This is a genomic window from Nostoc sp. (assembly GCF_036917375.1).
In the GTDB taxonomy this organism is placed as follows: domain Bacteria; phylum Cyanobacteriota; class Cyanobacteriia; order Cyanobacteriales; family Nostocaceae; genus Nostoc.
Map to the genome: position 1 here is coordinate 115,343 of NZ_JBALDN010000042.1, position 57,671 is coordinate 173,013.

A 57,671-nucleotide genomic window follows, 5' to 3' on the forward strand; every position below is an offset into this window, starting at 1 on the left:
AAAAAAAGCTGCTGTTGAGATAGATTGCTACATCTTAATAAATCTTCCTAACGATGGAAGTTTTGAACTACTATCCAGTTTAGGACAGGCTATATATCGGGCATTTAATAAATCTTAATTAAAGGTAATGACTAGATCGTATATAATTAAAGCGCCTTTATTTGGGCAAAATCCAGATAAAACAAATGAATCAGTATTCTGTAACGAGCAGCAGTCTGGTGAAAGAAAAAGCCAGCGAGTTGGGCTTTCACAAAGTTGGAATTACTGCTGTAGATCGGGTAAATGCCACAGAAGCGCAGAGGTTGCAAGCATGGATTGAACTGGGTTATCACGCTGATATGAAATGGATGGCTAATCCAAAGCGTCAGGATATCCGCTTAGTGATGCCAGAGGTGCGATCGCTAATATGTGTAGCGCTGAATTACTACACACCACATCAACGTCCTGAAAGTGAGGAATACGCCAAAATTTCCCGTTATGGTTGGGGAAGGGATTATCACAAGGTGATGCATGGAAAACTCAAGCAGCTATCTATATGGCTAAAATCACTCGATCCAGGCGTATTAGCTCTTTATTATGCAGATACTGGCCCGGTGCAAGATAAAGTGTTGGCTCAACAAGCTGGAATTGGTTGGATTGCCAAGAATGGTAATGTGATTACACGGGAATATGGCTCTTGGGTATTTTTGGGAGAAGTGTTGACCAATTTAGAATTAGAGAGCGATCGCCCACACACAGAACATTGCGGTAGCTGTACTCGTTGTCTTCAGGCTTGTCCCACAGGTGCAATTACCCAGCCTTTTGTTGTCGATGCTAATCGCTGCATTGCTTATCATACCATTGAAAATCGTGACAAGGAATTGCCAGAGGCGATCGCATCTAATTTGCAAGGCTGGGTTGCTGGTTGCGATATTTGCCAAGATGTTTGTCCTTGGAATCAACGTTTTGCCCAAACAACTGATATTGAAGAGTTTCAGCCAAATCCAGTGAATATTGCTCCCCACCTGCTAGAATTAGCCCAAATCTCAGATCGGGAGTGGGATAAACGATTTCCAGCATCTGCCTTGCGGCGGATTAAGCCAGAAATGTTACGACGCAACGCCCTAGCTAATCTTGACGCATCCAGGCAGAAGAATGACCCAGAAAGTAATTATTTTTGATTTTGATGGCACAATTGCTGATACAGTAGATGCTCTTGTAAGTATTGCTAATCGTTTAGCTGGAGACTTTGGTTATAAACAAATAAGCCCAGAACAATTAGCCTTTCTCAAGAACTTAACATCTAGGGAAATCATTAAGTACTCAGGAGTTTCTCTATTTAAGATTCCTTTTCTAGTTAAACAAGTTAAAGGGGAATTAAAAAACAAAATACCAGAATTAAAGCCCATTCTGGGTATTAAGGAAGCATTGACAGAACTCCAAAATCAAGGATATAAACTGGGTATTATCACTTCTAATTCTAAAGAGAATGTTACGCAATTCCTCACAATCAATGATTTAAATCATTTATTTGATTTTATCTACTCAGGAATTACAATTTTTGGCAAAACAACTATTATAAATAATGTCTTGAGGCAAAAGCAACTCAAACCTCAAGAAGTTATTTATGTTGGAGATGAAACCAGAGATATAGAAGCATCCAAAAAAGCAAATATCCAAGTGATTGCAGTCACTTGGGGCTTTAACTCACCGGAAGTACTAGCCAAGCAAAATCCAGATTATTTAATTCAGCAACCTAGCGAACTATTAGAAGTGATGAACAGTCGTTAATTAATAAATAGTCAAAAGCGGATGAACAATCGATCGAAACAGGAGAGTGGGCAATGTCTACTAATACCGAGAACCTTAATTTTCACATTGGTGACATTGCCCATCTGACAAAATAGCAAGATATCAGGGAAAATTAATTTTTCCGTTCGCCCTTTTCTAAAGCTTTTTCTACTAAATCATCACTGACATTAGTACCACCCTGAGTCTGAGAATTCCCAACTTCTTTTGCTGACTCGATAAAATCGTCAGGATTGCCAGTTGACTGTGTTTGAGGTTTTGTTTCTTGTGGCTTAGAGGTTTTTTGATTAGGTGCAGTAGCTGCTTCGGCTGCTGCTCCACCTTTACCTGTGCGATCGACTTCACTCACACTGAATTTTTGTGCAGCTGCATAATCAGCATCAAAATTCACCGTTGGCGCTTTTTCTTCACCACTAGCTATGCTTTCGGCAGCTAATTGTGCATCCTGGGTGGAAGCTTCATTATTTAAATCGGGCTTTACTTCTTGCTCGGGCATAATTAAGACCTTTAGCTAAATTTTTTATTGCTTACTTGAGCAATCATAGCAAAGCAATTGGTTGTATTCTTGCTTCCTATAGAGAGACTTTTACCTCTATTAAAAGGTAGATTAAAGCTACAATTTCCAATAAATTTAACTCTTTCTATCGATAGTAGAATCTGATTGTCGAACTCTGGTAACAATTAGTTTGGCCTATTAAATTATTTTGGAGACAAACAATAATGACTGCAAGTTACGACAAAACTATTTCTCAGGCTCAGAGCAATGAAACTCAAAAATTAGTGGATGCGTTTAACGCCTTAGATACCGATTCCAAATTAGCCTGGTTCTATCTTGTTTATAAAAAAATGGGTGACTCTGTGACTCCAGCCGCTCCAGCTGCTGCTGAACCAGAACTATCACCAATTCTATCAGAAGACTATTTTAAATTGTCAGATGAGGAGCAACTGGCAATTATGCGGGATATAGTCAACCGCAAAGATACAGAATATTCCCGTGCTTATGGGGCGATAAAAGAAAACAACCAGCTGTTAGTTTGGTATGCTTGGGCGGTAGCTATGGGAGATAAGGTGGTTGATTTGCCAAGCACCTACCAGCCAACTAAAGAAATTAATGATTTGCTTTCGCAAATTGAAGGATTAGAATTTGAGGAGCAAATTTCAGTGTTTCGGACAATATCTGGTGAATTGGGTTACACCGATGTTAAGCCGATTGAAACACAAGCAGAAACTGGAAAAACGTCAAGTTTGTAATCAGCCTTGGCGACTAGAAGTTGCGGCTACACAAACTAAAGTCCGCCTCCGCGGACTTTGAGAACCTACGAGACAGCCAACTGACTCAAATCGGCTGGGGTTAGGTTGGAGTGTACCACTTGACCATCACGGAACCAAACGATGCGCTGGGTTTGACGGGCGACTTCCGGTTCATGTGTCACCATGACAACTGTGATTCCACTGGCATTGAGTTCGCCAAAAATATCTAAGACTTCTTGGGTTGTGCGCGAATCAAGTGCGCCTGTGGGCTCATCGGCTAGGAGTACCACGGGACGATTGACGATCGCACGCGCGATCGCTACTCTTTGTTGTTGTCCACCAGATAGTTGAGTGGGTTTGTTGTTAAGGCGATTTGCCAAACCTACTCGCGTCAAGGCAACTGTAGCGCGATCGCTTCTTTCTTTCGGACTCACACTAGCATAAACCATTGGTAGCATCACATTTTCTAATGCTGTGAGTTGGGGTAATAAATGGAATTGTTGGAAGACAAAACCCAGCTTTTTATTACGGATGTGTGCCAAGGATTTATCATCCATTTGCGCCACATCAATATTATCTAAGTAATAATGTCCGCCTGTGGGTCGGTCTAGACAGCCGATAATATTCATGGCTGTGGATTTACCTGAACCAGACGGCCCCATAATTGAACAATATTCGCCCTCGTGGATAGTCAAATTCACATCGTTAAGTGCTTTAACTTCAGTTTCGCCACTGCCGTATATTTTAAATATATTTTCCAAACGAATGATTGTTGATTTAGGGACGGGATTAGGAACTAGAGAATCAATAATTGAAATAGTGTTTGCCATAAGGATTTAGTTATTAGGTGGTAGAGACGCAATTATAGCGATCGCTCAATTAGACTATAAAAAGCAGAGAAATTCTTCCTAGCTCTTAGAGGATGTTTGAAAAGTATTTTTGGTAACATCAAAGCCTCAGAAACCTAACCCCCCTAGCCCCATTCCCTTGTAGGGAATGGGGGTTTCAAAGCCTCTCTCCGTTTCGGGGAGAGGAATGGAAGTGGGGTTTCTGGTATACTTTACGACTTTTCAAACAACCTCTTACTGTGATAACTCTTTAAGGTGATGTCTTAGAGCAAATAAAAGCTAACTATTATCTAGCATACTGAAGGGGATGGTTGTAGTGTTGTCATATTTTACTGGAATTTGACTAGAGGAAATCTACCACCTGATTAAGCTTCCAACGAAGTTATTCAGAAACAGTGGATGAAGGAGTACTACGGATCTCGTGCCGACGAAGAAAACATCACAGATAATCAATTTGAAAAAACTAATTCAGCAGCATGGTGAAACTGCTAAATACTACGTGAATGAGGCTATCGAAATTGGCAATACATACATAATTCCAAACTTTGGTTTTGATGTAACAATGCAAAATTCTCTAGATGTAATTCTAGGTCGCAGAAAAACCTGGAACCACGGAGTGGTTGATATTAGAGTTTTTACAAAACCTTAAGACTTTACCCTGTTTGATTGTGACGAAGAGACTACAGAAATTGAAATTATTGATTTATTGACACTTTGCCGAAATCTTTATCCAAATGACTATAATTATTCCCAATTACCTGAATGGTGGACTGAGGAAGATATGCAAAATGCCGCTGAGGTGCTTGAGGCGCTTGATTTTGCAATTTGGATGCAAGATACATTCCGTCCAGATGAGTCAGAAGAGGAAGCACTTAATATATGGCTCAAGTCTGTGCAACCTTGGTTAGGAGACGAGATTCTTTTTTACAAGATGGAAGATGATAATGACTCGAATTGTGGTTTTGCGCCATACCTTTTTATAGGAGATCGTTGTCTTATTCTTGTTGCACGATGTTGGCAGCTATAGACATCGCTAGTTCAGGCATCAAAGACGAGGATCGTCTACAGGTGGGTGCCACCCTCCTTGTATCCATAACTGCCTAGATTCTTGGATAAATCCTTGGTTGTGAAATTCATCATTGATATCTAGTCGATGACAAGTTGCTCGACCTGTAGCACTTCTGCCAACGATCTTTAGTCCATCGCCTGTCCAGATGAAGTGATCTACCCACCGTTGCTGACGAGGATTGAATAAGGGGACTTCTTGCTGAGTTTGAGCATCAATGCCAGTTGTGAAGTTGTAACGACGCTCATTACAGCGACGACAAGCTAGAGCTAAGTTTTCATCTGCATCTGAGCCACCTAATGATTGTGGAATGAGATGATCGATTGTGAAGCGATCTGAACTGGAGCGTTCTGGAGAGTGGCAATATTCACACAGATATTTAGCTCTTTCGCGCACAAATTGCCGAGTACCATCTTTAACACCCACGACTGGCAATCAGTTTAGCGTTAACAAAAGTTAGGATGCGCTCTAGTTCAGCAATTCCAGCATATTCTGCTTCTTCTTCAGGAGTCAGCAATCCAGATTTTCGTTTCTCAAGCAATTCTTCTAGACGAGTATGTAACTCATCTGTAAACTTAGCAAGATTAACATTATCAACTTTCTCAATGGTAATGCCAGAGCGGAGCCATGATGAGGGTTCAATCATCAATACTGGGGTAATGACTTGAGGAGTCATAGTGCTTTAGCCCTAAGTCTGTGGTGCTATAGTCATTGTAGTGTGCCCTATGAATTGGCTGCCAAAATACTAAGGAATCATTGCTACCTTAATTACTTTACGCGCCTTCATATCAGAAAACACCTGTTCTAAATCTTTTAATGGTCGTTGTTCGCTAATCAGTAACTCAAAGGGAATTTTACGACTAGCTATGAGTCCAAAGGCCGATCGCACATACTCTGGTGTATTATGAAACACGCCTTTGAGAGTAAGTTCGCTATAGTGTAGCTGTTCTGTATTCACAGTAATGCTGGTATCCCGTGGACATCCACCGAATAAGTTAACTGTTGCACCAGGACGGGCACAGGCGATCGCAGTTTCCCAAACACTTGGGCCACCAGTGGCTTCAATTACTACATCTGCACCCCATCCTTGGGTCAGTTCTTTTACTACACTGGGAATCTCTGGAATTTGATGATAATTAAAGGTCTGGGTTGCACCCAATTTCTGACCAATTTCTAGTCTGTGGTTATTACCTCCCCACAACAAAACCTCAGCTTTCTCACTCAGCGCCGCCACAAACATCAACCCGATCGCCCCATCTCCTAAGACGACTACTTTATCTTTGGGCTTAATATTAGAACGCGCTACACCATGCAACACACAAGCTAAAGGTTCCGTCATTGCTGCCAATTCCCACGGCAACTCATCGGGAATCTGCAACAAATTATGTTCTACTATCGGTGCAGGAATTTTCAAGTATTGGGCAAAGGTACCATTATTCCAAGTCAAATTTGGACATAAGGAATATTCTTGACGTTGACAAAAAAAGCACTTCATGCACGGGGAGGAATTATTAGCGACAACGCGATCGCCTACTTGCCAATTTGTCACTCCTGCACCCAAGGCAACAATTCGCCCAGCCGCTTCGTGACCAAACAGCGTTGGCGGGATCAGCATCCTGGCATGACCACCACGCCGCCAGACTTTCAAATCTGTACCGCAAGTTGTTGCAGCCCCCACTTGGATTACAACCTCTCCAGCCGCCGGAGTAGGGTCAGAAACTTGCTCTAGGCGTAAATCTTCTTGACCATAAAGTAAGGCTGCTAGCAAAACTTTAAAACCTATCAATTAGCTCCATCCGATTTTACCAGTTGGAATTGGAACTTATTAAGCCTAGTGAGCGCCTGACCGCAATATTTTGGCAAAATATTTCAACCCCTTCGGATATAGTGTATTTAATGCCGAAACTACAACTGTAAAATCACTGTTTTATTACCTTATGGAAGCAGTAACACTGACAGCAGCAGCGATCGCTACCTTAGTCATTACCAAAGCCTTTGAAAAAACTGGCGAAATCATAGGTGAAAAGGCTTGGGAGAAAGGGAAAAACCTGTTATTTCTGCTAAAGCGCAAAGAACCCAGCACAGCAAAAGCTATAGAACAGGCTCAAACACAACCTCTCGATTACGGTCAAGTCCAACTGATTGAACAGCAATTAGAAGCAGCGGCAAAGAAAGATCCTGAAATTGGTCAAGCTGTCGAAGCTTTAGCTAATGAAGCAAGAGATCAATTGACAACAACTATTGAGAGTTGGCAAGGTATCAACATTAAAGGAGGAACTAATACTATTTCTGGCAATACGTTTAACTTCTGACTAAAGTCGTCCGTCCGGGAACGGATAAAGTCAAATCCCTCAGAATTTATTCCCTACACTATTGCTGTTCTCGTTCTATGCATTGGATACATAGTGTACCAAGACCATAGATACGAAAATATTATTAGGCAAGTAGTGATTTTACCTAATAAATCTACTTCTGGAACTTCCCTTATTCCAGTAGCAGAACCTTCGCCTACAGCATTGTCACTACCTCAACCCTCACCGAGTCCACTTCCAAAGTTTACTTCTCCACCGTCTCCTAATCCGGTGCAATCTCCTCTTCGTCTGCCGTCAGCAACTCGACCATTGCCAAGCTTACCTGAGAATAAGACTTCTTCAATTTCCTTTAGTCGAGTGAAACGTTCCTTTACTGCACAATCAGCAACTTTGCCATCAACGGATGCCCCAAAGAAGCTTAATTCCATATCTTCCTCTACTGAAAAGTCAGTGCCTCAGTTCTCAGCGAGTTCAACTCCAAAGTCTACTTCTGTAACTCTCCCTGTTCGAGTAATTCCTTCTCCTAATTCAGTACATCCGATAGCACCCAATCAGTCTGACCCATTTTCGGTAGCTGAACAACCCGTGCAACCACCGCAATCAATAACGTTGCAACCAGCACTTACATCGAAAGAGTCATCAAAAGACCTATCAGAGCCATCAGTGACGTTGCAATCACCGCTTACATCAAAGCAGTCAGCGAAAGAACTATCAGAGCGATCAGTGACGTTGGAACGACCGCTTACATCGGAGTATTGACCAGAAAGGCTACTAATTGAAATAATTTGCCACAATCATTTATATTTATAAAGCGAAATCAAACACTACTTTGTAGAACGAATTATGTTAATACCAATTAGCATTATTTTGAGTAAAAAATAAAATTCTATTAGTATCTAAGGAGATTAGATAATGTTAAAGAGTTTACTGCTAATACTTTCTCTAGTTTCTACATTACAGCCTTTTTTAGATTTTTCACTTAGCCGATATTTGATTTCTTATATTACAAATAATAATAATTATTATTTTAATCGTTTAGAGACAATCATTGCCCAACGAAAATTACCTACTCTTGAAAAGGAAGGATTCGTATTTCAATATACGGGATGCAAAAGACTCTCTTCAGATTCGATAAAGTGTGATTTTGTAGTAAACAATAAGCAGCGAACTAGACCGCTTAGAATTGTTCGTGAGGAAACAAGGATAATAGATAGCGCTGGGAATGAATTTATAGCCTTAGAAGTTAATCTGGGTACTAAAAAAGATAATTCTGTTGGGATACTAAACGACAAAGTTGTAAGATTTGCAATTAATCAAATTCCAACGAAGGCTCCTATGAACGGTAGTGCTATATTTCGTGGAGACATAGCAAATAAAATAGTATTATTTGATATATACACTGGTGATTATCATATTGAATTTAATGCAGAAGTAAATGCTATGCCAGTGTTGTCTAGTCCATAGTGAGTTTTTTTACTATCTACTGAAGAAGCATTTAATTTTCAATAATTTTTTTAATGTGCTTCGACCAAAGGACGAGAAATATTTCGTCTGAACTATATTCTGAAAGTAGTGAGAAAGCTAAGGTTGCAATTAACCACAGAATAGAAAATCCAGATCATTCTGAGTAGGAACGTCACAAACAAAACCAAAAATTGATATTATAGGCTGCATTAGATTTTTAATAACATAATAATACCTTAAAAACATTGGGTTACTCTATCGCTAACACACCATAAACGAAAAGTTGTAGATATATAGCGTTTCCCGACAAGCGTGAGCTACATTCGTAGGGGCAATTCATGAATTGCCCCTACACATCGCAATATTATGTTGTACTCCATCAGAATGGGAACTACTATAATTCACATTTTTAGTAGTTAGTCTGGATAGTTCACGCAAAACTAGGTATTCACCGCTGGCTGGGGAACCACACCGGTGTTCCGGGTTTCCACATTAGGCAGGCGAGTAGCAGTTAACAGCGGTACTTCTTGTCGGCACGATAGGCAAAACCAATATAGTTCACCATGACGGGCATGACGCAGGAGGGAACCACCGCAGCATGGGCAAGTGTTGGCTCTCGTACTCATACCAATGTCCTCCTTAAAAAATTGTTGTTTTAAACTAAGTCAAAAAAGCAGTTGATTAAAACTGAATGTTAGCTGCATGAATGCGGCCATTCGATTCTATGCGGTCTTTAATAATTTGTCTGTAAACAGCTTCATATCCGTTAACCATCTGGCTAACGCTAAAGTTGTTGTCTACGTATTTTCGACAGGTTTGACGATTGAGTTCCAAAGCTAGTGGAATCATTGCCGCCATTTCTGCATAGCTATTGCAGATAAAACCTGTTTTACCGTGGGCAATAACTTCAGGTACGGCGCCGAAATTCATGGCAATTACTGGCGTACCAGTTGCCATTGATTCAATCATTACTAAGCCAAAAGGTTCTTGCCAGCTAATGGGGAAAAGAGTTATCGCAGCATTACCCAGAAGTTCAGTTTTTTGGACGTGGTTAATTTCACCGAGATATTCGATTTGCTCACCATCTATATGGGGAACAATCTCTTTTTCAAAAAACTCCGAGTTTTCTGCATCAACCTTTCCTGCCATCTTCAAGCGCCAACCACTTTGTTTAGCAATGGCGATCGCATGGTGCGGGCCTTTATCTGGCGAAAAACGGCCTAAAAATGCTAAATATGGAGGTTTTAAGGGTTGAGCTACAAATGGATAATCTGCTAGCTCAATTCCGTTATAGACCGTGCCAACATAATTAAGATCGATTTGACGCTGCGAGTTACTAATGCTGATGTATGGTTGCTTTTGGTAGTAGCTAAATGCGTGACGGTTGTCAGTTGTAAAATTATTGTGCAGAGTGTGGACTGTAGCAGTTGCTGTTATCAAACTCGCTAAAGGTAATGCCGCAATCCCTACATGAGAATGGATGATATCGAATTGGTCAGCACGCTGGTAAACTTGGCTTAGTTCTAGCATTTCGTACACTGCATACTCTTTCACATTTGGGTCTAAGCGTAATGCACGTGGATAAACTGCTTCTAAATGAGCCAAAGTTTGAGAATCACCAGAGGCAAATAAAGTTACCTCATGACCGCGACGAACAAGTTCATCAGTCAAGCGACTCACTACCAATTCTATTCCTCCATAATTAGGAGGTGGAACCCTTTCCCATAAGGGGGCAACTTGAGCGATTTTCATAAGTTTTTCTGGTTCAGTCTATGAAATTGTCCTCAATAATGATCTAGGTCATTATTTTATGAGTAAAGAGCATTTCTACTTACTCTTTTGACATTTAAATTTACCTAACAGTCTATCAAAAGCCCAATAACGATTAACCGTACCGCAAATTTTCTGCCAACAAATCTAACTGACTATCGGCAAAAGTCAACTCTGAGCTACACTTCTAACCGTATAGCTAACCTATTATTTGTTGCATCTGTCTTGGGGATCATAAAGAGGTAGAATGTTTTGTAGCAGAACTTACAAAATTGAATATTTGGTAGCTGACAATACTAAAATATTCAATGGGATCAAGCCATTAAAGCTTCATTTAAAGGTAATTGCTAAAGATAACAGTAAATATAAATATTAAGTAATTGTACAATAATTACATAATTTGTAATTAGTAATTTACAAAAATTCTGATAATTAACTAATGAAAATCGCTACTTGGAACGTCAACTCAATTCGCACTCGCCTTGAACAGGTTATCGATTGGTTAACCCTAAATCCTGTTGATGTTCTCTGCTTGCAAGAAACCAAAGTTGTGGATGCGGAATTTCCGCGATCGCCTTTTGAGCAGTTAGGGTATAACCTTTATATGTCAGGACAAAAATCTTATAACGGTGTAGCCCTGATTAGCCGCCAGCCACTCCTAAATGTCAGTAGTGGGTTTAGGGCGATTTTGCCAGATTTACATCACGAATGGGACGAGCAAAAGCGCGTTATTACTGGTGTAATTGATGGTGTGCGGATTGTAAACTTATATGTTCCTAATGGCGCAGCGGTAGGAACGGAGAAATACGAATACAAACTGCGCTGGTTGACAGCGCTACACGAGTATTTGCGATTGCTGGTGTTGTCAGAATCTGCAATTTGTGTATGTGGCGACTTCAATATCGCCTTGGAAGATAAAGATATTCACGAGCAAGTGAGTACAGAAAATCACATTATGGCCACAGAAACAGAGCGCCAAGCCTTACGGGATATTCTGAAACTGGGATTTGCCGATGCTTTTCGCAAATTCACCACAGAAGGTGGAAATTATAGCTGGTGGGATTATCGCTCCGCCGCTTTTCGTCGTAACTTAGGTTGGCGAATTGACCACCACTATCTCACGCCCATTCTATATGAACGCGCTACAAGTTGTATTATTGATGTCGCGCCGAGAAAGTTAACTCAACCTAGCGACCATGTGCCAGTTATTGTGGAGTTTTGAATGGGTATTGGGCATTAGGAGTGCTGAGTGCTGAGTGCTGAGTTAGGAGTTAAGAGTTAGGAGTTTTGTTTACCCCCTTGTCCCCTTGTCTCCCCTGCCCCCATGCCCCACGCCCAATTAATCAATAGACCTCTTGGCAAAAGTGCCTTTTGCACTCTTGTCGGAAAAGGGGGAAAGGTTAAAGGGGAATGTTAATTCTATCCCTTTTCCCTTTAACCCTTACCCTTTACCCGACTTATGCAAGAAGTCTAATCAATTTAACGGCTGATATATATCCTCAGAACTGGGATTGAGATAAGGACGCTGTAAATCTATTAGATGCCGCGCAAAATGTTGGTCAATAACCCTCATCCTTTCCTCCATTGCATTTTTACCTTTTTGCCAAGCTTCCAACAAAGCATTAGCGACGATTTGGCAACGGTTCATCCCAAAACTTTCTTGTGCCGCAAATTTTTGGGTTGGTTCTTCGGCTAAACCTAACCCTGGAGCTAAAAATTTGGTAAACAAAGGAATTTCGGGCTGAAAATGGGATTGATTTTCGATATAAACAGTCTGAAGGATTGTGCGGATTGCTGGATAATCGGGGAGTTCAAAGTAAAGTAGTCCCGAATCATAGCGTCCGTATGCAGAGGGGTTGTGGAGAACTTGAAAGCTAAAGGGAATCGAGGCTGCATTTAGTTGCAGTGTCAGGCTTTCCATGAGAGCGATCGCACCAGATGCCGTAAAGTTAAAGTAGATTCGCCCTGCTCCTAAATCGGCGTCTGGGTTGCTTTGCCGTTCCTGTCCAACATTGCTAACTGCTAAGTAAGAGCCATTTTGCAGTCGATTTTTGGGCATCCAGATTGCTACCATATCACCCACTTTGGTAGATTTCTTACTGGATTCTAGATGGCAATCTGGCTCAACATAAAGTGTTAAACCGCCTTTAGCCACAGCCATAGTCCCATCAGGTTCTTTCCGCAATACCTGCCATTGAGGGTCAAAGTAACCTATGCCGTGATTACTGGCGTGCAGTTGCTCGTAAAAGTCCCAGTCAATCTCCAAAATAGAATTATCTGCGAAATTATGCTTTTGCGGTTGATTAGTATTATCAGTATTGACTGCCAAAGTATTTTGCAGGGAGCCATTGTAATAGATTCCATAGAGAAAATTTCGCAGCAGGAGAGTGAGATACTTCTGTTGTAAATCTACGGAATTTTGCTGAAATCTATCGGCTATTTTAGTCGGCAGAGCGAAGGGTTGATAATTGGGATGATAAATACAAAAATTAGACTCAATCTGGATATTTTGAGCAATATCAAATAGGGAATTTAGCGATTGATTGATAGAGGAATTTAGCATTAATCCATTCAGAAATCAAACTTTAATAAAATAGAATTCAGGAGTCAGAATACAGAATTCAGAATTATGTGTTCTTTTTGAATTGTTCTCCTACCTATTACTAACAACCACGCAGCCGAGTTTTTTCGTAATAAATCCGAAGTAACTGCTGCTCCTTTACAGGCTGAGGAAATTTATGAATCTTTGCTACAGGATTCAGGATTTCTGACTCTGACATCCCAAAGATGGTCAATACAGCTTGCTCTGGCATTACAAGTAAACTTTTAGCTACTTGCAGCATACAGAGTTCCGCATTATTAAAGTGTTTCCGGCACGTAATCATCTCCTGAATTTGATGAATTAATGCCAGCCCCGCAAACTGGATAACGCGCGAAATAAAGTCACTGCGGTATTCCAAAATCATCGGGAAAGCATTTATATAAGACCTAATTAAGGCAATAATTGAAGGTTGTAAAACCTCTAACGGTGTTAATGCCAAATTTAGAGACTCTTCTAACTCAATGGTGGGGTCTACTACCAGACTCTTAAGCCAAATTCCTAAATAGCTTGCTAGTAAAGTTCCTAAATCAAAGGCTGGGTCTCCCCAAGAACAAGCTTCCCAGTCAATTAGTCGTATAAGACAATTGTCTAGTTGCTCCCATCTGGAATGAACCAAAATGTTGTTCAATTTCAGGTCATTGTGAGTTAAGGAGCAAGGATTCCAGCTATATGCCAAATCTGCGATCGCAGATGACAAACTCTCGTATTGTTGATAAAGAACATAGAATTTTAGTGCATCCGTGGGAACAGTCCCAAAAATCTCCGGCCCAATCGACCCTACCCCTTGCGCCGGATTATAAAACCCGTAGCGAAACTCTCCTTGGGGAGCAGTTGCCATAAAATCCCGATATTCTCGGCGATTGTAAGTGGCGCGATGCAGTCCCGCCAAAGTTGTGCCGATGGCAGAGGCAATTTCTTGTGGAAAAATCTCATTGTTGTGGTACAATGTCGCAAGCTCTAGATATTCATTCAAGTAGCTACGGACAAGAATCGAATTTTCTTCGTCAAAATGCACTACCAATGGCGCGATTGCTGAAGTATTACCTAGAACTGGAAACTGTTGTAGCAACTGATGAAACAGCCACTCCTGAAACAATTCATGAGGCGCGCCGTCATTGTTGTTAACGTTACGTTCTTGTTTAATGAGCAGTTGGCGATTATCTGCTAAAGTCACTAGTAAATTGAAATTGTTCTGACTACTTCCTGGCAACTCAGATTTGTCTGATGGGCCATCTTCTGAGCTACACAGACCCGCGTCTTGCAGATACTGGATAACGTTATGAGAAGACAGTGATAATACCATGTATTATTTCCTACTTCATTAAATTACTTAAACTTATCGTGTCAAATTTGCTTGGTCTTAAGAGTTTTTAGTAGATAGGAACTAATCCAAGAAGAGAGATGTAAATAACAATAAAGATTTCTACAATCTACTAATATCTCATATTTGGGGGTAAAACCTGCCAAAATGGCACCAATTCCTTTGCAATTCCTTTAAAATTGGCTCCCAGATACCGTGACATCTTTACAAAGAAAGGCAGAGGGTCGAAGGCAGGAGGCAGAAGGTATAGCCAGTATAAATTACAACTTTAATTCTGGGTTTAAAGCCCAGTTGTAACAGATAATTATACCGAGCAGCAAAGCAGCGAGGTATAAAACGTCATTGTTTCAATCCCACTATGAGTAAGGGTGGGTTGCCTCCTGCCTTCTGCCTCCTGAAACTTTATCAGCATAGTTACTTAGATACATCTAGAGTAAGTTTTGTGGTTAAGCCTTTTTTTGTGGCAAAGAAGCATCCCCAGCAAAAAACTGATTGGTAGCAGATGTTGTTTGATGTTCAGTAGTCATCTTCAAAGCAGCGAAGAATTTGAGTAATCCTTCGCGATACAAAGCATGACATTCAACACTATTACTTTTATTTATCATCACAAAGCCAAAAAAACCGGAGTTTTTTAGCAATTAATAATTATTTTTTGATTTAATTTTCAGAATTGATGTCTGGAAACCTTATTTTCACGTGATTTTCGTCACCTACAAATTGTAGATGACTATGGGCGATCGCAAACAAAGCCTACATGAGCGCATCTTATGTAAGTGTACTTTTGTCAAGCTTGAAACAGGGCATTTTTTAAAGGCAAGGGTAACAATTCACAGTAATATAAATGTACTAATATAATTCAAAGCAGGGAAAGTCATGCCATACCAAAAAAAGAGGAGGGTGGTTATTGCTGAGAGACTAATGCTACCTTAAAGCCACCATTTGATTCACCATCACCGCCAATGCCAGCATACCCAAAATTGTCATTAATCCCGCAGGCATAAACTTGCGTGTTTTTGCCAGTCTAAATGCAAAGAAAACTACTAAAACAGCAGTAACTAACACTGCTAAAATCGCACCCCAAGTTTGTCCTTGGAGTTGAAAGTAAGCGGCAAGTATTAGTAATAAACCGCTAATGCTACCACTTAGGAGTGAAACTCTACTTGTAGCTTGCATGTAGCCAATAACCCCACCAACAATCGCTAATATGCCGTAGGCAAAAGCAGCAACTATACCTAAATTCATTGTTAAAACCTATGTAGACTTTGACTTTACTGCCAGGGTCAGCAGACAATTTACCATAGCTATTTAGCTATACCATACAGTTGATTGATGGATAATCTAGCGATACCAATGGCAATTACTTCCTCATATACAAGGGTTCAATATCTCCAGCGCCAAGCAGCCTCACTTTTACTGTACCAATCTGTTTTACAAGGTGAAGTGGGGATGGCATTTCTAGAACTGTTGCAAGCTATACGTTACACAGACACCGATGCACGGGGTTGTCTCCAAGCTTACGGCAATTACTTTCACGCTTTGGCTGCTATAAATCAAAACTGGGAAGACTATTTAATTAGTCAAATTCTTTTCTCTGACAATCCTTTTACAAGATTGGCGGGAGTGCGAGAATTTGAAGATTTGCCTCCAGCTTTAGTAACAGCAGTTCAGCATGATTTACAAGTATTGCAAAGTCTCTATGAGTGTAGTAGCGCGTCTTTGAGCGAGTGGGTACAAAGCGTAGCTCACATGCCGATTTCACCAGTAGTGTGGTATAAAGAGCAAGAATTGGTAGGAGTAGAGACAAAATTCATTACATATCTACAAGAGTTAGATAATTGGGGTGATGCTGTAGAAGAGTTAGCAGCTTATTATCGGCAATGTGGCTCTGGTTTATTTGCAGAATATCGCGCTTTACGCTGGCAATCTGGGCAGTTTATCGGTATTAGGTATTCTGACCCGGTTAAATTGAGTTCGCTTATCGGTTACGAATCTCAAAAAGATGCTTTGCTGAAAAATACTGAGTTTTTATTATCAGGAGAGATGGCACTGCATGTATTACTTTACGGTAGTCGCGGTTCTGGCAAATCTTCTTTAGTGAAATCTTTGTTGAATGAATATAGTAATCGCAGCCTCCGCTTATTGGAAGTGGCAAAATCTGATTTAAAAGACTTACCAGAAATCGTGGAACATTTACGAGGTGTGTCACAAAAATTTATTATCTTTGTCGATGACCTTTCATTTGAAGAAGATGATGATGCCTTTAAAGCTCTCAAGGTAGTTTTAGAAGGTAATTTAACGGCGCGGCCTCAAAATGTAGTTGTGTATGCTACTTCCAATCGCCGCCACTTGATTCGGGAGTTTTTTGTGGATAGACCTGCACCAAAGGATAACGAGGAAATCCATGCCTGGGATACGATGCAGGAGAAGCTTTCGTTTAGCGATCGCTTTGGTTTAACCTTAACTTTTGAACCAGCCAATCAGAAAACTTATTTAGAAATTGTACAACATCTAGTGGCACAAGCTGAAATTAATATTACCCAAGAAGATTTGGAATTTCAGGCATTACAATGGGCAACTCGTCATAATGGTCGTTCTGGACGTACAGCACGGCAGTTTGTTGATTTTTTAAAAGCAGATTTAACACTTTTTCATGCACATAAAAACATATCCAACACCTAACACTAATATTGTTTCATTGATGATTGCGCTTTTTTGTAAATACAAAACAATCTTATGCAACATTAACTAAAATTAGAGATTTCACAACAATTCTGATGCCAAATTTGGGAAAAATATCTTGAGTTCCCAGATAAACCACTTGGATTAAGTATTTTATGTGTGTGTTTTTTTAATTACGAATTACAAATTACGAATTATAAATTACTATGAGAGCTACTTATTCAGATAATTTAACTACGCTAAAAACCAGCAATATGCAATCAGTAACGATCGGCAATAGATTTATACTAGTGATAGTTGCCTTTAGTGTGAGTTTTGGTCTTAGCCTTGTCCCAAGCTGGGATTTTAATAAAGCCTTTCTCACAGGTGTAATTACTGCCGTTACTATCCATACAACAGCATTATTCATAGAAAAGCGGCGCAGAAATTATGAAATGTTTGTTTTAGGTTCTCTCCGCAAGCGAATTAAAGAGATGGAGGGATTAAAAGCTCGTGTTGTTAGAGAAATAAATCAAATTGAAGAACATCATAATTTACTATATGCTGAATCACAACAACTGCAAAATCAAGTTATAGAAAGCCGTAGCCAAAGAGATAGTTTACATCGAGAATTAAGAACATTTGCCGGACAAAAAAAGCAATTAGAAACAGAAGTTAGTAGCCTGCAAACTGAAATTAATAATTTGCAGAACAATCAAAATGAATTGAACAATGCTTTTTCTATCCTCACAGCAGAGAAGCGCCGTTTAGAGTCAAATTGTAATGTATCTCGCGCTGAAATCACCCAATTGCAAAGCCAAATTTCTGAGCTACAACACGAGAAACAAGAAATTGAAAGTAATTTAACTCTTTTAGGCAGACTAAAACCCCAATTAGAAGAAAAATTATACGAGCTGCGAATTACAATTCAAGAGCTAGAAGTTGAGACAAGCCAAAACAATCAATTGCTTGTTGCAACGAAAACGGAAACAGAAAATATCCAAGCTATCCTGAGTTCTTCCAAAACCCAACTAGCAGAACAAAAAGCCGAATTACAGCAGTTACAAGCACAAGTTTCATTATTGCAAGAAGAACGAGACTCATTACAAAATCAAGTATGGGAACTACTACAACAAGTAGAAACATTTAATCCAGAGCCTTTGTTGGATAATTCCCAAGAAGATGATATTGAATTGTTTCCATTTTCCGAAATAATTGAATCTTCAGATATCATTGACAATTCGGAAGTTGAGACATCGAAAAATATCTCCGAAGAATGGACTAATTTTCTAGCCAATCTCCCAGGACATGAGTTAGAAGTATTAAAAGCTATAGTTGAACAAGATAATCCTAATAGTGCTATTAAAACAATTGCCGAAGCAAATATCACTATGCCAAATTTATTAATCGATTCTATAAATGAACGCGCAAATGATACTATTGGAGAATTAATAATCAATTCTGATTCCGAAAGTCCAAAAGTTTATCAGGAGCATATAACAGATGTCAAAAAAATGATTGCGATGTATGAAGGTCTGATAGCTAGACATACTTCGTCAAATTAAATTGTTATTGCCGTCGTAAGATTTAGTAGTAAGATGATATCCCTTACCTACTTACCGCGTGCTTCTGCGTTTAGAATAAAGTGAAGTGTAATACATGGCAAAGCTCAAAATCTCGAAGAAAATATCCACTGCTTTAATCAATTCCCTTGGTGCGGGGGTAGTACCACGAGTGGGAGTTGAATATATAGCAGTAGGTCGAGAAAAAGAACTCAAAAGCCTATTACAAAATCTCGATGATATTGCAGAAGGTGTAGCAGCATTCCGCTTCATAATTGGTAACTACGGCTCTGGGAAAAGTTTTTTATTACAACTAATTCGTAACCGCGCTATGGAGCAAGGTTTTGTAGTAGCTGATGCTGATTTATCACCGGAACGCCGATTAGCTGGAAGCAACAATGAAGGTGTAGCTACTTATCGAGAATTAATGAGTCACCTAGCTACAAAAACTCGTCCTGATGGTGGTGCTTTAGTCTCGATTTTAGAAGGATGGATTAATAAAATTCAACAAGAAGTGGTTAAAGAAACTGAAATGCGTCCGAATGACGATGGTTTTGATGAGCAAGTTGAATCGAAAATTAGAGAAGTAGTTCAATATATTGAAGATTTAGTTCACGGTTTTGATTTTGGTAGCGTGATTATCGCTTATTGGCGTGGCTATCGATTGGATGATGATAATTTAAAAAATGCGGCGATGCGCTGGTTGCGTGGAGAATTTACGACTAAGGTTGAGGCGAAAGCTGCTTTAGGAGTGCGCGTTATTATTGATGATGATAGTTGGTATGATTATATAAAACTGTTTGCGAAATTTGTAGCTGAAATTGGCTATAAAGGATTGTTAATTTTAGTTGATGAAGCTGTTCATTTATATCAAATATCTACTACCGTTACACGAGAAAAGAATTATAATCGACTCCTGGCAATGTTTAACGATACTATGCAGTGCAAAGCAGAACATCTTGGTATTGTCATTGGTGGAACAACTAAATTTTTAGAAGACCCCAAACGGGGACTTTTTGCAGACCAGGCTTGGCAAAGACGCACAAAAGAAAGCCGTTTTGTTGCACAAGCTAATGTTCAGGAACATTTAGGGCCAGTGATTCGGCTAAATCCGTTGAGTGAAGGAGAAATATTAACGCTTTTGCAACGTTTAGCTGAGATTCATGCACTCAATTTTGGGTATGAACAGACTGTGACAAATCGTGAATTGAAAGAGTTTGTGCAAGAAATTATTAATCGCTTGGGTGCAGAGGCATTACTGACACCAGGGGAAATTGTGCGAGATTTTATGAGTGTGCTGAATATTCTTCATCAAAATCCAGGAATTGCGTTTGCTGAATTAATTCATGGCTCTAAATTTAAACCTACTACTATGGGTAAGGATGCAGATGTGGATGAGGATGGCGCAGCCGAATTTAGTTTGTGATTAATAATGAAGACATTGAACTACAAGAACAAGCAGATTGAAAAATTCATCTGTTTTCAGGATTGATTAAAATAGCTTTTGGTTGATTAGCATTAAATAGAGAAGCAGACAACAGAATAATCGGCTTGTTTGTTTGGTTTTCTGCATAATGAACCATTCCAGCAGATTCAACTAAAGAATCTCCCACTCTAAGCTGTATAGTTTTCCCTTTTTGAAGAATCAATTCTGTGCCGTTAGGTTTAGTTACTTTAGCTTTTCCTTGCACAACAGTATAAGTTAAAATTCCCGCCTCTACTCGTTCAATCTGCATTCCGGGATGAGTATGAGTAAGGAGTTTTGTTTTTGGTGCGATGGTATAACGTACAAGCTCAAGAATCTGCTTTTGATCTTGAGTAGGATAACCACTCGCTAAAACTTCACGGGTAACAGATTGAGTGTAAGTATTGGGTGAGGACGTTTCTTGACTCTTAACAAGAATACTGCTAAAAGCTAGAATAGCTAAGGGGAGAATCAGAGACAGTTTTCTCATATTAAAAGTTTTTTAGGCAATACTTCTAATTAAATCAATAATTTAAAGTATAAGGTATCAGCATTTAAACGTATTTCAGATAATAGAACGCTTTTTGACGCGAGCGATCGCACCAACAAAATTATTCACTTACACTCTCTGGAAACAAACGACTCAAGTCTAATAATGCATCTTCAAATCCAGGAATTGCCACTGACTGCTTAGATAAAGAAATCTGCTTGCTGAGATAGCTAAACTTACTTTGAGCGTTTTGATATGGCTGGCTATGACGTTCAAGTTGACGAGCCGGTAAATTTACAATCCAGTAATGAGAAATTCCGGCTTCTGCATACAATGACAGCTTGGTTGTTTGGTCATAATCTATTGTTTTATCCGAAATTTCAATTACTAACAAAATATCTTCGGGATAGGGATGATGAGCGAGATAATCTTCATCTCTTCCTCGTGCAATGACAACATCCGGCTCAGGCTCACTCTGATTAGGAAGAGTGATAGGATCTTGTCCGCGGATGACTACTTCATCGCCTAGAAGCCGATCCAATTGACGGCATAGGATAGAACTACAAACTGTATGAGGTGTTCCCTTTGCTGTCATTTGAATCAGTTCCCCTCGAATTAACTCAATACGATCGCCCTCTGTCAGAAATCCGAGTTCAATCAATTGATGGTATTCTGCGATCGTAAATCGCTTAGGTGTCACAACATTCATGAGACATCTTTCCAATAGTACTTGTACACTAGCAGAGATTAAACTGACTGCGTTGTTTACTGCCGCAGGCTTTCCAATGCCTCAAATTGCTGCCAACAAAGATACAATGCACGCGGTACGTGAAAACATCCTTTCCATTTACCACCTTTGAGGTTCAACAATACTTCTCCACGCCGATTGAGATAGCCAAACCATTCACCGTATTCTGAATCAGCAAAGTGTGACCAAGCGTAATCGTGCATCTTTTGATACCATTCCCAACACGCCTCGCGCCCTGTTAGGCGATAGCCCATTGCTAATGCAACCAAAGATTCTAGGTGAACCCACCACAACTTTTGATCCCATTCCAATTGTTGTGGCGGATGACCATCTGCATCCATAAAGTAATACAATCCGCTGTACTCGCTATCCCAAGCAAAATTTAAGATATTTAGCACTACATCAACGGCTTGGTTAATAGTTTTGATGTCGTTTTGGCGACGCGCGATGTCCATGATAAACCACATCGCTTCGATACCGTGACCTGGATTAATCAGCCTTCCCTCAAAAGAATCGATGTGGGAACCGTCAGGGGCAACGTTTTCGTACATTAGCCCCCGTTCTTGGTCGAGAAAATCGGTCATCACTTCGCGGACGGTTTCAGCTAGGACATTCTCTAGTGTTTCCTTTGGCAACAACCATTCCATTTCTAGAGTCAGGTTGGCTAAAATCATTGGTACAGCCAATGATTTCATTGGGCGTGTGCCGGGATAGGTTTTATTATATTTGCCCTTGGGGTTATCTTTGCGGCGTAATACGTTGTTATAAGCTTGTATAGCCACATCCTTTGCCCATTCTTCGCCGCCAGCGAGTGCATATTTACTAAATGCCATCGCCGCAAAGCAATCAGAAAAGATGTTGTAAGGGTGAACCAATGGTTTCCCTTCACGGGTGAGGGCAAAGTACCAGTTACCATCGCTATCTCTGCCATGTTGGGCGAGAAAATTAGCGCCATTGCTGGCAATTTTTAGCCAATTTTCGCGCTTTTCTAGCTGGTTGTAAAGCATCGAAAAAGTCCACACCTGGCGGTTTTGCAGCCAAATGAATTTGTCTGTATCATAAACTTTGCCTTCGCGATCGAGGCAGGTGAAATAGCCGCCTTGCTGCCAATCGAGAGAATATTTTTCCCAAAATGGAAGGACATCGTTGAGGAGAGCGTTTTTGTAAAGTTCAGCGTAGGCGTAGCCCGCCGCAGGCATCGCTTGAAAATTATACTCCATAAATTTCCTCCCCTTGTGCTAAAGCTAACAGCTTAATAGTTATCACATTTTGGCTCGAACATGGTGCAACGCCGAATAGCCCGTTGTAGACATCGAGTCAGTCTTTCACAAGATTTAGTCAGCAACAGTTATACTTCTATCTTGTATCTTGCACTATTCTCAATAACCGTAAGGGAGCCAGTGAGGTTGTTATGAGTCAGATTGAACGAGTTGCGATCGTTGGAGGAAACCACGGTAATGAGTTAACAGGAGTACATTTAGTCAAAAAGTTTCAGAAATATCCTAATTTAATTAACAGGGCAAGTTTTGAAACTCTGGCATTACTTGGTAATCTCAAAGCTATTGAAGAAGGCAAACGATACATTGAAAAAGATTTAAATCGTTGCTTCACTAATCAAGGCTTACAAAATCCCCAACTCTCAAGTTATGAAGATATGCGGGCAAAAGCAATTCAACAGATATTGCAACCGCAAAATCAGCCCTTTGTAGATGTAATTGTTGATTTGCACAGCACAACTGCGAATATGGGGTTAAGTCTGATTTTTTGTGATATGCATCCTTTATTGCTTCGGTTAGGTGCTTATTTAAGTTCTATCAATCCTTTGGTGAAAGTCTTTATTAATCAAGAATCCAAAGAAAATGGTTTTCTCCGTTCTTTGTGCGAATTGGGTTTTGTTATAGAAGTTGGGGCTGTAGCTCAAAATGTTTTAAACGCCGAACTATTTCAGGAAACAGAACAGCTTATTTATGCAGTTTTAGATTATTTTGAAGGGTGCAATCAGGGGAACATTCCGCAGACGAGCAACCACCTTACACTTTATAAATACATTAAGACTATCGATTATCCTAGAAGCGATGCCTATGGCGGGCTGCACCTACGCGGTGAAATTCAAGCCATGATTCACCCCCAGCTTCAGTTTAGAGATTATCAACCTTTGCATCCAGGCGATCCAATGTTTCTGACTTTTGAAGGAAAAGATATTTTCTATGAGGGAGCGTCTACTGTTTATCCTATTTTTATTAATGAAGCAGCTTACTACGAAAAAGGAATTGCAATGTATTTAAGTCAAAAGCAGGAAGAAATAGTTTAATTTGTTCATCACCTTCGCCTCACTGAATATCAATCTTCTGCTCGCAATAACCAAAACCCGCTATAAGTCATACCAGAATCATCGGGTTGAACTAACAAAAAATGCAATCCTCGGCAATGCTTTTTGCGTTCTTCAAATGCTTGGGCTGCTGTTGTAACTTCTGGATCTTCAAATGTGGCAACAATCCATCTATCCACCAAGCTAGCTTCTAATATTAAGCCATCCGGTGCGCCAGAAATGTAGTTCAAGCTGACGGGACGGGCTTGCTGTAACCATCGTGCTAGACGCATTGATTGCCGTCCCCCATAAATGACTACACCAGGAACGGGGACTGTTGATGCTAAACCTAAATTGATGGGTTTGAAATGTTCTGGGATATGCAAAATGGGAATAGGGCGATCGCTAAATCTCGTTTCTACATCACTAGCAGCTAGAGTCGCAAAACGCCATTGTTCTCCCCAAAGGTTTTCTGGTAATGGTGCTGGGGGTGGTTTATCCAGCGTTGAAGGATATTGCTTTTCTTGTAACCACTGCTTTAACGCCAAGGTGTGGCGGGTAGGTTCGACATTTATACTTAAGTTGCGTCCCGCCGCCTCAATTAAACTTAGTGACTGAGGGCGAAACACCTGAATTACATCTGGCAATTTTTCACCAGCAGCTAGCTCAAGTTGAGTTGCAACCCAATTAGAATTTGCTGCTGACTGGAGACAGGTGGCTTCGTATTGAAAGCTGCGAGTTGCATCACAAATCAACAACTCCCATAAAATTTGTCCAGACGCATCTTGTGAGGGACGACGATAAAAATCAACCTGCCAAATTTTCATAATTATGTGGGCATGGGGCACTTGTACTGAGCGAAGTCGAAGTATTGGGCATAGGGCATGGAGGGATGGGAGAGATTGGTGAGAGTTAAAACTGAAAGTTTTAAGTTCAGAGGCTCAACTTCCGAGTTCAAAGGTTTAACTTCCGAGTTCAGAGGTTCAACTTCCGAGTTCAGAGGTTCAACTTCCGAGTTCAGAAGCTCAACTTCCGAGTTCAGAGGTTCAACTTCCGAGTTCAGAAGCTCAACTTCCGAGTTCAGAGGCTCAACTTCCGAGTTCGGAGGCTGAACTTCCGAGTTCAGAAGCTCAACTTTCGAGTTCAGAGGCTCAACTTCCGAGTTCAAAGGTTTAACTTCCAAGTTCAGAGGTTCAACATTCAAACTCATCTTCCCATGCTCAATGCCCAATACTTCGACTTCGCTCAGTACAAGTGCCCAATGCCCTACACCAATTTATAAAGCCTGAATCCATTCTTTGACAGAATATTCAGTCCAGATGCCATTTTTCCAGTAGGGGTCATTTTCAATCAGCTGGCGCACAGTAGCTTCGTCTTCGGCTTCGTAAATCCCAAAAACTTTTGTGACATCCTTGGTGGGGCCGATAGTAATCAGCACACCGGATTCTTTCTGTTTTGCTAATCCGTCTAAATGAGCTTCACGGTGTGGGGCGCGTTTTTCGAGAACGTCTTCGCAGTAAGTTCCCCAGAGTACATATTTAGGCATAGTTAAGACTATTTTGGATTTTGGATTTTAGATTTTAGATTTTGCAGTCAGTGCATCGGGGAGTAAGAAATGATTAATTTCTCACTCCTAGCAAATGACAAACGACAAATGACTAACTTCTCAAGTTGACGCCGAATTTTTCTACCAAGGCTTCGCGGACTTTATTATGTACTGGTTCGACTTCAGCCTCAGTAAGAGTACGATCGCTTGCCCGATAAATTAAGCGGAATGCTAAACTCCGCTGTCCATCGGGGACGTTTTCACCCCGATATTCATCAAATAATTCCACAGATTCGAGCAAATCTTTACCAGCTTTGGTAATTACTTTTTCAATTTCGACAACTGAGATTTTCACGGGTGCGAAAAAGGCGATGTCGCGATCGCTAGCTGGATATGTAGAATAAGGCTGGAATGTAGGAATGAGAATTTCATCTTCTCCCAGAGAATCTAAAAGCACATCTAGATCCAACTGGAAAACATAAACGGAATCTGGTAAACCTTTTTCTCGCCTTAGTTGGGGATGGAGTTGCCCAAAAATTCCCAGTCTGTTACCCCGAATCCACAAGGAAGCGGTGCGTCCTGGATGTAAGCGATCGTCGCGGCGATCGGGTTGAAATTCGATTTGCAAGCTAAGTTGCCGAAATACACTTTCTAAAATGCCTTTGGCTTCAAACCAGGTGATGGGTTCTTCGCGTCCACTTTTTGACCATTTACCAAGGGTGCGATCGCCTCCGATAATTCCCGCCAGCGCTTCTGTTTCTTGCAAACCGTCTTCTTCTTGCCAGAAAATTTGCCCGATTTCAAAACCGTTCAGCGCACCATTACCCTGCTCTAAATTGTATTGAAAAGCATCAATTAACCCAGAGATCAAATCGGTTCGCAGCGCTGAATATTCGACAAATAAGGGATTTGACAGTACTATATTTCTGTCTTCTCCTGGTTTGACTAAAGAATAGTGGATTAATTCTGTCAACCCTTCAGCCCGGAGGAAAGCTCGTAATTTGCGAATCAATTCCTCATCTAAAGGCAGATAACCAGCTTCCGCTTTTTCTGGTAAAGTATCGCAGAATTTGTTGTAACCATAAAGACGGGCAATTTCTTCAATTAAATCAATTTCTCGCTCTAAGTCGCGGTAACGATAGGGTGGGACGGAAACTGACCATGTAGGGTGATGGCTACTATCTTCTCCTGAAGAAGTTAACTGACACCCCAATGCAGTCAGGATGCGCTCAACATCTTGTCCTTGGAGTTCACCTGTGTCCTCTTCCAAATCGATGGGCCCCAATATTTGATTAACTCGTTCTAAACGCAGGGCGATAGAACGACTCCAGGTAGACGGATCGGGGCGGGTGTCGGCAATTTCTTGCTGGACAATAATTCCACTCGCTAATTCGCTAATTAAGGATAAGGCGCGGCGATTAGCTATTTCCAATTCAGCCCGGTTAACTCCCCGTTCGTATCTGCCAGAAGCCTCACTTCTTAACCCCACGCTGCGAGAAGAACGGCGAATTACCACGGAATCAAATAAAGCTGCTTCTAAAACTAGGCTTTGAGTACCTTGATGGACTTCTGTTTCTTCTCCACCCATGACTCCCGCCAATGCAACGGGTTTTTCGTTAGCGGTGATTAACAAATTTTGGATTGTTAGGGTGCGAGTTTGTCCATCCAGAGTTTTGAGCGATTCTCCATTATTGACGAAGCGAACGCCGATGGTTAAATTTTCACCACCTGCAACAGATTTTAGGCGATCGCCATCAAAAGCGTGCAGTGGTTGTCCCCATTCCAACAAAACGTAGTTAGTAATGTCTACCACATTACTGATGGGACGTACCCCAGCCGCCCGCAAACGCTGTTGCAGCCATTCGGGAGATGGAGCAATTTTGACCTGTTCAATTACCGTACCGATGTATGCAGGACAAGCTTGGGTATCGGCAATTTTTAAAGCTAAATTTCCGGCATTTTTGGGAATAGAGACTTCAGCCGGTTCAGGAATGCTCAACTTTCCACCAGTTAAAGCTGCTACTTCTCTGGCTACACCTACCATACTCAGAGCATCAGCGCGGTTGGCAGTTGCAGTCAGGTCTAAAATTACATCATCTAAACCCAACAAAGGCCGGACATCACTACCCAATGGTAAATTTTCCTGGGTAAAAATATGGATTCCGTCTACATCGGTGGGCAAACCGAGTTCCTTTAAAGAACAAATCATGCCCTGAGATGGGACACCACGTAGTTTTGCAGGTTTAATTTTTAAATCAATTTTGGGTAAGTAAGTACCCGTAGTTGCCACTGGGACATAGATATCTGCCTTCACATTGGCAGCGCCACAGACAATATTTAAAATCTCACCTGTACCGATATCCACTTGGCAAACACTCAATTTATCGGCGTTGGGATGGGGTTGACGCTCAAGCACTTTGCCGATAACCACGCCATTTGCCCAAGTGCGGCGGTCTTCAATCTCTTCTACCTCAAACCCCGCCATTGTCAAGGTTTCGGCTAATTCTTCTGGACTAAGTTTTATCTCTACTAGTTCGCGCAGCCAATTTAGAGAAATACGCATGGAGTGTGCTTGTTTTAGGAATCGTCTTTTGCTCTTATTTTAGGGTGCAAGAAGCGCTCGATGGCTACTCGCTCTGCAAGGTGTACCCTTTCACTTGAACAATCCTACTACGTTAGACTGGCAATGTAAAAATTAAGTAAATACTGAGAATGTATCTACGCAGGGAAGTAAGACATTATTTTTATTTGGTTGATTTTGACGTTAAACTACATACGCCCGGATTTCTCGCTTGTGAGAAATCCGGGTGTTTTGTTTCAGACAAAAGCGTGTCAAAGGTTGGTCATCTACGGTTTACTAACAACAATTTTAACAATGTAGTCTTTGAGCGCGATCGCCTTTTTGCTATTTGGGTACGGGGAAACTTCTATCAATCTCACCGAATATTTATCTAAAAATTGAATTGGTAAAGCATCACGACCTGGGACAAGGGTTAGCGTTAATGTTGAAACTTGCTGACCATTTTTTATGATGTCTAATCCAATAATAACTTGACCTTGCCAAATACAAGTTACATCAGAAGGACACCGAGAATCCTGGATAACTTTTGAAAATTTGATTTCAATATTTTCAGTGGGGAGGTAAGCTGTCCTTCCATATCTAAGATAAAATGGAGTATTTAAAGTAGTTCCAACTCTCGCCATCAATTGTTGATGATTACCTTGAGGAATTGATTTAACTTCTATGCTGGAAGGCTTGATATTTGATAATATTCCATAGCTAGGAAGACAATTTGCTCCACTAATCAATGTTAATATAACTGCTGCACTTACTACACTTTTCATTTCTTATACTCCATAGTTAGGAATTTTATTATTAGTTCAGCCAGAAAGCAGACTTATAAATTATTCTGTTTTCTGCGAGAGTGAAGCTTTAAAAGACAAAAGGCAATTAGCTAACTTTTGGGCGTAGGCGCAGCCCGCACTTCTCTACGAGACGCTGCGCGTAGCTTGCTTCCACGTTCGGGCAGCGTGCCGTAGGCAAGTGGTACGACAAGCTACTTCTCTGCGAGAGGCTGCGCCAACGGCTGCGCTCAGTACAAGTCAGTGACCATCATAGACATCGCTTCTTGGATAACCATTACGATTGAGAGCCGTTTGGTTTCTCACGCTTGAGCTAAAATCCCATAAAACTAGCAATCTCAATACACAAGCTTTTTGCTGATTTTAAAAACTCCAACAGCGCTTTTCCAAGAATGCGTTGCTTAATTTATCTTGAATATTCACTCTAGTTTTACTTTTTAGCATTATTAGTCCATAGTTTAGCAATTATTACATTATGTAAAAGGGACATTATTTTTTCTCTGTTCTCAACAAGCCCAGTTTTTTGCGATGAGCAATGATTACGATTTCACAAGGCGTAGCCCATCGTAGACATGGCTTTGAGACTTGGAAAATAAATCAAATGAGAAATGCTGATTTTTTCGTTGGTTCTTAATATTGGTTGCGATCGCGAGTAATTTAGATACATTTACTCTGGCGATCAAACTCGATAAAACCTCACAAGTAATATTTTCTCACTCAATAGACTACAAAAATTACACTTAACTCTTTTTTGTAGTGTAATTATATTGCATTGTGTTGTAGAACTCCAAAAAGATAAATTTGCTCTATTCGCTCTGAAAAAATAACTGTAAAAACTGCCTCTAAAGCTTTCACTATAAAGATTCTCTGGCAATCTGCTGAAATCTAACTCAACAATATCGAAAGAATAGGCAATCCAATCTAAAAAATAGGCAATCCAATCGAAATTTTGTTCATTTTAAATGTATATCTGATTTTATACACTTTTAATAAAGATGGTGCTTACTGTTTTTATTAATATTTTTTCTTGAAAATGAAAGTAAAAAAATGCTTTCATTTATGTCGTTTATATTCCTCTTGATAGAGGTATTTCAGTTTGAGTAATGGAGTTTAATTCTAATGGCAACTTCTGACAATAGCAATCAAACTGTTGGCTCACAAAGTACTAGCAACAGTTCAACTGGTAATGGCAATTTTTCTTTCAGTGATGGCAAATGGCAGTCTACCGATGGCAGCAGTTTAGATGGTGGCAGTAGTTTTGGTGGCGCTGCTAGTGGTAGTAATACTTTCGCTTCCTTCATCGGTGGTGGCGCATCTAGTGGTAACGCATCTGGTAGTAGCGGCAATCTCCCTGGTAACTTACCATTTGGCAACACTCCCCCCTCCAAGGAAAGTGGTAGCAACCTACCTGAAACTGGCAACGGTCAACCTGTACCTTATAAGAGCGACAACTGGATATCTGATATTCAAAACTTAGATGTTGCAAATGCTATCGGTAACAGTGGCCAAGGTAACGGTAACTGGCTATATGGTAGTAACAACACAACCGACGGTAATGGTAACTGGAATTTTGGTAGCGGTAACACAACCAATGGTAACGGTAACTGGAACTACGGTGATGGCGGCAAAACCGAAGGTAATGGCAACTGGGGCTTTGGTAGCGATAGCACAACCAACGGTAACGGTAACTGGAACTTAAGCAATAACAACGACATCTTTGGTAATGCTAATACACTACCTGGTAGTAAAAACGATATCCTTGGTAGTGGCAACACTGCCAATGTAACTAACAGCAATCTCCTTGGAAACCGGATTGAAGCCAGTGGTGATGACAAAACACTCGTTGGTAATGAAGGCTGGAATTTCTCTGTTAGTGGCGAACTGATATCGCTAGGTAGCACTACACTCAGCCAAGATATAGGAACTGATATCAGGAGTTTACTCAGCAGTTCTGACCTTGTAACATCCGCCATATCAAATCCAGGCTACAACAACCCAAATTATGATTTCTCTACCATAGCCTAAAAGTTTGTAGCAAACAGGAGCCAGTTTTTGCATCGGTAAGCCTGTCTATTGTGGCAATAGGCCTTTTTGCCAACTTGAGTTAATTACATTTTGAATACAATACTTCTGGGTTAAGCTTTGCAGTTGACATTGCTCTCATTGAGCGGTGCAAGAATTAACCTTCTAGCACTTCAAAAATTTCAATCTGTAATTAACCCAGAAGTATTACCCTTTGAAAAGTAGTGGGTAAGCTACAGATTCTTCTAATTACAAATTACGAATTACGTAGTTAATTTAAGTCAAATGCATAAAAACTATCTTCAGTAATTCGGCACGAGTAAACGGTTTAGTTAGATATCCGGATGCCCCGACTAATTTCGCTTTTACTTTGTCTACGATTCCTTTATTCCCAGTGACAAAGATAATAGGAGTATTTTGAAATAGTGAATTATTTCGTATAATTCGGCACAACTCATAGCCATCAATTCCTAGCATGTTTAAATCCAACAAAATTAAATCCGGTTTGTGCCTTATAATTGACAAAACGGCTTTCACCGGATCGTTAATAGTCACTACAGAAAAATTTTCATTTTCTAAGAAATAACTGATTTCTTTAAGAATTGTAGGGCTATCATCTACAGAAACGATTTTGTGGACTTTTTTTACTGTTACAGTAGCAGCCGTTACTATTTGGGAAGCAGAATTTATGTTATTTGATATTGTTGGTTCTTGAAAGTTTTCTTTGGAAGGAGTAGAAATCTGTGGTAATCGCTGAACAGGAACTATTTTCTCTTCAGGAATATTTGAATAAGAATTGACAGTGTTACTTAGTTCTTGTTTGGTGCTAACTAACCCGGAAATCAATTTTGAGAAAAGCGATTGCTCCTCAAAAATCTTAGGTAACTTATCGTAAGGTGGATCGGGTTCATGGAAGATAATCGCACCCTTAAGGATGTAAGGGTATAAATTGCGAGCTAGTTGAATTTCATCTTGATTCAAAATTACAGCCAGATGACACAGGCTAAAACCCTTCATCCAGTTAATTAAATCTGGCTGTAAATTGGGTAAATCTCGATCGTCAAATTTGCTGTTAATCAACAGATATGGACGTTGATAGGGAGAAGAAATTTTAGGTACAAAAGCCTGCCAATTCTGTAATCTTACTTGGCAATATTCTAGAATTCTTTCTACACCTAGCCTGCAAATTTTTGGCATTCTATCAATTGGTTCTGTTAATTCATAAGTACCTTCTTTGATAAGTAAAAATGATTCAATTACCTCTTTAACTAATTCTTGAACCAGTACTGCTGCTTGTGTAGAATGTAGATGTTGTTGACTAACAAGCCAAGATATCGCCTGATACTCAGGAGGGTGGCTTCTGGAATTAATGTCATCTTTGATGAACTGACTGTGTGAGTCAGGTTCAAACATCAGCCGTACTTGATGGCGAACCTCATTAGTCAGGAGTGGAATTTGCTGGCTGAGGCGTCGCAAATGGCGTTCTAATCGATCAAAGGGTTCCACGGAATGGGTAGCGTAAGTTATTTTGCCCTGTTCTAAGTAAATCGACCAAGCAACTGAGTTACTCAATACTTGTAAACAAGTACTGTCGAAACAATTGGATAATTGTCTTAACAAACTTAGAGGACGTAGTTTGGTGAATGTACCTGAGTTATTCATATTTTTCAAGTTTTTTGCGGAATCAACAACCGAACATTTGTAGATTGAAAATATCAGTTATAAAGTATTCTCTTCTTTGTAATATTTTTCTACCCACAAATTATTTATTTGAAAATATGTACATATATTAAAAATTGTAAGGCGCCTAAGTCCTTTGTTACATTTAGCACATTTTACTTAATCTATCTCAACAAGCAAGTAGGTATGAATAAAGGTAAGCATCTATCATAGCTGGATTATCAGTAGATATTGGTTAATTCTGGATTTTACTAATTACTGACAACTCTTGAGTGAAAACCTTAATAATGACGTTTATTTATGCCCACTCACTTCAAGAAGCAAATTTGATTCCAAGTTCGCGTAGTTACACTGGTATACTTCTAGAGTTAACGAGCTTAATTATGGTTAATTACTTTTCCTTAAAAAAACCATTCTTCTACATAAAATCTTTAAAAACTTATCTAGGAAAGTTTACGTATTTATTGTACTGTAGGTTTATATGGATATAACTTTTTGGTAGATACATTACAACAGGTAATGCTGGGTTTTGATAAACTCTTTTTTGCTAAACTAAGCTGTACTCAAGTTCATCTTAAATATATAGAGAACTTCATGAAAATAATTTGTTTAATAAAGATTAGAGCATCTACCAATAGATACTATATTCTGTAGTCGCCTCGGCGATTGAAACTATATACTCTGAGCAAAGGGAAATAAAGCTTTGGACTTTAACATAACACAAAAAGTTATGCATGATACATTAAGACTTGATGAAGTAGTAGAATTTGCTGAGAACCCAGAACCCCGTTGTCCTTGTGTACTTTTATTAGACACATCTGGGTCGATGCAAGGAGAGCCGATTGAGGCTTTAAATCAAGGTTTATTAAGCTTAAAGGATGAATTAGTTAAAAATTCTTTAGCCGCCAGACGGGTGGAAGTGGCGATCGTCACTTTTGACAGTAATATCAATGTAGTACAAGACTTTGTGACTGCCGATCAATTCAATCCGCCGATTTTGACAGCTCAAGGCTTGACTACAATGGGTGCGGGAATTCATAAAGCTTTGGACATAATTCAAGAGCGGAAATCTCAGTATCGTGCCAACGGGATTGCTTACTATCGTCCTTGGGTATTTATGATTACCGATGGAGAACCCCAAGGTGAATTAGAGCAAGTGGTAGAGCAAGCATCCCAGCGTCTACAGGGAGACGAGGCGAACAAGCGGGTAGCATTCTTTACAGTTGGAGTAGAAAATGCGAATATGACGCGTTTAAATCAAATAACTGTACGTACTCCCTTAAAGCTTAAAGGATTAAATTTTATCGAGATGTTTGTCTGGCTGTCAACTAGTATGTCGGCTGTTTCTCATTCACAAGTAGACGAACAGGTAGCACTACCGCCGATTGGTTGGGGAACTGTTTAATGAAAAATCGCAGCTTGATGTTTACACAGCTAGCTGCTTGAAAAAAAAATTTATGAATATATCAAAACAGATTGCTCAATGGCGGATTGTGGCTGCATCTGTATGTGGTACAAGTCACTTAAAAAACAATCAATTATGTCAGGATGCTCATCACTGGCAAATATTGTCAGATAATGTTTTAGTGGCAGCCGCAGCAGATGGCGCGGGTTCTGCTAGTCTTGGGAAAGTGGGGGCGATGGTTGCTGTGGAGACAGCAATAGAAAACATTTCTACCAAAGGGCTGACCCGAAAAAATTTGACTGATGATACATTGGTGCGATCGCTCTTAAATGATGCCATATTCGCCGCCAAAAAAGCTGTGGAAGATGAGGCGGCTACTTGTGACAAACAGCCTCAAGATTTAGCAACTACCTTAATTATGCTGGTTGCCACACCAGAAGTTGTAGCTGTAGTTCAGATAGGTGATGGTTTGGCAGTGGCAAAAGATCGTTTGGGCAACCTGCTGGCATTAACTATGCCTGACAGTGGTGAATACATTAACGAAACTACTTTTTTAACTTCGCCTAATGCCTTAGATACAGCACAAATGAGATTATGGCGCACAGACATAGTAAACGTTGGTATCATCACCGACGGATTACAAATGCTGGCTTTGAATATGGTTGTTGGCGAACCTCACAAACCATTCTTTTTTCCGCTGTTTGAATTTGTCGCCAATACCGAGGATAAGACAGAAGCGAAGGAGCAATTGGTAAAATTTCTACGCTCAGAGCGGATTACGCAACGCACTGATGATGATTTAACACTCATTATAGCCGCATTCAACGACTCATGAGCAATTGATTTACAGGTTTCACATCTTACAATAACTTCCGTTAGCGGTAATTTCATTATGCAGGTACTACGTTGTTCCCCCAGAAAAGAAATCCTCAGTCTCAATGTCAGTTTGGGACGTGGCGGTGAAGCTTGTGTTTATGCAGTGCCATCCGATAACGATTTGGTGGCGAAGATTTACCACAAGCCAACCACTGCTCATGCTGATAAACTCCAGGCGATGCTTGCCAACCCGCCAGAAAACCCCACGGCGAGTTTAGGGCATATCTCTATCGCTTGGCCAGAGGATTTATTACGGGCGGCAGATGGCAAAAATAGCATCCTGGGCTTTTTGATGCCACGTATTCAGGGAATGCGTCCAATCATCGACTTTTACAACCCCAGAACCCGTCGGCAACACTGCCCTCTATTCAACTATCAGTACCTGCTCCGCACGGCTCGTAACTTGGCGGCAGCTTTTGCCGCTTTGCACGCTAGTGGATATTGCATTGGTGATGTAAACGAGTCTAATATCCTCGTCAGCGATACAGCACTGGTGACTTTGATAGACACAGACTCTTTCCAAGTAACCGACCCAAACAGCAATGTTGTTTATCGCTGCCCAGTAGGTAAACCAGAGTTTACTCCACCAGAACTACAGAATAAAACTTTTGCCCAGCACGATCGCGAAATCTCTCACGATTTATTTGGGTTAGGGGTGCTAGTATTTCAACTCTTAATGGAAGGCACCCACCCATTTTCGGGGATTTTTCAAGGTGCGATTGAGCCACCACCTTACGAAGCCCGCATTGCATCGGGTCATTTCACCTACAGCCAAAAGCGTTACGTACCCTACCTGCCGACACCCATTGCCCCCCCCTGGGAAATTCTTCATCCCAGCTTACAGGAATTATTTGTCCGTTGTTTTGAAGAAGGTCATAACAACCCACAACTACGCCCCAGTGCCCAGACTTGGCTCTCAGCCATCGCTGAAGCCGAAGATTCCCTGATTACCTGTACGACAAATCCCCAGCATCGCTACAACAACCACATGCGTAGCTGTCCGTGGTGCGAACGTACCGTGCGATTAGGTGGACGCGACCCCTTCCCATCACATCGGGCTATAGAAGCTAGAGAACATCTCCAACCGCGAGTCAAAGCGAGAAAACGCTACAATCAGACACCGCATTTTCCCCAGCGAGCCATGTCACCGCAGCTAGCTAATTATTGGCAGCCAATAATGACTCCCAGCGGTTCATATAAACCTTCCAAAAAGTCAAAGTTGTACCCGATTATTTGTTGTTTGCTGGGTTTTGGTTTATTGGGATATGCAGATGTAATGATTAAATTTACTCAGCCGTTGGTTTCCCAAAATGCTTACACCCAACAAGCAATTAAGTCTTCGCAACCAAATAATAAACTCAGCTTCGCTGATTCTTATCAGCAAGGTTATATTGCTTACAAAGAGCGAGACTACGACAAAGCAATTGTCAATTTTAGCCAAGCAATTGAACAAGAACCGACACATGCTAGAGCAATTGTAAATCGTGGCAATGCCCGCTACAACCTGAAAGACTACGAAGGAGCAGTTACAGATTATAGCCAAGCTCTGAAAATCAATCCCAATCAAACCAAAGCTTTGGTAAATCGGGGCAATGCCCGCTATATGCTCGCTGAATATAGCAACGATCCCGATAAAGAATATAATCTAGCGATCGCTGATTATAATCGAGCCATTGGTCTGGATAATAATGAAATTGAAGCTTATGTCAGACGCGGGATTGTCCGCGCCCAAATGGCTAAATACAGCGGTGAATCTCAACAAGCTTACAAAAAAGCGATCGCAGATTTTACTCAAGCAATAAAACTTAATGTCTCCAAAGCCGAAGCTTACTTCCAGCGGGGTGTTGTCTATTATCAAATTGCTCAATATAGCAGCAATTATCAGCAAGAATATAATCAAGCGATCGCTGACTTTAACCAAGCATTAACTTTAAGCCCCAAACTAGCAAAAGCATATCTCAAACGAGGTATGGTTCGCTATGAACTGGCACAGTATGGCGGTAGTGAATCTAACAAAAACCAGGCGAAAGCTGTCGAAGATATACAGGCATCTGCCAAAATATTTCTTGAGCAAGATGACATGGATAATTATCAACAAGCACTCAGTAATATGTGTGTAGTTATCGAAAACAAATGCGATCCTTTATTCCAAGGCTCAAGTAATGTAGAAAAAACTAACTAGAAACAAGTAAGTTTTATTACTATCATATTATTGGTTTTGATTGAAAAATCAAGCCTGACTAGGGTTAGCGTCGGCTAATCCTAGTTATTTTATAGGTAACATTTTGATTTAATTAAGTAATTTATTTCTGTATTTATAGATATTCATAGAGCTTTTATATAGAAAAGATTTTAATTTATCTTACCTTTATAATTTCATCGGAAATTACAGTTAGATTATTGACGGAGAAACAGAAATCAGAAATACATTTTTCTCCCTTGAAGTGCATCCTCTTCATCTCGAAAAAGTCAAATAATCATATCCCTACAAATCTCCGAGGTAATTGCATGAAAGCGGTGATTTTGGCTGGAGGTCTTGGTACACGCCTCAGTGAAGAAACCAGTATTAGACCCAAGCCGATGGTTGAGATTGGTGGTAAGCCAATTCTTTGGCACATAATGAAAACATATTCTGCCCACGGCATTAATGATTTCATCATTTGTTGCGGTTATAAAGGTTACATCATTAAAGAATATTTTGCTAACTACTTCTTACACATGTCAGATGTTACCTTTGACATGCGCTTTAACCAGATGAACGTGCATTCTGGTTATGCAGAACCCTGGCGCGTCACCTTAGTAAATACGGGTGATAATACAATGACAGGCGGACGCTTAAAGCGAATCAGCGAACATCTTGGTAACGAGACTTTTTGCTTTACTTATGGCGATGGTGTTAGTAATATTAATATCACTGAGCTAGTTAAGTTTCACAAAGAACAAAGTAGCTTAGGAACACTCACAGCCGTTCAACCAGCCGGACGTTTTGGTGCTATTTCTTTAGGATATGAGCAAACCAAAATCACCAGCTTTCGGGAAAAACCCGAAGGTGATGGAGCTTGGATTAATGGCGGTTATTTTGTGTTAGAACCAGAAGTAATCAACTTAATTGCTGATGACTCTACGGTATGGGAGCAAGAGCCATTAGAAAAGCTAGCTGATATGGAACAGCTATCTGCTTTCAGACATGATGGGTTTTGGCAACCAATGGATACTTTACGCGATAAAAACTATCTTGAAGGGCTGTGGAAGAACAACCAAGCTCCTTGGAAGGTATGGTAAGGAGAGTTGGGGGAGCAGGGGAGCAGGGGAGCAGGGGAGCAGAGGAGAATAATTAATAACCAATGCCCAATGCCCAATGCCCCATGCCCAATAACTTTATAGATTTACTGTAATTTGAAGTGCGATAATACTAATGTATGATTTTGCGATTATAGGTGGGGGAATAGTTGGACTCTCGACAGCGTTGGCTTTAGGAAAACGCTATCCCAATGCCCGGATTTTAGTACTAGAAAAAGAGAGTCAATGGGCATTTCATCAAACTGGCAATAATAGCGGGGTGATTCATTCTGGTATTTATTACAAGCCAGGGAGTTTCAAAGCTAAATTTTGTCGTGATGGTTCTCGTTCAATGGTAGAATTCTGCCAAGAGCATGGAATTGACCATGAAGTTTGTGGTAAGGTAATTGTTGCAACTGAAGAACAAGAACTACCACGCTTAGAAAATCTCTACCAACGCGGCTTAGACAATGGCATAGAAGTCCAGAGAATTAGCCCCGAAGAAGTCAAGGAAATTGAACCTCACGTAAAATGCGTAGGTGGGATTCGCGTATCTTCAACTGGTATTGTTAATTACAAGCAAGTTTGTTTGAAATATGCCCAGCTAATTCAACAGCAGGGTGGAGATTTGCACCTGAATACAAAAGTCCTGAAAATCTCTCCAAGTGGTAAAAATCAGGTACTGCAAACAAACAAGGGTAACTTTGAAACCCGCTTTGTAATTAATTGTACTGGATTGCATAGCGATCGCACCGCCAAGCTAGGGCAAGTTGAACCCCAAGCCAAAATTGTCCCATTCCGGGGAGAATACTACGAACTCACCCCAGAAAAACGCTATCTGGTAAAGACATTAATTTACCCAGTTCCCAATCCAGATTTCCCCTTCTTGGGTGTCCACTTTACCCGGATGATTGATGGTAGCGTTCATGCAGGGCCAAACGCGGTTCTATCCCTCAAACGCGAAGGTTACAAAAAAACCGATTTTGACTTACGAGATTTTTTGGAAGTCATCACCTATCCCGGTTTCTGGAAGTTAGCAGCCAAACACGCTGATGAAGGCATCCAAGAAATCATTCGTTCTTTTAGCAAAGCAGCCTTCACCAGAAGTTTGCAAAAACTAATTCCCGAAGTGCAAGCAGAAGATTTAGTTCCCACCCATGCAGGAGTTCGCGCTCAAGCCTTAATGAATGATGGCAAGCTTGTAGACGACTTTTTGATTGTTTCCGGTCAAAACTCCATTCATGTTTGCAATGCTCCTTCTCCTGCTGCCACATCCTCTCTAGAAATCGGCAAAGCGCTTGTAGCAGAAATTCCCCAACTTTCGCATCTAGAGAGTGTAGTCACTGCATAGATATCATAGTTGTTATTTCCGGGACTGCTGACGTAAGGGATGAATCTTGTATAGTGGGCATCTTTCTTTGCCTCGAAATACAAGGGACGGGTAATACCATTTTGGATTTTAGATTTTAGACTTCGGCTACGCTCAGTCGAACGATTTTGGATTGTGAAACATCCATTGGATAAGTGTTTCAGTTTTCCATCTGTCGCAATCATTTTTCAAATTGGTATAAGATACCCATCCCACAACAAAAAAAAGTGTCGTGCATCAATTCAGAACCGCTATAGAGTGCTGCTACCCAATGGGTTCGACAAACTATGTAATGACTTTATAATATATAGCGCTTCTGGGTTGAGTCCAATGACCTCCAACCTAAAGAAAAGGGGTAATACCATTTTGGATTTTAGATTTTAGATTTTGGATTGTGAAACATCCATTGGATAAGTGTTTCAGTTTTCCATCTGTCGTAATCATTTTTCAAATTGGTATAAGATTCAAAGCCTCTCTCCTTTTAGGAGAGAGGTTTGGAGAGAGGTCAAGTTATTGCATACAAACGAAAAATATAGCGGTTCCCTTCTAGATGCAACACACTCTAGTAGTTCGCCAAGAAAACTTGGCTCTTTTAAGGGCAAGGGGGAAAGGGAAAAGATGTTTACTCCTTTAACCTTTAACCTTTAACCTTTCCCCTTTTCCCAGCCCTCACCTAACAATTTTGGGTTGGCAGACTACTAGGGAGTACATCTGTGCGTCCAGCTAAACGAAGAATTTAACTCATCAACACAATACAAAGGAATTAACCACAATGAAAATATTAGTAACTGGAACAGAAGGCTATCTAGGTTCGTTATTACCGCCTCTGTTAATCGAACGAGGACATGAAGTTATTGGTCTAGATACCGGCTTCTATAAAGTTGGTTGGCTGTACAACCCAAGTGGAGTGACACCCAAAACCCTGAATAAAGATATCCGCAACATCACCCCTGATGATTTGGAAGGTATTGAAGCCATAGTTCACATGGCGGAACTCTCCAACGACCCAGCCGGACAATTAGCACCCAATATTACCTACGAAATTAATCATGTGGGTTCAGTTCGTCTTGCTAGTCTGGCTAAGGCTATGGGTGTGCGTCGCTTCGTATATATGTCTTCGTGCAGTGTCTACGGTGTTGCTACCGCAGGTGATGTCACAGAAGAATCCGCAGTTAATCCCCAAACAGCCTACGCAGAATGCAAAACTCTTGTAGAAAGAGATGTCAGACCACTCGCTGACGATGACTTCTCTCCCACTTTTATGCGGAATGCGACAGCCTTTGGCGCTTCTCCCAGAATGCGCTTCGATATTGTTTTAAACAACTTAGCAGGGTTGGCATGGACTAGCAAAGAAATCAAAATGATTAGTGATGGCACACCTTGGCGGCCATTAGTCCACGCATTGGATATTTGCAAAGCAATAGTTTGCACCTTAGAAGCACCACGCGACATTGTACATAACCAAATCTTCAACGTGGGAGATACAGCAAATAACTATCGCGTTAAAGAAATCGCAGAAATTATTGCTGATGTTTTCCCAGATTGCAAATTGTCCTTTGGTGACAACGGCGCAGATAACCGCAGCTATCGCGTATCCTTCGAGAAAATCAACACAATCCTACCCGGATTTAAATGTGATTGGAATGCCCGACTTGGTGCCCAGCAGCTATTTGATTTATTCAGTCAAATACACATGGCTGAAGATACTTTCTTGTTTAGAGGATTTACTCGCTTAAAACAGCTAGAGTATCTAATTCGTACAGAACAAATTGACAAAGATTTTTTCTGGAACAAAAAGTAGCCTAGCAGCAGAAAAATGATTTAAGCTTCCGAATCAAATAGTGTTGATTCGGGCTTATTCCATCTATCAAATTATTTGAAATTTCTCTTGAAGGTTAAACCAGAAGGTAAATCAATCGCTATATGAATAAATTGCTGACTATTGCAATCCCTACATTTAATCGTGCCCAGCTTTTAGATAAACAACTTACTTGGTTAGCCAAATCTATTAAAGGGTTTGAGTCTGACTGTGAAATCTTTATTTCTGATAATTGTTCTACAGATAATACCCAAGAAATCATTAGAAAGTGGCAAACAATTCTTAGTAATGTCACATTTACATCAAATAGTAATAGTGAAAATATTGGGGTAATGGGTAATATTGCTTGTTGCTTAAAAGCTCCAACTAGTAAATATATTTGGACAATTGGTGATGACGATCCAATTCAAGAGAGAACTTTAGATTATGTGTTAACAACACTTAAAAAACATTCAGATTTAGCACTAATGTTTTTAAACTTCTCTGGTCGTCAAAAACAAACAGGTCAACTTGTTGTTGGACGCTGGTTGAATAGTGATAACGACGAACTAAAAGTTGATGGTAAAACTACATTTCAAAGTTATCTGAATGAAAACTTTGGTGGTGTACTTTTTATATCAGCAGCAATTTATCGCACAAATTTAGTGCAACGCGCTTTACAAAAATGGCCATCTGCTACTAATAATTGGGCCTCTCAAGCATATTGGACTGCATTTTGCGCTGCTCATGGGAGTGTCATCGTCACTAAAGACACTTATTTAGAATGTACTATGGGCGCTAGTCTTTTGGATCTCGATCCAACATGGAATTTTAAAATGCGATATGCGTACATACCTGAAGTTTATATAAAACTACTCAAGGTAGGATATCCTCATAAATTTTGTCAGGAAATGATTTGGCAAAATTTCCATCAAAAAACCGACTTAAAAATCCTATTAGGTGCTTTAAAACGTTGGCCTTTATTGACAATCAAGATATTTATTCCTTACCTACGTTTGTTAAGCATATCAGCTTGGACAATTCTTTTTCCACCCAAACAGCTAGAGACTAGCCTGTAACCATTAATATATCAATTGGTTAACTATTATTTTTACCATGCAGAAATTACTGACCATTGCTATACCGACTTATAATCGTGCTGAATTACTGGATAAACAGTTAGCATGGCTAGCTCAAGCTATCAAAGGTTTTGAAGATGATTGTGAAATTTTAGTTTCTGATAATTGTTCAACAGATAATACTCAGGATGTAATTAAAAAATGGCAAATAATCCTTAGCAATATTCCATTTAAATCAAATAAAAATCCTCAGAATTTAGGCGTTGTCAAAAATATTATGTATTGCCTAAATTCGACTACAACAAAATATGTTTGGACGATTGGTGATGATGACCCAATTCAAGATAGAGCTATTGCTTATGTGATTAGCAAACTTAAGCAATATGAAGATTTATCATTGTTATTTCTCAACTTTTCCGGTCGGAACCAAATTACTGGTGAACCAGTTCATCCACCAACAATTGTTGGTAATCGCTGGTTTGATATAGATAGTGAAGATGGTGATGGTGATGGTAAAGCTATATTTGAGCATTGTTTCTCAAAAAGTGTCGGTGCGGTCATTTTTCTGACTGCTACAATCTACCGCACTGATTTAGTGAAACGCGCTCTACAAAATTGGCAAGATGCTGAGAATAACTGGATATCTTTAGCATATTTAGCCGGGTATTGTGCTTCTAATGGTCGTGTAATTGTCACAAAAGAGACTTATTTGGAATGTGTTGTGGGTGTGAGTTATTGGCAGAAAGAACCAAAATCTGCACTTTTAATGCAATACAAACACATACCCGAAGTAATTTTGAAATTGGAGCAGAGTGGATATTCTAAGCAGTTTTGTCGGCGGATGCTTTTGCAAAACGGTAAAGAAGTCAACTTGAAAGTTTTCTTAGGTGCTTTAAGAAGATGGCCTATGTCTGCCATTCAGACAGTAGTCCCATTTTTGGCTTTAGTCGGTTTATGTGCTTTTGACGTGATGATTTCTAAAGAATTTAGTTTAGCAGAATCAAGTGAAATACCTGCTCAAGAAATACGGAACTATAAGCCATAATTTACTAAATTACTGATAAATAGACATTGAAACTATAAAGAGTTTACCAGATGTTTAATCTAATTAAACGCAAATTATCTACACTATCTGCTGACTTTCAATATTATGTAGCTCGTTGGAAGCATAGCAGAAATCTGCCAGCATTGGAAGAGCGCGATCGCAATATCCTGAAGGCTCTCAAAAAAGACGGTGTTTATGTCACAACACTGGCAGATTTAGGCTTAAACTCTAGCTCCGAACTACTCAAAGCTGCTTACCAGCAATTATCTCAGATGGAAAATCCCAACAACGACCATCTAGATGAAAAGTTGCCACAAATTTACACAGTTACAGGTTTACCAGAATTTTATAACTGGGCAATGGAGAAAAGACTTCTCAATCTCATCGAAAACTATATTGGTCTACCTATTGCTTTTCACGGTGTACACTTACGTAAAGATTTCCCTAGCAAACATCAGTTTGGTACACTACTATGGCATAGCGATGCCGAAGACCGCCGCATTATCAAAATCTTTATTTACTTGAATGATGTAGAAGAAAAAACTGGGCCTTTTGAATACATTCCTCGCTCTTTAACTTCTTTGTTTAGTTGGAGTTATATTCGGCTTTTCTACAAACTGTGGAAGTCAGGTTATATGGGTATTGACGATGAACAAGTAAAACCGGTCATCCCCAAATCAGCTTGGAAATCCTGCCCAGGCCCAGCAGGTACAGTCATTCTTGTAGATACGAAAAATGCTTTACATCACGGCACAGTCCGTACAGAAGAACGCTCAACACTATTCTTTTGTTATACTGCCAACCCTCCTGAAAGACCAGAACTCTGCACCCAATACTGGGATGATACTTATCCCAGAGCAGAGTTAAAGCAACAAATAGAAAATGGCCGATAGTCTATTAAAGGTAGTCATGCGATGCTGCTCAAGATTAAACGCAAAATATCTTCACTGGGATCTGAATTAGTTTACAGATTAGCACTTTGGAAACATGCTGCTAATTTGCCTGTACTGGAAGCAGGCGATCGCAAAATTTTTGATGACCTTAAATGTGATGGTATTCATATTACCACACTTGCTGAATTGGGATTCGATTCAACAGCAGAATTGCTCAAGGCAGCTTATGCTTATTCGTCCCAAATGGAATCTGGCAATCATGACGATTCAAAGGAGAAATTTCCCCAAGTTTACACAGTTACATATTTACCTGAATTTGCTACTTGGGGAAGCGAAAAAAGGCTTCTAAACATCATTGAAAACTACATTGGTCTGCCAATAATTTTTCATGGTGTACATCTCCGCAAAGATTTCCCTAATAAAAATCAGTTTGGTACACAACTATGGCATAAAGATGCAGAAGACCGCCGCATGATCAAAATCATTATTTACTTAAATGATGTTGAAGAAAAACACGGGCCATTTGAATATATCCCTGGCTCTTTAACCTCTTTATTTAAATTAAACTATTACCGTACTTACTACAAGCTTTGGCAATCTGGTCATTTAGGCATCACCGATGAAGAACTAAATGAAATTATCCCGAAAGAGGCTTGGAAATCTTGTACAGGATCGGCAGGAACAGTAATTATTGTCGATCCCAAAAAAGCCATACATCACGGTACATCACGCACAGAAGATAGGCTAACTCTATTCTCGTGCTACACTTCTACTTCTCCCGATCGCCCAGAAGTTTGTACTCAATATCGAGACAATACTTTTCCCCAACCAAAGTTAACTGAATCAGTCAGTAATAGCGCCATCTAGTTCAGTTAAAGCAAACTACTTGTTAATCTCAAAATCTTCTCAAGACTATCATTGATGAGATTTATAACAAGTTAAGTTTTTAAATTTACCAAGTTTCGTTGTCGTCAATATTCCTATCAAGGTTATTCATTCATGATCTTCACTCCAACTGCACTCAAAGACGCATTCATCATTGATTTAGAAGAAAAGCCAGACCACCGTGGTTTTTTCGCTCGCTCTTTCTGCGCTCAAGAATTTGAAGCACACGGATTAAAGCCAACAGTTGCCCAATGTAACCTGTCTTTTAATTACAAAAAAGGCACTATCCGGGGAATGCACTATCAAATTCTGCCAGCAGCAGAAACAAAATTAATTCGCTGTACTAAAGGCGCTATCTACGACGTAATTATTGATATGCGTCCTGAATCTCCTAGCTTTTTATCACACATCGGTGTAGAGCTAACCCCAGAAAATCGCCGCGCTTTGTATGTTCCAGAAATGTTTGCTCATGGCTATCAAGCGCTCACCGATGAGACTGAAGTTGTATATCAAGTGGGTGAATTTTACACCCCAGGATATGAAAGAGGTTTACGCTATGATGACCCATTCTTTAACATTGATTGGCCTCTAGATGTGACTGAAATCTCCGAAAAAGATTTAAATTGGCCTTTGTTGAGAATGATGACTGTTGGCGTATAGACTATTTCTCTGTGCCAGGTGTTTTCCACACAACACACAGGCTCCTCTGCATGAGGTAAGGCACTTCCAAAAAAATACCATCGCTATAGAGGCAGGAGGAGGGAATATGCAAGAGCAAATCATACCAAAGAAAAGTTTGCCCAAGCTTACAGAAATGCTGTGGAGCAAATTATCAAAAATCATAGCCGGAAAAACAAATTGCTGTTATAGCATCTAGCAAGCAACCAGTTAGTAGCTATCATTAATGATAATTTCCATGAAAATGTACTTAATGTTTAGCTGTAAAAAATTATTAAGTGCAAAATTATCGAGAATTTGTAACACAACAAACAGTTCTAAAAAGGAGTTTAGTTCATGATTATTATCGATCGCGCCTTACAAGCCCGTGCAGCAGCAGGAAATCCTATCAAGGTGGGAATGATCGGTGCTGGTTTTATGGGTCGAGGAATTGCCAACCAAATTGTCAATTCAGTGCCAGGAATGGAGTTAGTTGCTATCTCTAATCGTCAGATTGGTGCAGCTAAACAAGCTTATTCGGAAGCAGGAATTGAAGATATCCAAGTTGTTGCAACTATCAGCGAATTAGAAGATGCGATCGCTAACGGTAAGTATGCAGTCACAGAAGACGCTAAGTTACTGTGTCGGGCTGAAGGCATCGATGCATTAATTGAAGTCACGGGTGCAGTGGAATTTGGCGCTGGGATCGTTATGGAAGCGATCGCCCATTGCAAACATGTGATTATGATGAATGCCGAACTCGATGGCACCATTGGCCCCATCCTGAAAGTGTATGCCGACAAAGCAGGCGTGATTCTCAGCGCTTGTGATGGCGATCAGCCAGGGGTACAAATGAACCTTTATCGCTTTGTAAAAAGCATTGGTTTAACTCCCTTATTGTGCGGTAACATTAAAGGACTCCAAGACCCCTATCGCAATCCCACCACCCAGGAAGGATTTGCTAAACGTTGGGGTCAAAAGCCCCACATGGTGGCTAGCTTCGCCGACGGAAGCAAAATTTCCTTCGAGCAAGCGATCGTTGCCAATGCCACAGGCATGAAAGTCGCCAAACGGGGAATGTTGGGATATGACTTCAGCGATCATGTCGATGAAATGACCCAGTTATATGATGTTGAACAACTCAAAGAACTAGGCGGTATTGTCGATTATGTAGTTGGAGCCAAACCAGGCCCAGGCGTATATGTATTTGCCACACACGACGACCCCAAGCAACGCCACTATCTCAACTTATATAAATTAGGCGAAGGCCCACTTTACAGCTTCTATACTCCTTATCACCTCTGTCATTTTGAAGTTCCCTTGTCCGTAGCGCGTGCTGTTTTATTTGGTGATGCCGTTATGTCTCCACTAGCAGGCCCGCTAGTAGATGTTGTCACCACCGCCAAAATCGACCTGAAAGCAGGAGAAACCTTAGATGGCATCGGCTACTACATGACCTACGGACAATGTGAAAATTCCGATATCGTCCAACAGCAAAATCTTCTACCAATGGGTTTAGCTGAAGGGTGCCGCCTCAAACGAGATATTTCTAAAGATCGAGTCCTCACTTATGAGGATGTAGAATTACCGGAAGGCAGACTTTGCGACCAATTACGATCTGAGCAAAACGCCTATTTCGCTCCAGAAAAAATCTTAGTAGCAGTTGGATAATATCGGTTCTCAAAACATTTGCCACAAATGAATTAGCTGTAGGGGCGTACAGCTGTACGCCCCTATATGTTTGTCGCCAGAATTTCATCAAGAGGATAGAAAGCTATACTGTGGGACACTAAAGTTGTTGATAGTAATACCATTTTGAAAAATGATTGCGACACATGGATTAATACAAAGCCAGACGCATCAAAGCAATTTCCAATCCAAAATCGTTCGACTGAGCGTAGCCGAAGTCTAAAATCCAAAATCTAAAATGGTATAACTTGCTGGGGAGCGTTTCAACAAACCCGATCGAAACTTTAGGTCAAATTTCATGAAAATTGCTCTCGTCCATGATTATTTAACCCAGCGAGGTGGGGCAGAGCGTGTGTTTGAACTGCTTTGTAAGCGCTATCCCGAAGCAGATATTTTCACATCTTTGTACGACCCCCAAAAAACTATCGATCTAGGCGATCGCATAGTTAATACAACTTTCTTACAAAAGATTCCTGGTGCAGCAAAATATTTCAGGTCGATGGCTCCTCTATATTTTCCTGCCTTTCGTGCCTTGGATCTGCAAGACTACGATTTAATTATTAGTAGTAGCACCAGCTTCGCCAAAGCAGTGCGAAAAAATCCCAATGCTCACCACATTTGTTTTTGCCATAACGTTACCCGTTTCTTATGGGATACAGCAACTTATTTAAGAGAGTACGGGGACTATAGATATTTTGCTCCTTTAATCGAACAAGTATTTCAAGTCATGAGAAAGGTAGACCTGAAATATGCACAGGAGCCTGACCTTTACATTGCTAATTCTAGTGTTGTTGCCCGCCGGATTGAAAAGATTTATGGCAAAAAGGCAATGATGGTGAACTATCCAATTGATACTAGTAAATTTGTTTTTTCAGATATAAAAGATGAATATTATCTGGCCTCCGCCCGGATGATCAGTTATAAGCGACTTGATATAATAGTCGAAGCTTTTAATTGGTTGGGGTGGCGGCTATTAATATCTGGTGACGGGCCAGAACTAACACGGTTAAAATCTAAAGCATTACAAAATATTGTGTTCTTGGGACACGTAAGTGATAGAACCCGCAAAGACTTGTTTTCCAAAGCCAAGTCTATTATTGTCGCAGCTCTAGAAGATTACGGGTTAGTTCCAGTAGAAGCTAATGCTAGCGGTACACCAGTCATCGCTTATGGAGCAGGTGGAGTATTAGATACTCAAATACCAGGGGAAACAGGAGTCTTTTTCAAAAGACAAACACCCGACTCTCTCCAAGTTGCCTTACTAGAAGCCAACGGCATTTCTTGGGATTACGATCGCATCCGTAATCATGCGGTAGCAAATTTTTCAGAGAATGCATTCTTTGGCAAGGTTGAGCAAATTATTAACCAAGCTTGTGGCGTGCAGCAATTATTCATTTGATTTCTGAATTTTCCACTATCAGATTACCTATTTATTTGTAAAAAAATAGGTATTTTTCGGAGAATCTCTTAGCGTAAGTCTTGAAGACAAGGATATAAAAGTGGTTCAAACTAGTCTAAATCCTCATCTAGCCCCAGCTTCTGAAAGTGAACCAAGTTACGGGCAAATGTTTGCCGTATTTGTGCGGAGATTTCCTTGGTTCTTAGCAGTATTAATTAGTTCTATTGCGATTGCCAGCATAGTAACTGTAAAAACAAAGCCTACTTATAAAAGTTCTATGCAACTGCTAGTAGAACCTAACTATCAAGGTAAAACGGAAGGTGGCGCGGGGGTAGACAATCAGTTTACTGACTCTAACGTGGTCATAGATACTGCCACTCAGCTTAACTTGATGCAAAGTTCGGGACTCATCCAAAAAGCAGTTGATAAACTTCAGTCTAATTATCCAGATATAACTTCAGCTGAAATTAAAGCTTCTTTGGTCTTAACTCAAATCAGGAGCAAAGAAGATAATGTCGCTACTAAAATATTTCAAGTTGAATATACTGCTGGAGATCCTGAAAAAACCCAAAAAGTTCTAGATGCAATTCGACAAGTTTATCTGGAATATAACAAACAACAACAGACTTCGCGTTTACAAAAAGGTCTGCAAATCATTAGGGAACAGTTAAGTAAAGCCAGTGAAGAAGTAAACGCAGCTGAGACAAATTTACAAAGATTTCGCAGAAATCAGAACTTAATCGATCCAGAGTCACAAGCCAAAGCGATTGAAACAGCTTTAAATAATCTTTCCCAAGAAAGACAGACGACTCGCGCTCAGTATGGGGAAGCTTTAGCACGCCAAAAATCTTTAGAAGAACAACTTAACCGTTCTCCCCAAAATGCTTTAGTTGCTTCTCGTTTGAGTCAGTCTACTCGTTATCAAGGCTTACTAAACGAAATCCAAAAAAGCGAATTGGCACTAGCACAAGAACGCTTACGGTTTACAGATCAAACTCCGAGTGTGCAAAAGCTGAAAGAACAGCTCCAGGGCCAGAAGGAATTATTGCAACAAGAGGTAGGAAGAACTTTAGGCGGAAAATCTGCTGGTGCATTCACTTCTGGAGACTCTCTTCTCGAAAAAGGACAGCTAGGCCAAATCGATCTCAGCCTTGCCGGTCAGTTAGTAGAAACGCAGACAACTATAGTTGCTTTAACTGCTCGCGATCAAACTTTGGCTCAGAAAGAAAACGAGCTGCGTTTTGAAATCAAACGCTTCCCGCCTCTGTTGGCTTATTACAATCGGATGCTACCGCAGTTACAATTTAGCCGTGAAAGATTAGAGCAGCTTTTAAGAGCAGAACAACAATTACGACAAGAACTTTCCAAGGGTGGATTTAATTGGGAAGTGGTAGAAGATCCTCAAAAAGGCGCACAATTAGGCCCCAATCTTCAACAGAATTTGCTGTTAGGTGCTGTAGTTGGCTTAATGTTAGGAGGTATTGCTGCCTTTATTCGCGAATCGGCTGATGATGCAGTTCACACCACTGCTGAGTTAGAGAAGCAAATGGCCATGCCGTTGTTGGGGACAACTCCCAAGTTACCGCCAGCCAAACCCAGAGAATCAATGATCAAGTTGCCTTTTGGCAAGCCAGAAGTTCTCGCCCCCTGGACGATTCAGGTATTACAATCTCCACCGCGTTGGGAATCGCTGGATCTGATTTACAAAAACATCGAACTTTTAAATACTGTTACTAATTTAAAATCTTTGATGATTACCTCAGCTTTAGCCGATGAGGGTAAATCAGCTTTGGCGTTGGGTTTGGCAATGAGTGCTGCTCGTTTACACAAAAGAGTACTGCTGATTGATGCCAACTTACGCGATCCCAATTTGCACCACCAACTGAATCTTCCTAATGAGCAGGGGCTTTCAACTTTATTGGCGAGTGATACAACTCTACCCAACCAAATTAGTCTTCAATACTCAGGTTCCGCCTACATCGATATTTTGACCGCTGGCCCCAAACCTACCGATCCAGCTAATCTGTTGAGTTCCCCGCGGATGATGCAATTAATGGCAGCATTTGAGGAAAACTATGATTTGGTACTCATAGATGCGCCCCCAGTTCTCGGTTTGGTGGATGCCATGCTTACCGCATCATCTTGTCGTAGTGTGATTATGGTGGCAAGCATTGGTATTGTGACGCGAAGTCAGCTTAATCAAGCGACAGCCATGCTGAGTAAGTTAAATCTGATTGGGGTTGTAGCGAATGGGGTATCAAACTCTAGTAGTAATTACGTCCCTAATGTCAAACAACAGCAATTGGCTCTACGTCAAGCTGTAGAAAAGTAGCTAGTACAGCTAGATGATAAATCCCCGACTTCTTAAAGAAGTCGGGGATTTTGCATTTTGCATTTTTTCGATTCATGAATTGTCCCTGCGTTTTGATGAACCAAATTGAATTTTGTTGCGATCGGGAAGAATTCAGTATATTTATGCTATCTTTATGAATTTTCAGAGAAATCACTGACTCTTTAAAGAATAAATAAAGAAGTTATTTGAGCGATCGCTATTTCTACAGAGTCTTATATTCTAGAGATTAAAGCACCTTCATAAAGGCTAGAAGATAAGAGCAGACTGGTTTTGTTAAATCTATCGAGACAATGAACACCTCAGCGTAATTAAACGTAGATATAGATTCATGGGTAATTTCCCTCTACACTTCTCTACTGTCAGTAGTTTCCGGAAAATCAAGATTTGCCCATGAATGTTAATAGTAGCGGTGATTGCTACCTATGTAATTAATATCTGTCTAATTTGTAAATCTCTACACCAGCAGAATTCTACGCAATACGTGCTTGGCTGAGTGGCAAATACTATAGCATATTTTTGCCCTCAATTATCTCCAACTTTTTGGACTTACAACAAGATTCGGATTTGGGTCTTTGGCATTAATAGCCTTTGATAACGCCTCAGTAATTCACTCCTGTATAAACCCAAAGACATTATGACAACTTCAATAATTCCAACTCTAGAGAATTTATATGATGTAACCCAGTCACACCAGGATAATCGTGGGTACTGTACACTCCTGTGGCGGCGGGGTAAGCTGTTGGTGAAGCCGCTTGGAGGAGTTAAACAACCATATCTGGCTTCATTAGATAATAAGCGATCGCTAGTAGAATGCTTACAACATTCTCCAGTAAGTTTGGTCAGCATAGATCCAAAATTGGGTGAGACTTTGCTCAAATTTTGGGCAGATGCATGTGAAGCAGCTCAAAAACCAATATACCTAAGCATACCCGCTGGCAAAAAACTTCCTAACCAACCCTTTAGACAATTGCAGCGAGTAATTGATTGGATTGCTGCTTTCGTATTGCTGCTATTAGTAAGTCCAGTCATGTTGGGATTGATTGTATTAATGCAGGTTTACTCGCCGGGGCCTCTTTTTTGTCATCAATGGCGTGTTGGGGAACGGGGTAAACTCTTTCAAGCGATGAGCTTTTGCACCAACAATAACACACCGCTAGGGCGTTGGATGGGTAAATACAATCTCGACAATCTGCCACAGTTATTTAACGTGCTACGGGGTGACATGAGTTTAACCGGATCTCGTTGTTGGACTTTGGAAGATGCAGTACAGCTAAATAAATTACCAGAAATTACAGCTTCCTGGGAAGTAGAGGCACAGTCTCATCTGTTACATCTGGATAGCCAAACTCTATAATTTGTCGGTGCGGTAATTGATGATTTCATTTATCGCACTGAGGCTCAAAAAATTATTTATGTAGCATCCGATTCTAGATAATTAGTTTTCCAAACGCGATAACTCGCATCTCTATATCAGGGTTTTAGGCTTATCTGGACTGCATTCATCTATAGAGGTCTATCTACCTTGCCAAACTATTATGATAAAATCCATGAATTTCCAGCTTCCTCAACCAGTCAGTAATCTGCTCAAAGCTAGCAGCTTTTGGCAAGACAACTATTTGATATTGCGAGAATTTAAACATTTTCGTAAAATTGCAATTTTAGCTCTAATATTTTCAATTTTGGCGGCAACCTTTGAAGGTGTAAGTATTGGTTTCTTACTTTCATTCTTGCAAAGCTTAACTAGTCCCAATGCTCAACCTGTACAAACAGGAATAGAATGGTTCGATCTTTGGATTTTGGGAGCCAAGACATCAGCGATTAATCGTTTGTATCGCGTATCTTTGCTGATTTTATTGAGTACTTGGTTACGTGCCACCTTCAATTATTTTTCTCAAGTCTATACTGAATTATCTCAATTACATCTTGCCGATCGCTTACGCAAGCAAATCTTTGAACAGTTACAATCATTATCGCTAAGTTACTTTAGTAAAACTCGTTCTGGCGAACTAATTAACACAATTACTACAGAAATTGAAAGGATCAGACAAGGTTTTAGTGGCGGAGCTTTTTTAGTAACTAGAGGACTAACAACCTTTGTCTACTTAATATCAATGTTTTTGATCTCATGGCAATTGACGATAATTTCAGCATTGCTATTTACACTGTTAGGTGTAGGGTTGTCAAATCTAAATGCCAGAGTCAGAGAATCGAGTTTTGGCATGACAACTGCTAATGCTAATTTTACATCAACAGCCATAGAATTTATTAATGGCATTCGCACTGTTCATTCTTGTGGTACTCAAGAATTTGAGCGTCAGCGTTACTATAAAGCTAGCGATAAGGTAATAAGTAGTACAACAAAGGTTGTATTTACCTGGACACTTGTGAAGCCAATTGCCGAAGGGGTAGCAACTACGGTATTGATCGGAATGATTATTTTGGCATTCACTAGTCTTGTCACTAATGGAACGCTACAAGTTGCTTCTTTGCTAACTTTTTTCTTTGTACTCTTTCGCTTTATTCCATTTGTCCAAGATATTAATGGCACAAGAGCATATCTTAGCACTTTACATGGTTCAGCAGACAATATTAAAAATCTGTTGACAAGTGATGAAAAATATTACTTTCAAAATGGCAGAGTTCAGTTTAAGGGATTAAAGAGGTCAATAGATTTAGTATCTGTGGATTTTGGCTATGATGATGAAAATCTAGTGTTGCATAATATTACTCTGACGATTGAAAAGGGAAAGATGACAGCATTAGTCGGATCGTCTGGCGCTGGTAAAACAACTCTTGCTGATTTGATTCCCCGATTTTATAATGCTACGGATGGATATATTTACATTGATGAAATGGATATCCGACAGTTTGAAATTAACTCTCTCCGTCGCAAAATAGCTGTCGTCAGTCAAGATACCTTCATCTTCAATACTAATGTTTGGCAGAATATTTCTTACGGCACTCCAGAGGCGACAAATGAGGAAATTAAAGAAGCAGCTAAACTAGCGAATGCACTAGAATTTATTTTGGAAATGCCCGAAGGTTTCGATACCCAATTAGGAGATCGGGGTGTTAGATTATCTGGAGGACAAAGACAGCGAATTGCTATTGCACGAGCTTTACTGCGGAACCCGGAAATTTTGATTTTGGATGAAGCGACTAGTGCCTTAGATTCGCTATCTGAGCGCTTAATTCAAGATTCATTAGAAAAGCTATCTGTGGGTAAAACAGTAATTGCGATCGCTCACCGTCTTTCTACTATTTCTAAAGCAGATAAAGTTGTAGTTTTAGAACAGGGAAGGATAGTAGAGCAAGGTAAGTATCAAGAACTATTGGAACTAAAAGGCAAGCTTTGGAAATATCATCAAATGCAGTATGAATTAAGGCAGCCAGATTAGAAACAACATTCAATTACCAAAGTAATTAGAACATATTTATCGGCTGTATATCTCTACAGCCGTAAACCCCTAAATATGGAGCGGTAATTTTGCGAAATTGTCAGACAATAAAATTTTAAACACTTATTGCCTCTACAAATAAGTTATTAAAATTAATCCTATATACTTAATATTCATAGAAAATATGCCCCAGGAAACCTTTGACAAAGACCTAATTTATCAATGCTCAAGTTTTGGTGTCGGTGGGAGCGGAGGTGTTGAAACTTATTTAGCTTCTCTGTTTGAACATCGACCATCTGATGTTAGCGATCGCGTGATAAAATCACTGAAAAATATCGATCAAAGACAGTTCAAACTGCTGCACATCCACAGTCCAGATTTGCTATTGCAGCTTACAGGCGAATGTCCTGCTATCTTCAGCGTTCATAATCACTCATTCTACTGCCCTAGCGGCACAAAGTATTTAGCAGAGCAACGGACAATCTGCGATCGCAACTTCTCTTACTTAGGATGTAGCTGGGGTAAATTAGTAGATAAATGTGGTAGCCGTAGACCTTTAAGAACTCTTAAAGAACTTCAAACCACTCATCAGTTTTTAGATGTCTTGAAAAGGCTAAAAATTACCTTCATTGCTAATAGCGAATATGTGCGGCAAGAGTTAATTCAAAACGGTGTATTCCCCGAACAAGTTATAACGCTACATTGTGGAATCTCTATACCAGAAACAGCAAGTTCACCCCTTAGCTTAGAAGTACATCAAAATCATCGAATTTTGTTTGCTGGACGCATTGTTTCTGACAAAGGTCTGGAATGGTTACTGAAAACCTTAATACATACAGACCCGAAAATTCAACTTGATATTGCAGGTGAAGGTTGGGAACGACCACGGTTAGAAAAGTTAGCAACCACACTCGGATTGAATCAGCGAATCACTTGGCATGGTTGGTGCGATTCGGATAAATTAGATAAACTTTATCAACAGTGTTTTGCAGTCATCTTTCCCAGTGTTTGGCCTGAACCTGCCGGTCTTGTAACTTTGGAAGCATACTCTCGTTGTCGACCTGTAATTGGTAGTGCAGTCGGTGGAATTCCAGAACATTTACGAGATGGTGAAACGGGTATGCTTGTTCCAGGCAATAATATCCAAAAGCTGGCTGATGCTATTAATGAATTGTCTAGAAATTATCAAAAAAGCCGATACATGGGTGAGCAAGGTCATACTTTATTGATGAAGGAATTTACAATGGCTGCTCATGTAAATAATCTCCGAACAATTTATGCAAAAACAATAGCTGAATTTCCTTCACAAGCCAACAAAGTATATAGTATCTCTCCAGCTAAATAAGCTGAATTTACTGAAAACATCAATTATTGCATCTTTTACTTAGAAAATATAAAGGGAGAAAAATATGTCATTACATCAAGAATGTCAACAACCTTTAGTCAGTATTGTTATTCCCACTTATAATCGACCAGACTATCTCAAGCAAGCGATCGCAAGTGCAATAAAACAAACTTATCAAAATATTGAAATTATTATTTCTGATAATTGTAGTTCAGAAAATCCCCAAGCACTTGTCGCATCTTTTGGTGATTCACGTATCAGATTTTGGCGACATCAGCAAAATGTGGGGATGTTAGCTAATCAGCAACATGGTTTCAATATGGCGCAAGGTAAATATGTTGCTAGTCTCCACGACGATGATATTTGGAATGAAGACTTTTTAGCAAAGCTTGTACCACCACTAGAAGCAAATTCTGATTTAATTCTCGCTTTTTGCGATCAATATATTATAGATGCTAATGGCATAATTAATCATACTGGTACCGAAGAAAATACACGCGCTTACAAGCGAGACAAACTAGCAAAAGGAATTTATAAACCTTTTTCCAAAATTGGATTGGTAGATAAAAGTATACCTACTGCTGCATCTTGCGTGATTCGGAATAATTTGGTGGATTGGTATAGTATTCCCTCAGAAGTTGCTGGAATGTGGGATTTATATTTAACCTATCTATTTTGCATATCTGGTTATGGCGCTTACTATTATCCAGAAAGATTGACGCGATATCGCGCCCATGAGCAAACTGATACTATGCTCAGTGGTAGTCGAGATGTACAAGCAAAAATTCGCAAAGCGAAAAGCGAAATGTTTTGCTATCAAGTATTTATAGAAGACCCTCGGTTACAGGAATTTAGAACTCATTTTCAACAGAAATGGTTAGAAGCTAATACTACTTTGGGAATTGGTTTACTACGAAGCGAACAGATAGCCGCAGCACGCCCTTATTTTTGGCAAGCGCTGAATCAACAAAAATTTAATGTGCGAACTATGGCAGCACTTAGTCTTAGTTTTACGCCGCGATTTTTAACAAGTAAGTTAATAGGAATATCGAAATAATATCTCAATATTTCTGAGTTGAGGAATTTATTTTTTAAAGAGACCTCTTGTATAAGTCGAATAGACCCCCCTTAATCCCCCTTTATAAAGCAGGGGGGGAAACTTGAAATCTTGCCCCTCCCCAATACATACGGGGAGGGTTTGGGAGGGGTGATTCAAGGATTTTATCCTTAAGGAAATAGTGTATGAAACTTTGTATTGTTACTCATAAAATCAAAAAAGGTGATGGTCAAGGGCGGGTAAACTATGAGGTTGCTAAAGAAGCAATACGTCGCGGTCATCACTTGACATTATTAGCTAGTGAAGTCGCACCAGAACTAGAAGAAAATAACCGAGTTAATTGGATTAAAATTCCAGTCAAAGGCTATCCAACAGAATTTGTACGTAATTTCATCTTTGCCCAAAAAAGCGCAGATTGGTTGCGCAAACATCGCTCTTACATTGATTTAGTTAAAGTCAATGGAGCTATTAATCTGGCCGCGGCTGATGTGAATGCTGTACATTTTGTCCACAGTTCATGGTTGCGATCGCCTGTCCATATTTCTCGCAACCGCCGCGATTTATATGGTTTTTACCAGTGGTTATTTACGGCTTTTAATGCCCGTTGGGAAAAACAAGCTTTCCAAAAAGCGCAGGTTGTGGTGGCTGTATCCGAAAAGGTAGCCCAAGAATTAGTCAACATTGGTGTACCGCGTTCTCGGATTCGGGTAATTGTTAATGGCGTTGACTTAGAAGAGTTTACCCCTGGTGAAAGCAATCGCCAAAAATTAGGTTTACCGGAGAATGTTACCCTAGCCTTGTTTGCTGGAGACATCCGCACACCCAGAAAGAATTTAGATACAGTCCTACACGCCTTGGTGAAAGTACCCGATTTACATTT

General features: G+C 40.2%; 54 protein-coding genes (1 of these 54 cut by a window edge). 33 read left to right on the forward strand and 21 right to left on the reverse strand.

The window, feature by feature from the left end:
• Positions 1–185: 185 nt before the first annotated feature.
• Together queG and V7K45_RS10990 are read left to right on the forward strand one after the other, a co-directional pair.
• Complete coding sequence (queG, locus tag V7K45_RS10985) at positions 186–1,160, forward strand: tRNA epoxyqueuosine(34) reductase QueG (protein ID WP_335003213.1); 975 nt, start codon at positions 186–188, stop codon at positions 1,158–1,160.
• Positions 1,135–1,770 carry an HAD-IA family hydrolase gene (locus V7K45_RS10990; RefSeq protein ID WP_335003215.1) on the forward strand — a complete coding sequence of 212 codons (636 nt, stop codon included), beginning with the start codon at positions 1,135–1,137 and terminating at the stop codon, positions 1,768–1,770. The genes queG and V7K45_RS10990 overlap by 26 nt, the downstream gene beginning before the upstream one ends.
• A 133-nt stretch (positions 1,771–1,903) precedes the next feature.
• Here the strand turns inward: V7K45_RS10990 and V7K45_RS10995 are convergent, their stop codons facing one another.
• The gene (locus V7K45_RS10995) at positions 1,904–2,284 is read right to left on the reverse strand and encodes a hypothetical protein (protein ID WP_335003217.1); all 381 of its coding nucleotides are present in this window, start codon (positions 2,282–2,284) and stop codon (positions 1,904–1,906) included.
• Between the two features lie 224 nt (positions 2,285–2,508).
• Here V7K45_RS10995 and V7K45_RS11000 point away from each other — a divergent pair, with 224 nt between their 5' ends.
• Entirely contained in the window at positions 2,509–3,039 is a 531-nt protein-coding gene (locus V7K45_RS11000; RefSeq protein WP_335003220.1) for an orange carotenoid protein N-terminal domain-containing protein, read from the forward strand.
• A 65-nt stretch (positions 3,040–3,104) separates the two neighbouring features.
• Here the strand turns inward: V7K45_RS11000 and V7K45_RS11005 are convergent, their stop codons facing one another.
• Entirely contained in the window at positions 3,105–3,869 is a 765-nt protein-coding gene (locus tag V7K45_RS11005) for an ABC transporter ATP-binding protein (protein WP_335003222.1), read from the reverse strand.
• Positions 3,870–4,308: 439 nt separating this feature from the next.
• On the opposite strand from V7K45_RS11005, the gene V7K45_RS11010 reads away from it, so the two are divergent.
• Positions 4,309–4,536 carry a hypothetical protein gene (locus V7K45_RS11010; protein WP_335003224.1) on the forward strand — a complete coding sequence of 76 codons (228 nt, stop codon included), beginning with the start codon at positions 4,309–4,311 and terminating at the stop codon, positions 4,534–4,536.
• 132 nt (positions 4,537–4,668) lie between these two features.
• Complete coding sequence (locus V7K45_RS11015) at positions 4,669–4,914, forward strand: hypothetical protein (protein WP_335003226.1); 246 nt, start codon at positions 4,669–4,671, stop codon at positions 4,912–4,914.
• Positions 4,915–4,932: 18 nt separating this feature from the next.
• On the opposite strand, the gene V7K45_RS11020 is transcribed toward V7K45_RS11015, so the two are convergent.
• From V7K45_RS11020 to V7K45_RS11030, 3 genes are all read right to left on the reverse strand, one after another.
• Positions 4,933–5,379, reverse strand: a complete 447-nt coding sequence (locus V7K45_RS11020; protein WP_335003228.1) for an HNH endonuclease — start codon at positions 5,377–5,379, stop codon at positions 4,933–4,935.
• Positions 5,369–5,629: a hypothetical protein gene (locus V7K45_RS11025; RefSeq protein ID WP_194043991.1), complete on the reverse strand. Its 261-nt coding sequence runs from the start codon at positions 5,627–5,629 to the stop codon at positions 5,369–5,371. The genes V7K45_RS11020 and V7K45_RS11025 overlap by 11 nt, the downstream gene beginning before the upstream one ends.
• A gap of 69 nt (positions 5,630–5,698) precedes the next feature.
• Positions 5,699–6,721: a zinc-dependent alcohol dehydrogenase gene (locus V7K45_RS11030; protein ID WP_335003366.1), complete on the reverse strand. Its 1,023-nt coding sequence runs from the start codon at positions 6,719–6,721 to the stop codon at positions 5,699–5,701.
• A 169-nt stretch (positions 6,722–6,890) separates the two neighbouring features.
• On the opposite strand from V7K45_RS11030, the gene V7K45_RS11035 reads away from it, so the two are divergent.
• A complete protein-coding gene (locus V7K45_RS11035) occupies positions 6,891–7,265 on the forward strand; it encodes a hypothetical protein (RefSeq protein WP_335003230.1) in 375 nt (124 codons plus the stop codon).
• Between the two features lie 215 nt (positions 7,266–7,480).
• On the opposite strand, the gene V7K45_RS11040 is transcribed toward V7K45_RS11035, so the two are convergent.
• Positions 7,481–7,693 carry a hypothetical protein gene (locus tag V7K45_RS11040; RefSeq protein ID WP_335003232.1) on the reverse strand — a complete coding sequence of 71 codons (213 nt, stop codon included), beginning with the start codon at positions 7,691–7,693 and terminating at the stop codon, positions 7,481–7,483.
• Positions 7,694–7,715: 22 nt separating this feature from the next.
• On the opposite strand from V7K45_RS11040, the gene V7K45_RS11045 reads away from it, so the two are divergent.
• Together V7K45_RS11045 and V7K45_RS11050 are read left to right on the forward strand one after the other, a co-directional pair.
• Positions 7,716–8,024: a hypothetical protein gene (locus V7K45_RS11045; RefSeq protein ID WP_335003234.1), complete on the forward strand. Its 309-nt coding sequence runs from the start codon at positions 7,716–7,718 to the stop codon at positions 8,022–8,024.
• Positions 8,025–8,177: 153 nt separating this feature from the next.
• Positions 8,178–8,729: a hypothetical protein gene (locus V7K45_RS11050; RefSeq protein ID WP_335003236.1), complete on the forward strand. Its 552-nt coding sequence runs from the start codon at positions 8,178–8,180 to the stop codon at positions 8,727–8,729.
• Between the two features lie 440 nt (positions 8,730–9,169).
• On the opposite strand, the gene V7K45_RS11055 is transcribed toward V7K45_RS11050, so the two are convergent.
• Positions 9,170–9,355, reverse strand: a complete 186-nt coding sequence (locus V7K45_RS11055; protein WP_104909358.1) for a hypothetical protein — start codon at positions 9,353–9,355, stop codon at positions 9,170–9,172.
• A gap of 55 nt (positions 9,356–9,410) precedes the next feature.
• Positions 9,411–10,481: a glycosyltransferase family 4 protein gene (locus V7K45_RS11060; protein WP_335003238.1), complete on the reverse strand. Its 1,071-nt coding sequence runs from the start codon at positions 10,479–10,481 to the stop codon at positions 9,411–9,413.
• Positions 10,482–10,938: 457 nt separating this feature from the next.
• Here V7K45_RS11060 and xth point away from each other — a divergent pair, with 457 nt between their 5' ends.
• Positions 10,939–11,721: an exodeoxyribonuclease III gene (gene xth, locus V7K45_RS11065; RefSeq protein ID WP_322738259.1), complete on the forward strand. Its 783-nt coding sequence runs from the start codon at positions 10,939–10,941 to the stop codon at positions 11,719–11,721.
• 252 nt (positions 11,722–11,973) lie between these two features.
• Here the strand turns inward: xth and V7K45_RS11070 are convergent, their stop codons facing one another.
• The 4 genes from V7K45_RS11070 to V7K45_RS11085 all read right to left on the reverse strand — a co-directional run bounded on the left by V7K45_RS11070 (position 11,974) and on the right by V7K45_RS11085 (position 15,664).
• Positions 11,974–13,062, reverse strand: a complete 1,089-nt coding sequence (locus V7K45_RS11070) for a T3SS effector HopA1 family protein (RefSeq protein WP_335003242.1) — start codon at positions 13,060–13,062, stop codon at positions 11,974–11,976.
• Between the two features lie 100 nt (positions 13,063–13,162).
• A complete protein-coding gene (locus V7K45_RS11075) occupies positions 13,163–14,404 on the reverse strand; it encodes a phosphotransferase family protein (protein WP_335003244.1) in 1,242 nt (413 codons plus the stop codon).
• Between the two features lie 464 nt (positions 14,405–14,868).
• Complete coding sequence (locus tag V7K45_RS11080) at positions 14,869–15,027, reverse strand: hypothetical protein (RefSeq protein ID WP_335003246.1); 159 nt, start codon at positions 15,025–15,027, stop codon at positions 14,869–14,871.
• Positions 15,028–15,343: 316 nt separating this feature from the next.
• Entirely contained in the window at positions 15,344–15,664 is a 321-nt protein-coding gene (locus V7K45_RS11085) for a TMEM14 family protein (protein WP_335003248.1), read from the reverse strand.
• Positions 15,665–15,751: 87 nt separating this feature from the next.
• Between V7K45_RS11085 and V7K45_RS11090 the strand changes: the two genes are divergently transcribed.
• The 3 genes from V7K45_RS11090 (at position 15,752) to V7K45_RS11100 (ending at position 20,068) form a co-directional block, all read left to right on the forward strand.
• A complete protein-coding gene (locus V7K45_RS11090; RefSeq protein WP_335003251.1) occupies positions 15,752–17,101 on the forward strand; it encodes an ATP-binding protein in 1,350 nt (449 codons plus the stop codon).
• 206 nt (positions 17,102–17,307) lie between these two features.
• Positions 17,308–18,645: a tellurite resistance TerB C-terminal domain-containing protein gene (locus V7K45_RS11095; protein ID WP_335003253.1), complete on the forward strand. Its 1,338-nt coding sequence runs from the start codon at positions 17,308–17,310 to the stop codon at positions 18,643–18,645.
• A 94-nt stretch (positions 18,646–18,739) separates the two neighbouring features.
• Positions 18,740–20,068: an ATP-binding protein gene (locus V7K45_RS11100; RefSeq protein WP_335003255.1), complete on the forward strand. Its 1,329-nt coding sequence runs from the start codon at positions 18,740–18,742 to the stop codon at positions 20,066–20,068.
• 46 nt (positions 20,069–20,114) lie between these two features.
• On the opposite strand, the gene V7K45_RS11105 is transcribed toward V7K45_RS11100, so the two are convergent.
• From V7K45_RS11105 to V7K45_RS11115, 3 genes are all read right to left on the reverse strand, one after another.
• The gene (locus tag V7K45_RS11105; RefSeq protein ID WP_335003257.1) at positions 20,115–20,597 is read right to left on the reverse strand and encodes a cupin domain-containing protein; all 483 of its coding nucleotides are present in this window, start codon (positions 20,595–20,597) and stop codon (positions 20,115–20,117) included.
• Positions 20,598–20,718: 121 nt separating this feature from the next.
• A complete protein-coding gene (locus V7K45_RS11110; RefSeq protein WP_335003259.1) occupies positions 20,719–21,306 on the reverse strand; it encodes a Uma2 family endonuclease in 588 nt (195 codons plus the stop codon).
• A 56-nt stretch (positions 21,307–21,362) separates the two neighbouring features.
• Complete coding sequence (locus tag V7K45_RS11115; RefSeq protein WP_335003261.1) at positions 21,363–22,565, reverse strand: AGE family epimerase/isomerase; 1,203 nt, start codon at positions 22,563–22,565, stop codon at positions 21,363–21,365.
• 191 nt (positions 22,566–22,756) lie between these two features.
• Here V7K45_RS11115 and V7K45_RS11120 point away from each other — a divergent pair, with 191 nt between their 5' ends.
• Positions 22,757–23,656: an aspartoacylase gene (locus tag V7K45_RS11120; protein ID WP_335003263.1), complete on the forward strand. Its 900-nt coding sequence runs from the start codon at positions 22,757–22,759 to the stop codon at positions 23,654–23,656.
• Between the two features lie 29 nt (positions 23,657–23,685).
• Here V7K45_RS11120 and V7K45_RS11125 read toward each other — a convergent pair whose 3' ends face one another.
• The 5 genes from V7K45_RS11125 to V7K45_RS11145 all read right to left on the reverse strand — a co-directional run bounded on the left by V7K45_RS11125 (position 23,686) and on the right by V7K45_RS11145 (position 28,544).
• Entirely contained in the window at positions 23,686–24,480 is a 795-nt protein-coding gene (locus tag V7K45_RS11125; RefSeq protein ID WP_335003265.1) for a Tab2/Atab2 family RNA-binding protein, read from the reverse strand.
• Positions 24,481–24,482: 2 nt separating this feature from the next.
• Positions 24,483–24,863, reverse strand: coding sequence for a hypothetical protein (locus V7K45_RS11130; protein WP_335003267.1), 381 nt, complete (start codon positions 24,861–24,863; stop codon positions 24,483–24,485).
• A 66-nt stretch (positions 24,864–24,929) separates the two neighbouring features.
• The gene (locus V7K45_RS11135) at positions 24,930–25,199 is read right to left on the reverse strand and encodes a YciI family protein (RefSeq protein WP_114082327.1); all 270 of its coding nucleotides are present in this window, start codon (positions 25,197–25,199) and stop codon (positions 24,930–24,932) included.
• A 112-nt stretch (positions 25,200–25,311) separates the two neighbouring features.
• Positions 25,312–27,762 (reverse strand): phenylalanine--tRNA ligase subunit beta, encoded by a 2,451-nt coding sequence (pheT, locus tag V7K45_RS11140; RefSeq protein ID WP_335003269.1) that lies wholly within the window; start codon positions 27,760–27,762, stop codon positions 25,312–25,314.
• A 284-nt stretch (positions 27,763–28,046) separates the two neighbouring features.
• Entirely contained in the window at positions 28,047–28,544 is a 498-nt protein-coding gene (locus tag V7K45_RS11145; protein ID WP_335003271.1) for a hypothetical protein, read from the reverse strand.
• A gap of 1,137 nt (positions 28,545–29,681) precedes the next feature.
• On the opposite strand from V7K45_RS11145, the gene V7K45_RS11150 reads away from it, so the two are divergent.
• A complete protein-coding gene (locus tag V7K45_RS11150) occupies positions 29,682–30,587 on the forward strand; it encodes a hypothetical protein (protein WP_335003273.1) in 906 nt (301 codons plus the stop codon).
• Positions 30,588–30,860: 273 nt separating this feature from the next.
• Here V7K45_RS11150 and V7K45_RS11155 read toward each other — a convergent pair whose 3' ends face one another.
• The gene (locus tag V7K45_RS11155; protein ID WP_335003275.1) at positions 30,861–32,246 is read right to left on the reverse strand and encodes a response regulator; all 1,386 of its coding nucleotides are present in this window, start codon (positions 32,244–32,246) and stop codon (positions 30,861–30,863) included.
• 748 nt (positions 32,247–32,994) lie between these two features.
• Between V7K45_RS11155 and V7K45_RS11160 the strand changes: the two genes are divergently transcribed.
• The 19 genes from V7K45_RS11160 to V7K45_RS11250 all read left to right on the forward strand — a co-directional run.
• Positions 32,995–33,669, forward strand: coding sequence for a vWA domain-containing protein (locus tag V7K45_RS11160; RefSeq protein ID WP_322660910.1), 675 nt, complete (start codon positions 32,995–32,997; stop codon positions 33,667–33,669).
• Between the two features lie 52 nt (positions 33,670–33,721).
• On the forward strand, positions 33,722–34,504 hold the full coding sequence (locus tag V7K45_RS11165; RefSeq protein WP_335003277.1) for a PP2C family serine/threonine-protein phosphatase: 783 nt from the start codon (positions 33,722–33,724) through the stop codon (positions 34,502–34,504).
• A gap of 57 nt (positions 34,505–34,561) precedes the next feature.
• Complete coding sequence (locus tag V7K45_RS11170) at positions 34,562–36,727, forward strand: tetratricopeptide repeat protein (RefSeq protein WP_335003279.1); 2,166 nt, start codon at positions 34,562–34,564, stop codon at positions 36,725–36,727.
• A gap of 326 nt (positions 36,728–37,053) precedes the next feature.
• Positions 37,054–37,827: a glucose-1-phosphate cytidylyltransferase gene (gene rfbF / locus V7K45_RS11175; protein WP_335003281.1), complete on the forward strand. Its 774-nt coding sequence runs from the start codon at positions 37,054–37,056 to the stop codon at positions 37,825–37,827.
• A gap of 133 nt (positions 37,828–37,960) precedes the next feature.
• Positions 37,961–39,175 carry an L-2-hydroxyglutarate oxidase gene (gene lhgO / locus V7K45_RS11180; protein WP_334895623.1) on the forward strand — a complete coding sequence of 405 codons (1,215 nt, stop codon included), beginning with the start codon at positions 37,961–37,963 and terminating at the stop codon, positions 39,173–39,175.
• A gap of 790 nt (positions 39,176–39,965) precedes the next feature.
• A complete protein-coding gene (locus V7K45_RS11185; RefSeq protein ID WP_334850163.1) occupies positions 39,966–40,994 on the forward strand; it encodes an NAD-dependent epimerase/dehydratase family protein in 1,029 nt (342 codons plus the stop codon).
• A 122-nt stretch (positions 40,995–41,116) separates the two neighbouring features.
• On the forward strand, positions 41,117–42,070 hold the full coding sequence (locus V7K45_RS11190) for a glycosyltransferase family 2 protein (protein ID WP_335003284.1): 954 nt from the start codon (positions 41,117–41,119) through the stop codon (positions 42,068–42,070).
• A gap of 37 nt (positions 42,071–42,107) precedes the next feature.
• Positions 42,108–43,115, forward strand: coding sequence for a glycosyltransferase family 2 protein (locus V7K45_RS11195; protein WP_335003286.1), 1,008 nt, complete (start codon positions 42,108–42,110; stop codon positions 43,113–43,115).
• A 50-nt stretch (positions 43,116–43,165) separates the two neighbouring features.
• Positions 43,166–44,008: a phytanoyl-CoA dioxygenase gene (locus tag V7K45_RS11200; RefSeq protein ID WP_335003288.1), complete on the forward strand. Its 843-nt coding sequence runs from the start codon at positions 43,166–43,168 to the stop codon at positions 44,006–44,008.
• A gap of 21 nt (positions 44,009–44,029) precedes the next feature.
• The gene (locus tag V7K45_RS11205; protein ID WP_335003290.1) at positions 44,030–44,875 is read left to right on the forward strand and encodes a phytanoyl-CoA dioxygenase family protein; all 846 of its coding nucleotides are present in this window, start codon (positions 44,030–44,032) and stop codon (positions 44,873–44,875) included.
• 132 nt (positions 44,876–45,007) lie between these two features.
• Positions 45,008–45,553, forward strand: coding sequence for a dTDP-4-dehydrorhamnose 3,5-epimerase (rfbC, locus tag V7K45_RS11210; protein ID WP_335003292.1), 546 nt, complete (start codon positions 45,008–45,010; stop codon positions 45,551–45,553).
• Positions 45,554–45,907: 354 nt separating this feature from the next.
• A complete protein-coding gene (locus tag V7K45_RS11215; RefSeq protein ID WP_335003293.1) occupies positions 45,908–47,221 on the forward strand; it encodes an NAD(P)H-dependent oxidoreductase in 1,314 nt (437 codons plus the stop codon).
• Between the two features lie 316 nt (positions 47,222–47,537).
• The gene (locus tag V7K45_RS11220; RefSeq protein ID WP_335003295.1) at positions 47,538–48,638 is read left to right on the forward strand and encodes a glycosyltransferase; all 1,101 of its coding nucleotides are present in this window, start codon (positions 47,538–47,540) and stop codon (positions 48,636–48,638) included.
• 100 nt (positions 48,639–48,738) lie between these two features.
• Entirely contained in the window at positions 48,739–50,970 is a 2,232-nt protein-coding gene (locus V7K45_RS11225; RefSeq protein WP_335003297.1) for a GumC family protein, read from the forward strand.
• 655 nt (positions 50,971–51,625) lie between these two features.
• Positions 51,626–52,345 (forward strand): heterocyst development glycosyltransferase HepC, encoded by a 720-nt coding sequence (hepC, locus tag V7K45_RS11230; protein WP_335003299.1) that lies wholly within the window; start codon positions 51,626–51,628, stop codon positions 52,343–52,345.
• A 193-nt stretch (positions 52,346–52,538) separates the two neighbouring features.
• Positions 52,539–54,389, forward strand: coding sequence for a heterocyst formation ABC transporter subunit HepA (gene hepA, locus V7K45_RS11235; protein WP_335003302.1), 1,851 nt, complete (start codon positions 52,539–52,541; stop codon positions 54,387–54,389).
• Positions 54,390–54,573: 184 nt separating this feature from the next.
• A complete protein-coding gene (locus V7K45_RS11240; protein WP_335003304.1) occupies positions 54,574–55,734 on the forward strand; it encodes a glycosyltransferase family 4 protein in 1,161 nt (386 codons plus the stop codon).
• Between the two features lie 64 nt (positions 55,735–55,798).
• Positions 55,799–56,791, forward strand: a complete 993-nt coding sequence (locus V7K45_RS11245; protein WP_335003306.1) for a glycosyltransferase family 2 protein — start codon at positions 55,799–55,801, stop codon at positions 56,789–56,791.
• A 185-nt stretch (positions 56,792–56,976) separates the two neighbouring features.
• A protein-coding gene (locus V7K45_RS11250; RefSeq protein ID WP_335003308.1) for a glycosyltransferase family 4 protein crosses the window boundary here: on the forward strand, positions 56,977–57,671 show its 5' portion. Its footprint extends 505 nt past the window's final position; 695 of the gene's 1,200 nt are visible here — the first part of the coding sequence; its start codon is at positions 56,977–56,979; its stop codon lies off the right edge, out of view.

Excerpts from the sequence above, each read along its gene's own strand:
- queG (WP_335003213.1), top strand. The coding sequence starts at position 186 with ATGAATCAGTATTCTGTAACGAGCAGCAGTCTGGTGAAAGAAAAAGCC.
- V7K45_RS10990 (WP_335003215.1), top strand. The coding sequence starts at position 1,135 with ATGACCCAGAAAGTAATTATTTTTGATTTTGATGGCACAATTGCTGAT.
- V7K45_RS10995 (WP_335003217.1), bottom strand. The coding sequence starts at position 2,284 with ATGCCCGAGCAAGAAGTAAAGCCCGATTTAAATAATGAAGCTTCCACC.
- V7K45_RS11000 (WP_335003220.1), top strand. The coding sequence starts at position 2,509 with ATGACTGCAAGTTACGACAAAACTATTTCTCAGGCTCAGAGCAATGAA.
- V7K45_RS11005 (WP_335003222.1), bottom strand. The coding sequence starts at position 3,869 with ATGGCAAACACTATTTCAATTATTGATTCTCTAGTTCCTAATCCCGTC.
- V7K45_RS11015 (WP_335003226.1), top strand. The coding sequence starts at position 4,669 with ATGCAAAATGCCGCTGAGGTGCTTGAGGCGCTTGATTTTGCAATTTGG.
- V7K45_RS11025 (WP_194043991.1), bottom strand. The coding sequence starts at position 5,629 with ATGACTCCTCAAGTCATTACCCCAGTATTGATGATTGAACCCTCATCA.
- V7K45_RS11035 (WP_335003230.1), top strand. The coding sequence starts at position 6,891 with ATGGAAGCAGTAACACTGACAGCAGCAGCGATCGCTACCTTAGTCATT.
- V7K45_RS11040 (WP_335003232.1), bottom strand. The coding sequence starts at position 7,693 with ATGGAATTAAGCTTCTTTGGGGCATCCGTTGATGGCAAAGTTGCTGAT.
- V7K45_RS11050 (WP_335003236.1), top strand. The coding sequence starts at position 8,178 with ATGTTAAAGAGTTTACTGCTAATACTTTCTCTAGTTTCTACATTACAG.
- V7K45_RS11055 (WP_104909358.1), bottom strand. The coding sequence starts at position 9,355 with ATGAGTACGAGAGCCAACACTTGCCCATGCTGCGGTGGTTCCCTCCTG.
- V7K45_RS11060 (WP_335003238.1), bottom strand. The coding sequence starts at position 10,481 with ATGAAAATCGCTCAAGTTGCCCCCTTATGGGAAAGGGTTCCACCTCCT.
- xth (WP_322738259.1), top strand. The coding sequence starts at position 10,939 with ATGAAAATCGCTACTTGGAACGTCAACTCAATTCGCACTCGCCTTGAA.
- V7K45_RS11070 (WP_335003242.1), bottom strand. The coding sequence starts at position 13,062 with ATGCTAAATTCCTCTATCAATCAATCGCTAAATTCCCTATTTGATATT.
- V7K45_RS11075 (WP_335003244.1), bottom strand. The coding sequence starts at position 14,404 with ATGGTATTATCACTGTCTTCTCATAACGTTATCCAGTATCTGCAAGAC.
- V7K45_RS11080 (WP_335003246.1), bottom strand. The coding sequence starts at position 15,027 with ATGATAAATAAAAGTAATAGTGTTGAATGTCATGCTTTGTATCGCGAA.
- V7K45_RS11085 (WP_335003248.1), bottom strand. The coding sequence starts at position 15,664 with ATGAATTTAGGTATAGTTGCTGCTTTTGCCTACGGCATATTAGCGATT.
- V7K45_RS11090 (WP_335003251.1), top strand. The coding sequence starts at position 15,752 with ATGGATAATCTAGCGATACCAATGGCAATTACTTCCTCATATACAAGG.
- V7K45_RS11095 (WP_335003253.1), top strand. The coding sequence starts at position 17,308 with ATGAGAGCTACTTATTCAGATAATTTAACTACGCTAAAAACCAGCAAT.
- V7K45_RS11100 (WP_335003255.1), top strand. The coding sequence starts at position 18,740 with ATGGCAAAGCTCAAAATCTCGAAGAAAATATCCACTGCTTTAATCAAT.
- V7K45_RS11105 (WP_335003257.1), bottom strand. The coding sequence starts at position 20,597 with ATGAGAAAACTGTCTCTGATTCTCCCCTTAGCTATTCTAGCTTTTAGC.
- V7K45_RS11110 (WP_335003259.1), bottom strand. The coding sequence starts at position 21,306 with ATGAATGTTGTGACACCTAAGCGATTTACGATCGCAGAATACCATCAA.
- V7K45_RS11115 (WP_335003261.1), bottom strand. The coding sequence starts at position 22,565 with ATGGAGTATAATTTTCAAGCGATGCCTGCGGCGGGCTACGCCTACGCT.
- V7K45_RS11120 (WP_335003263.1), top strand. The coding sequence starts at position 22,757 with ATGAGTCAGATTGAACGAGTTGCGATCGTTGGAGGAAACCACGGTAAT.
- V7K45_RS11125 (WP_335003265.1), bottom strand. The coding sequence starts at position 24,480 with ATGAAAATTTGGCAGGTTGATTTTTATCGTCGTCCCTCACAAGATGCG.
- V7K45_RS11130 (WP_335003267.1), bottom strand. The coding sequence starts at position 24,863 with ATGAGTTTGAATGTTGAACCTCTGAACTTGGAAGTTAAACCTTTGAAC.
- V7K45_RS11135 (WP_114082327.1), bottom strand. The coding sequence starts at position 25,199 with ATGCCTAAATATGTACTCTGGGGAACTTACTGCGAAGACGTTCTCGAA.
- pheT (WP_335003269.1), bottom strand. The coding sequence starts at position 27,762 with ATGCGTATTTCTCTAAATTGGCTGCGCGAACTAGTAGAGATAAAACTT.
- V7K45_RS11145 (WP_335003271.1), bottom strand. The coding sequence starts at position 28,544 with ATGAAAAGTGTAGTAAGTGCAGCAGTTATATTAACATTGATTAGTGGA.
- V7K45_RS11150 (WP_335003273.1), top strand. The coding sequence starts at position 29,682 with ATGGCAACTTCTGACAATAGCAATCAAACTGTTGGCTCACAAAGTACT.
- V7K45_RS11155 (WP_335003275.1), bottom strand. The coding sequence starts at position 32,246 with ATGAATAACTCAGGTACATTCACCAAACTACGTCCTCTAAGTTTGTTA.
- V7K45_RS11160 (WP_322660910.1), top strand. The coding sequence starts at position 32,995 with ATGCATGATACATTAAGACTTGATGAAGTAGTAGAATTTGCTGAGAAC.
- V7K45_RS11165 (WP_335003277.1), top strand. The coding sequence starts at position 33,722 with ATGAATATATCAAAACAGATTGCTCAATGGCGGATTGTGGCTGCATCT.
- V7K45_RS11170 (WP_335003279.1), top strand. The coding sequence starts at position 34,562 with ATGCAGGTACTACGTTGTTCCCCCAGAAAAGAAATCCTCAGTCTCAAT.
- rfbF (WP_335003281.1), top strand. The coding sequence starts at position 37,054 with ATGAAAGCGGTGATTTTGGCTGGAGGTCTTGGTACACGCCTCAGTGAA.
- lhgO (WP_334895623.1), top strand. The coding sequence starts at position 37,961 with ATGTATGATTTTGCGATTATAGGTGGGGGAATAGTTGGACTCTCGACA.
- V7K45_RS11185 (WP_334850163.1), top strand. The coding sequence starts at position 39,966 with ATGAAAATATTAGTAACTGGAACAGAAGGCTATCTAGGTTCGTTATTA.
- V7K45_RS11190 (WP_335003284.1), top strand. The coding sequence starts at position 41,117 with ATGAATAAATTGCTGACTATTGCAATCCCTACATTTAATCGTGCCCAG.
- V7K45_RS11195 (WP_335003286.1), top strand. The coding sequence starts at position 42,108 with ATGCAGAAATTACTGACCATTGCTATACCGACTTATAATCGTGCTGAA.
- V7K45_RS11200 (WP_335003288.1), top strand. The coding sequence starts at position 43,166 with ATGTTTAATCTAATTAAACGCAAATTATCTACACTATCTGCTGACTTT.
- V7K45_RS11205 (WP_335003290.1), top strand. The coding sequence starts at position 44,030 with ATGCTGCTCAAGATTAAACGCAAAATATCTTCACTGGGATCTGAATTA.
- rfbC (WP_335003292.1), top strand. The coding sequence starts at position 45,008 with ATGATCTTCACTCCAACTGCACTCAAAGACGCATTCATCATTGATTTA.
- V7K45_RS11215 (WP_335003293.1), top strand. The coding sequence starts at position 45,908 with ATGATTATTATCGATCGCGCCTTACAAGCCCGTGCAGCAGCAGGAAAT.
- V7K45_RS11220 (WP_335003295.1), top strand. The coding sequence starts at position 47,538 with ATGAAAATTGCTCTCGTCCATGATTATTTAACCCAGCGAGGTGGGGCA.
- hepC (WP_335003299.1), top strand. The coding sequence starts at position 51,626 with ATGACAACTTCAATAATTCCAACTCTAGAGAATTTATATGATGTAACC.
- hepA (WP_335003302.1), top strand. The coding sequence starts at position 52,539 with ATGAATTTCCAGCTTCCTCAACCAGTCAGTAATCTGCTCAAAGCTAGC.
- V7K45_RS11240 (WP_335003304.1), top strand. The coding sequence starts at position 54,574 with ATGCCCCAGGAAACCTTTGACAAAGACCTAATTTATCAATGCTCAAGT.
- V7K45_RS11245 (WP_335003306.1), top strand. The coding sequence starts at position 55,799 with ATGTCATTACATCAAGAATGTCAACAACCTTTAGTCAGTATTGTTATT.